Source organism: Brevibacterium sp. 2SA (assembly GCF_005502845.1).
Taxonomy (GTDB): Bacteria; Actinomycetota; Actinomycetes; order Actinomycetales; family Brevibacteriaceae; genus Brevibacterium.
Genome location: NZ_SCMW01000003.1, coordinates 114,345 through 165,358, shown reverse-complemented (window position 1 = coordinate 165,358; position 51,014 = coordinate 114,345). Strand labels below are relative to the sequence as shown.

At 69.1% G+C, this 51,014-nt stretch carries 43 protein-coding genes, 1 tRNA gene and 1 pseudogene (1 of these 45 only partly in view); 25 read left to right on the top strand and 20 right to left on the bottom strand.

What is annotated here, in order from left to right; translation table 11 throughout:
- Positions 1 to 269: 269 nt before the first annotated feature.
- From FFS20_RS02735 to FFS20_RS02715, 5 genes are all read right to left on the bottom strand, one after another.
- A complete protein-coding gene (locus tag FFS20_RS02735; RefSeq protein ID WP_137824405.1) occupies positions 270 to 557 on the bottom strand; it encodes a WXG100 family type VII secretion target in 288 nt (95 codons plus the stop codon).
- A 576-nt stretch (positions 558 to 1,133) separates the two neighbouring features.
- Positions 1,134 to 3,353 carry a trypsin-like peptidase domain-containing protein gene (locus FFS20_RS02730; RefSeq protein WP_137824404.1) on the bottom strand — a complete coding sequence of 740 codons (2,220 nt, stop codon included), beginning with the start codon at positions 3,351 to 3,353 and terminating at the stop codon, positions 1,134 to 1,136.
- Complete coding sequence (locus FFS20_RS02725; protein WP_249356479.1) at positions 3,350 to 5,056, bottom strand: ATP-binding protein; 1,707 nt, start codon at positions 5,054 to 5,056, stop codon at positions 3,350 to 3,352. Before FFS20_RS02725 ends, FFS20_RS02730 begins: the two co-directional genes overlap by 4 nt.
- A gap of 111 nt (positions 5,057 to 5,167) precedes the next feature.
- Positions 5,168 to 5,923: a response regulator transcription factor gene (locus tag FFS20_RS02720; protein ID WP_137824402.1), complete on the bottom strand. Its 756-nt coding sequence runs from the start codon at positions 5,921 to 5,923 to the stop codon at positions 5,168 to 5,170.
- Positions 5,924 to 6,095: 172 nt separating this feature from the next.
- Positions 6,096 to 6,782: a CGNR zinc finger domain-containing protein gene (locus FFS20_RS02715; protein ID WP_249356468.1), complete on the bottom strand. Its 687-nt coding sequence runs from the start codon at positions 6,780 to 6,782 to the stop codon at positions 6,096 to 6,098.
- 196 nt (positions 6,783 to 6,978) lie between these two features.
- Here FFS20_RS02715 and FFS20_RS02710 point away from each other — a divergent pair, with 196 nt between their 5' ends.
- Both FFS20_RS02710 and FFS20_RS02705 read left to right on the top strand, forming a co-directional pair.
- Entirely contained in the window at positions 6,979 to 7,938 is a 960-nt protein-coding gene (locus tag FFS20_RS02710; protein ID WP_137824400.1) for a DMT family transporter, read from the top strand.
- Between the two features lie 172 nt (positions 7,939 to 8,110).
- A complete protein-coding gene (locus tag FFS20_RS02705) occupies positions 8,111 to 9,790 on the top strand; it encodes an ATP-binding cassette domain-containing protein (protein ID WP_137824399.1) in 1,680 nt (559 codons plus the stop codon).
- Between the two features lie 15 nt (positions 9,791 to 9,805).
- Here FFS20_RS02705 and FFS20_RS02700 read toward each other — a convergent pair whose 3' ends face one another.
- Positions 9,806 to 11,440, bottom strand: a complete 1,635-nt coding sequence (locus tag FFS20_RS02700; protein ID WP_137824398.1) for a DNA repair helicase XPB — start codon at positions 11,438 to 11,440, stop codon at positions 9,806 to 9,808.
- Positions 11,441 to 11,528: 88 nt separating this feature from the next.
- Positions 11,529 to 13,619, bottom strand: coding sequence for a helicase-associated domain-containing protein (locus FFS20_RS02695; RefSeq protein WP_249356466.1), 2,091 nt, complete (start codon positions 13,617 to 13,619; stop codon positions 11,529 to 11,531).
- A 78-nt stretch (positions 13,620 to 13,697) separates the two neighbouring features.
- Between FFS20_RS02695 and FFS20_RS02690 the strand changes: the two genes are divergently transcribed.
- The 5 genes and pseudogenes from FFS20_RS02690 to FFS20_RS02670 all read left to right on the top strand — a co-directional run bounded on the left by FFS20_RS02690 (position 13,698) and on the right by FFS20_RS02670 (position 17,685).
- On the top strand, positions 13,698 to 13,928 hold the full coding sequence (locus FFS20_RS02690; RefSeq protein WP_137824396.1) for a hypothetical protein: 231 nt from the start codon (positions 13,698 to 13,700) through the stop codon (positions 13,926 to 13,928).
- A 510-nt stretch (positions 13,929 to 14,438) separates the two neighbouring features.
- The gene (locus FFS20_RS02685) at positions 14,439 to 14,819 is read left to right on the top strand and encodes a cold shock domain-containing protein (RefSeq protein WP_137824395.1); all 381 of its coding nucleotides are present in this window, start codon (positions 14,439 to 14,441) and stop codon (positions 14,817 to 14,819) included.
- Complete coding sequence (locus tag FFS20_RS02680; protein WP_249356463.1) at positions 14,819 to 15,841, top strand: DUF3027 domain-containing protein; 1,023 nt, start codon at positions 14,819 to 14,821, stop codon at positions 15,839 to 15,841. Before FFS20_RS02685 ends, FFS20_RS02680 begins: the two co-directional genes overlap by 1 nt.
- An 8-nt stretch (positions 15,842 to 15,849) precedes the next feature.
- Positions 15,850 to 17,109, top strand: a pseudogene (locus FFS20_RS02675) (MFS transporter).
- Between the two features lie 81 nt (positions 17,110 to 17,190).
- Complete coding sequence (locus tag FFS20_RS02670) at positions 17,191 to 17,685, top strand: DUF456 domain-containing protein (protein ID WP_137824393.1); 495 nt, start codon at positions 17,191 to 17,193, stop codon at positions 17,683 to 17,685.
- A gap of 80 nt (positions 17,686 to 17,765) precedes the next feature.
- Here the strand turns inward: FFS20_RS02670 and serC are convergent, their stop codons facing one another.
- On the bottom strand, positions 17,766 to 18,917 hold the full coding sequence (serC, locus tag FFS20_RS02665; protein ID WP_212743274.1) for a phosphoserine transaminase: 1,152 nt from the start codon (positions 18,915 to 18,917) through the stop codon (positions 17,766 to 17,768).
- 115 nt (positions 18,918 to 19,032) lie between these two features.
- Between serC and pdxH the strand changes: the two genes are divergently transcribed.
- The 7 genes from pdxH (at position 19,033) to FFS20_RS02630 (ending at position 26,795) form a co-directional block, all read left to right on the top strand.
- Positions 19,033 to 19,704, top strand: coding sequence for a pyridoxamine 5'-phosphate oxidase (pdxH, locus tag FFS20_RS02660; RefSeq protein ID WP_137824391.1), 672 nt, complete (start codon positions 19,033 to 19,035; stop codon positions 19,702 to 19,704).
- 128 nt (positions 19,705 to 19,832) lie between these two features.
- A complete protein-coding gene (locus FFS20_RS02655) occupies positions 19,833 to 21,392 on the top strand; it encodes an aldehyde dehydrogenase family protein (protein WP_249356460.1) in 1,560 nt (519 codons plus the stop codon).
- A gap of 158 nt (positions 21,393 to 21,550) precedes the next feature.
- The gene (locus FFS20_RS02650) at positions 21,551 to 22,237 is read left to right on the top strand and encodes a metal-dependent transcriptional regulator (RefSeq protein WP_137824390.1); all 687 of its coding nucleotides are present in this window, start codon (positions 21,551 to 21,553) and stop codon (positions 22,235 to 22,237) included.
- 383 nt (positions 22,238 to 22,620) lie between these two features.
- A complete protein-coding gene (locus FFS20_RS02645) occupies positions 22,621 to 23,463 on the top strand; it encodes a C40 family peptidase (RefSeq protein ID WP_137824389.1) in 843 nt (280 codons plus the stop codon).
- A 462-nt stretch (positions 23,464 to 23,925) separates the two neighbouring features.
- Positions 23,926 to 24,426, top strand: a complete 501-nt coding sequence (locus FFS20_RS02640; RefSeq protein ID WP_137824388.1) for an HNH endonuclease — start codon at positions 23,926 to 23,928, stop codon at positions 24,424 to 24,426.
- Between the two features lie 223 nt (positions 24,427 to 24,649).
- Positions 24,650 to 25,714: a universal stress protein gene (locus FFS20_RS02635; protein ID WP_137824387.1), complete on the top strand. Its 1,065-nt coding sequence runs from the start codon at positions 24,650 to 24,652 to the stop codon at positions 25,712 to 25,714.
- A 4-nt stretch (positions 25,715 to 25,718) separates the two neighbouring features.
- Positions 25,719 to 26,795, top strand: a complete 1,077-nt coding sequence (locus FFS20_RS02630) for a permease (RefSeq protein WP_137824386.1) — start codon at positions 25,719 to 25,721, stop codon at positions 26,793 to 26,795.
- Positions 26,796 to 26,824: 29 nt separating this feature from the next.
- Here FFS20_RS02630 and FFS20_RS02625 read toward each other — a convergent pair.
- A tRNA-Arg gene (locus FFS20_RS02625) sits at positions 26,825 to 26,897 on the bottom strand.
- A gap of 107 nt (positions 26,898 to 27,004) precedes the next feature.
- Here FFS20_RS02625 and FFS20_RS02620 point away from each other — a divergent pair.
- Positions 27,005 to 32,344, top strand: a complete 5,340-nt coding sequence (locus FFS20_RS02620) for a DUF4011 domain-containing protein (protein ID WP_137824385.1) — start codon at positions 27,005 to 27,007, stop codon at positions 32,342 to 32,344.
- 220 nt (positions 32,345 to 32,564) lie between these two features.
- Positions 32,565 to 32,690 carry a hypothetical protein gene (locus FFS20_RS18470; RefSeq protein ID WP_283202121.1) on the top strand — a complete coding sequence of 42 codons (126 nt, stop codon included), beginning with the start codon at positions 32,565 to 32,567 and terminating at the stop codon, positions 32,688 to 32,690.
- A 198-nt stretch (positions 32,691 to 32,888) separates the two neighbouring features.
- On the opposite strand, the gene mscL is transcribed toward FFS20_RS18470, so the two are convergent.
- From mscL to FFS20_RS02600, 4 genes are all read right to left on the bottom strand, one after another.
- On the bottom strand, positions 32,889 to 33,356 hold the full coding sequence (mscL, locus tag FFS20_RS02615) for a large conductance mechanosensitive channel protein MscL (RefSeq protein ID WP_137824384.1): 468 nt from the start codon (positions 33,354 to 33,356) through the stop codon (positions 32,889 to 32,891).
- Positions 33,357 to 33,537: 181 nt separating this feature from the next.
- Positions 33,538 to 34,167, bottom strand: coding sequence for an SAF domain-containing protein (locus FFS20_RS02610; RefSeq protein ID WP_137824383.1), 630 nt, complete (start codon positions 34,165 to 34,167; stop codon positions 33,538 to 33,540).
- Between the two features lie 137 nt (positions 34,168 to 34,304).
- On the bottom strand, positions 34,305 to 34,634 hold the full coding sequence (locus tag FFS20_RS02605; protein ID WP_137824382.1) for an FmdB family zinc ribbon protein: 330 nt from the start codon (positions 34,632 to 34,634) through the stop codon (positions 34,305 to 34,307).
- A gap of 109 nt (positions 34,635 to 34,743) precedes the next feature.
- Positions 34,744 to 35,406: a 5-formyltetrahydrofolate cyclo-ligase gene (locus FFS20_RS02600; protein ID WP_249356457.1), complete on the bottom strand. Its 663-nt coding sequence runs from the start codon at positions 35,404 to 35,406 to the stop codon at positions 34,744 to 34,746.
- A 46-nt stretch (positions 35,407 to 35,452) separates the two neighbouring features.
- On the opposite strand from FFS20_RS02600, the gene galU reads away from it, so the two are divergent.
- The 3 genes from galU to FFS20_RS02585 all read left to right on the top strand — a co-directional run bounded on the left by galU (position 35,453) and on the right by FFS20_RS02585 (position 39,048).
- On the top strand, positions 35,453 to 36,355 hold the full coding sequence (gene galU / locus FFS20_RS02595) for a UTP--glucose-1-phosphate uridylyltransferase GalU (protein ID WP_137824380.1): 903 nt from the start codon (positions 35,453 to 35,455) through the stop codon (positions 36,353 to 36,355).
- A 118-nt stretch (positions 36,356 to 36,473) separates the two neighbouring features.
- Positions 36,474 to 37,115 (top strand): GNAT family protein, encoded by a 642-nt coding sequence (locus FFS20_RS02590; protein WP_137824379.1) that lies wholly within the window; start codon positions 36,474 to 36,476, stop codon positions 37,113 to 37,115.
- A gap of 88 nt (positions 37,116 to 37,203) precedes the next feature.
- Positions 37,204 to 39,048: a hypothetical protein gene (locus FFS20_RS02585; RefSeq protein WP_137824378.1), complete on the top strand. Its 1,845-nt coding sequence runs from the start codon at positions 37,204 to 37,206 to the stop codon at positions 39,046 to 39,048.
- Between the two features lie 72 nt (positions 39,049 to 39,120).
- On the opposite strand, the gene FFS20_RS02580 is transcribed toward FFS20_RS02585, so the two are convergent.
- The 4 genes from FFS20_RS02580 to FFS20_RS02565 all read right to left on the bottom strand — a co-directional run bounded on the left by FFS20_RS02580 (position 39,121) and on the right by FFS20_RS02565 (position 42,663).
- Entirely contained in the window at positions 39,121 to 39,630 is a 510-nt protein-coding gene (locus FFS20_RS02580) for a putative immunity protein (protein WP_137824377.1), read from the bottom strand.
- Entirely contained in the window at positions 39,627 to 40,262 is a 636-nt protein-coding gene (locus FFS20_RS02575) for a putative immunity protein (RefSeq protein ID WP_249356454.1), read from the bottom strand. The genes FFS20_RS02580 and FFS20_RS02575 overlap by 4 nt, the downstream gene beginning before the upstream one ends.
- A gap of 118 nt (positions 40,263 to 40,380) precedes the next feature.
- The gene (locus tag FFS20_RS02570) at positions 40,381 to 41,838 is read right to left on the bottom strand and encodes an NAD-dependent succinate-semialdehyde dehydrogenase (protein ID WP_137824376.1); all 1,458 of its coding nucleotides are present in this window, start codon (positions 41,836 to 41,838) and stop codon (positions 40,381 to 40,383) included.
- 117 nt (positions 41,839 to 41,955) lie between these two features.
- A complete protein-coding gene (locus tag FFS20_RS02565) occupies positions 41,956 to 42,663 on the bottom strand; it encodes a MerR family transcriptional regulator (protein ID WP_137824375.1) in 708 nt (235 codons plus the stop codon).
- A 145-nt stretch (positions 42,664 to 42,808) separates the two neighbouring features.
- Here FFS20_RS02565 and FFS20_RS02560 point away from each other — a divergent pair, with 145 nt between their 5' ends.
- Positions 42,809 to 43,345 (top strand): DUF2306 domain-containing protein, encoded by a 537-nt coding sequence (locus tag FFS20_RS02560; RefSeq protein ID WP_137824374.1) that lies wholly within the window; start codon positions 42,809 to 42,811, stop codon positions 43,343 to 43,345.
- 59 nt (positions 43,346 to 43,404) lie between these two features.
- Here FFS20_RS02560 and FFS20_RS02555 read toward each other — a convergent pair whose 3' ends face one another.
- The gene (locus tag FFS20_RS02555) at positions 43,405 to 43,725 is read right to left on the bottom strand and encodes a GNAT family N-acetyltransferase (protein WP_137824373.1); all 321 of its coding nucleotides are present in this window, start codon (positions 43,723 to 43,725) and stop codon (positions 43,405 to 43,407) included.
- 149 nt (positions 43,726 to 43,874) lie between these two features.
- On the opposite strand from FFS20_RS02555, the gene FFS20_RS02550 reads away from it, so the two are divergent.
- Entirely contained in the window at positions 43,875 to 44,462 is a 588-nt protein-coding gene (locus FFS20_RS02550) for a GNAT family N-acetyltransferase (RefSeq protein ID WP_137824372.1), read from the top strand.
- A gap of 53 nt (positions 44,463 to 44,515) precedes the next feature.
- Here the strand turns inward: FFS20_RS02550 and FFS20_RS02545 are convergent, their stop codons facing one another.
- Both FFS20_RS02545 and FFS20_RS02540 read right to left on the bottom strand, forming a co-directional pair.
- A complete protein-coding gene (locus FFS20_RS02545; protein WP_137824371.1) occupies positions 44,516 to 45,928 on the bottom strand; it encodes an SLC13 family permease in 1,413 nt (470 codons plus the stop codon).
- Between the two features lie 184 nt (positions 45,929 to 46,112).
- Positions 46,113 to 47,156, bottom strand: a complete 1,044-nt coding sequence (locus tag FFS20_RS02540) for a putative sulfate exporter family transporter (RefSeq protein ID WP_137824370.1) — start codon at positions 47,154 to 47,156, stop codon at positions 46,113 to 46,115.
- Between the two features lie 87 nt (positions 47,157 to 47,243).
- Between FFS20_RS02540 and FFS20_RS02535 the strand changes: the two genes are divergently transcribed.
- The 4 genes from FFS20_RS02535 to FFS20_RS02520 form a co-directional block, all read left to right on the top strand.
- Entirely contained in the window at positions 47,244 to 48,158 is a 915-nt protein-coding gene (locus FFS20_RS02535; RefSeq protein WP_137824369.1) for a LysR family transcriptional regulator, read from the top strand.
- Positions 48,159 to 48,251: 93 nt separating this feature from the next.
- Positions 48,252 to 49,517, top strand: coding sequence for a PLP-dependent aspartate aminotransferase family protein (locus tag FFS20_RS02530; protein ID WP_137824368.1), 1,266 nt, complete (start codon positions 48,252 to 48,254; stop codon positions 49,515 to 49,517).
- 118 nt (positions 49,518 to 49,635) lie between these two features.
- Positions 49,636 to 50,394 carry an enoyl-CoA hydratase gene (locus FFS20_RS02525; RefSeq protein WP_137824367.1) on the top strand — a complete coding sequence of 253 codons (759 nt, stop codon included), beginning with the start codon at positions 49,636 to 49,638 and terminating at the stop codon, positions 50,392 to 50,394.
- Positions 50,395 to 50,482: 88 nt separating this feature from the next.
- Positions 50,483 to 51,014, top strand: partial view of a long-chain-fatty-acid--CoA ligase gene (locus FFS20_RS02520; RefSeq protein WP_137824366.1) — the beginning only. It continues 1,106 nt past the right edge of the window; 532 of the gene's 1,638 nt are visible here — the first part of the coding sequence; it begins with the start codon at positions 50,483 to 50,485; its stop codon lies off the right edge, out of view.

The following is a 51,014-nucleotide window of genomic DNA, read 5'->3' as shown; positions in this document are numbered from 1 at the left end:
CACTCGAGCCTCGGCTACCGCACGCCCGCCGAAGCGCGCGCCGACTACACCCTTCAGGCCGCGATCGCCGCCTGATCCACAAAGAGATCGTCTACGAAACTTGACACAGCCCAGGACTCCGTGAGCCCGACCCTGACTCCGGTGTTCGCTCCGGTTCTCATTGCGGGCCCGATCATGGCACTCGCTTCTCGACCGTTCCCTTTCGACCGATCCTTCTCGACCGGTCACGGTGCGAAGAGGCGCAGTCACAGTGCTCGCTGCCGGCCGGCTCACGGCGCGAAGAGACGCGAGTTCGCCGCCTCGACCTCGGAGTACTGGGTGGCTGCGGTGCCGAGCGCACCGTGGATCGAGGTGAGCGATTCGAAGAGCTGCTTCTGTGCCCCCTCCCACTGGTTGATCACCGACTGGAAGTTCTGGGCGGCGCTGCCCTTCCAGCACTCCTGCAGGGTGAGCAGGTTCCGCAGCATCGTGTTCGACTCGGCGATGAGCGCCTGGGACGATGCGGCGGTCGCTGTGGCCGCGGACGAGACGCGTTCGGCGTCGACTTCGAAACTCATGACTTCTCCTCATGTGGTCGGCGGATCGTGGAGTCCGCCGTGCTGCGTGAGCGCATTGGGTGAGTGCAGAGACCACGTTCCCCGGCGGGCTGGCGCGGCCGCAAGGGCGCGGAGCGTCCCTGTGGACACGGGTTGAGCGTCCACAGCCGTCCGGCACACGAGTGTGCGCGTCTTCCACACCTGCACGAGCGCGAGTCACACCCGCAGTCATTCGAGCAGTGGAGCACGGGCCCGGGCGGAGCACGGGCCCGGGTGGAGAGACAGGCGAGGGGGCGTGGAACCTGAGGAGCTGGTCTATCGCTGCGGGAACTGGAACGGCACCGGGGGAGCGGCCGCGCCACCGCTTCGGCGGACCCGGGGCGGGAGGACCCCCGGGGCGGAGCGGACGCGCGAGGGAGTGGACCCGCGGGGGAGTGGACCCGCGGCGGAGCGGATCCACGGACGTGCCACCATGCGAAACGGCGCCTCCCCGAGCGGGGGAGACGCCGTGCCACCATGCGACACGGCGCCTCCCCGAGCGGGGAGGCGCCGTGTCGCATGGTGGCACGGCGCCGAGAACTCCTCGGCGCTCGGTCGTCACTTCAGTTCGAGAGACACCTGGAGGGTCTGCTCCTGGCCGCCGCGGACGATCGTGAAGTCGACGGGAGTGTTGACCGGCTGGGCGCGGACGAGGGCCTGCAGCGACACTGCGCTGTTGACCTTCGTGCCGGCCACGGCGATGACGTCGTCACCGTCCTGGAACCCGGCCGCAGCGGCGGGCGATCCCGCCTCGACGGTCTGGACCTTCGCGCTGGAGCGGGTCACTCCGCCGCTGTTGATCTGCCCGTCGGTGAGGGTGACGCCGAGGAACGGGTGCAGGGCCTGGCCGGTCGCAATGAGCTGATCGGCGATCGACACCGCCTGCGAAGCCGGGATCGCGAAGCCGATGCCGATCGACCCGGACTGCTGTCCCTCCTCGCCGGAGCCGAGGGAGGCAGCAGCGGAGTTGACGCCGATGAAGTTGCCGTTGCCGTCGACGAGCGGGCCGCCCGAGTTGCCGGGGTTGATGGCCGCATCCGTCTGGATGGCGTTCGTGATGGTCAGCTCCTTCTGCTGAGCTGAGGCGTTGTCACCGATGTTCTCCGTGGTCACCGGCCTGTCGAGAGCGGAGACGATGCCGGTGGTCACCGAGTCGGCGAGTCCCAGCGGGTTGCCGAGCGCCATCACGGGATCGCCGACCTGGAGTGCCTTCGAATCGCCCACCGGCAGCGGCGTGACGTTCTGCGGAACCTGATCGAGCTTGATGATCGCGATGTCGGTCGAGGGGTCGCGCCCGACGATGCTCGCCTTCATCGTCGCGCCGCTCTTCATCGTCACCATGAGCTCTCCGCCTGCGGTGTCCGACGGCGCCACCACGTGGTTGTTCGTGATGACGTGACCCTGGTCGTCATAGAGCGATCCCGAGCCGAGCGCGACTGGCCGTCCGCCCACAGCGGCCTGGATCGAGACGACGGCCTCGGAGGCCTCCTTCGCGACCTGAGTCCAGTCCGGGGTCTCGATGGTCTGCTCGGCGACCTTGCGCGGGGCGTCATCCTGGAGGGCGTTGACCGCGTAGCTGCCGCCGAACGCTGCGCCTCCGCCGATGAGCGCGGCGATGAGGGCGATCGCGATCGTCGCGCCCCAGCCCGGTCCGCGCTTCTGGCGCCGAGGCGGTGCTCCACCGCCGTACGGGCCCTGATCGCCGGGGCCTGACGGGTTCGCCCCGTAGGCAGCGGATCCGTAGCCCCCGGAACCGTAGCCCCCGTAGCCAAAAGCATCCGACCCGTAGCCGCCGCCATAGGGCGAGCCCTGCTGGGAACCGGCGGGACCGGTCGTCGCCGTACCCGAACCGGCAGCGGCACCAGTCGTCGCCGAACTCGAACCGGCAGCGGCACCGGCCACAGCGCCGGCACCGGCACCCGCCGCCGCGCCGAAGGTCGCGGTCGAGCCGGTCGCTCCCTGCTGGCCGGACTGCCCTGACCCTGCACCGTACTGACCCGACTGCCCTGACCCTGCACCGTACTGACCCGACTGCCCTGACCCTGCACCGTACTGACCCGCACCCGGCCCGTACCGGCCAGGGCCGGACGTCGGATTCTGCCCGGTGCCGTACCGGTCGGCACCGTACTGTCCGGACGTCGAGGCACCGCCCGCGGACTGCTGGCCTGCAGGGCTGAAGGGACTCGAGGCGCCCGACTGGTTCGACGCCCCATAGCCCGACGATCCGTAGCCCGGCTGGCCTGAGCCCGGCTGCTGGCCCGAGCCCGACTGCTGGCCGGACCCCGAGAAGTGGCCTCCGCTCGCATTGCCCTGCGGCGCTCCGGTCACTCCGCGCGAATTGTCCCCAGGCGTCTGCGCGTAAGTCGGCTGCACCCGCGTCGTGTCCTCACCCCGACCGGTCCCGGGCTGTCCCTGACCCGGCGCAGCGGGGAAGCTGCGCGTGGAGGGATCGGAGTCCGGGCGGCTCGCCCCCGGTTGAGCCTGGCCCTGACCGGACTGACCCTGGCCCTGACCGGACTGACCCAGGCCCTGACCGGACTGGCCCAGACCCTGTCCGGACTGGCCCTGAGTCGATCCCGCCGGAGCCTGGCCTGAACCGGGCTGGGACGGGTCGGACGCGGGTGCGCCGTCCCGCCTCGGCGAGGTCCCCTGATCGGCGGTCGGGAAGGTGCGCGGAACATCCGATGACGCACGGGAGCCGTCGGTCGGGAACGTCCGGTAGTCGTCGTTTCCGTGGCGTCCCCGGTTGCGGGGAGTGTTGCCGTCGTTGCTGCTCATCGCTCGTCCTTTCGCGCGTCTGGAGCACTGTCTTCGTTATCTGGGATGGGCAGGTCGACGCGGAAGGTCGCGCCGCCCCCTGGTGTCTGCTGCACGGAGATGACTCCGTGGTGGTTCTCGACGATCGCCTTGACGATCGACAGGCCGAGGCCGGATCCGCCGGTGTCGCGGGTGCGGGAGACGTCGAGCCGGTAGAACCGCTCGAAGATGCGGGGGACGAGCTCGGGGTCGATGCCCTCGCCGTGGTCGCGGACCTCGAAGCGGACGCGTCCGTTCGGGAAGCCGCGCAGCGACTCGTCGACGGCGACCGTGCCCGCCGCGGTGACGTTGGGGACGATGCCCGCCGGCTCCTGCGCGTCGGCAGGCTCCGCTCCGCTCGCGTCGCCGCGGCGGAAGATGCGGACTCCGCCGGTGACGAAACCGCGCTCCCGGGACTTCTCCTTCGCCCCCGCCTTGCCGCTGTCCTCCGGGCCGGTGGTGCCGGTCTCGGCTGCGGGGTCCTCGGGGAGTCCGACGACGCCGACGGCGAACTCGATCGCCGCGTCCTCCGGGGTGTGGCGGACGGCGTTGCCGGCGAGGTTGACGATGACCTGGCGGATCTTCGACTCCGAACCGCGGATGAGCGGCACCGGGGTCGCATCGTCCCCGTCGAGGCCGACGAAGCTGATCTCCCTGTCGGGAGCCTGGGCGGCGGCGTCGGCGGCGGCGTCGCGGACGACCTTGAAGAGGTCGATCGGACCGATCTCCGTCGGGCGCTGCTCGTCGAGCCGGGCGAGGACGACGAGGTCGTCGACGAGGACGCCCATGCGCTTGGCCTCCGACTCCATCCGCTCCATCGCCTGCGCGATGTCATCGGGCTTGGTGATCGCTCCCTGACGGTAGAGCTCGGCGTAGCCGCGGATCGTCACGAGCGGAGTGCGCAGCTCGTGCGAGGCGTCGGAGACGAACTGTCGGATCCGCTTCTCCGATCGCGTCTGACCGTCGAAGGAATCCTCGATGCGACCGAGCATTGTGTTGAGCGCCGCCGAGAGCCGTCCGAGCTCCGTGTTGCGGGGGAACGTCGGCACGCGCTGGCTGAGGTCGCCGCCGGCGATCCGCGAGGCCGTCTTCTCGATGTCACGCAGCGGGCGGAAGGTGTTGTTGATCGCCCAGTAGCCGACTCCGGCGACCATCGCCAGGGCGAGGAGGCCGATGCCGATCATCGTGTTGCGGGCGCGTTCGTTGATGTTGTCGATCTCGCGGTCGAAGGGGACCGCGATCGCCACGAGCACGTCGGTGTTCTGCACCTTCATCGCCCGTGCCCGCCACTGCGACTTCGTTCCGGAGACCGTGAAGGGCCGGCCGCCCTGCGCGTAGACATCGGATTCGGTGATCGGCGGCAGCACCGGCTGGTTCTTCGGCTCGGGCGCCACGGGATCGCTGATCGCCTTGCCGTCGGTCGAGTAGAACTGGACGTAGAAGCCGCCGGGCAGAAGGCTCTTGAGCTCGTTCCACGAGTTCGAGTCGATCGTCGTCGCGCTGCCGTCGCCGCCGGATTCGGTCGACTGCAGCTGCGCCGGGGCGAAGACGTCCTGGTAGGCCTGCTTCGCCAGCGTCTCGGACGCGCTGATGAGACGCTCGTCGGTGCGTTCGATGAGACTGTCGCGCAGGTTCTCGAGCACCCATGCGCTCGTCCCCGAGAGAACAAGCAGCATGAGCAGCATCATGATCCCCAGGAGCTTGGTGGTCAGAGACCACTCCTCCCAGAAACCGGGTCGGGAGGGACGGGTGTGTTTTGTTGCCACGTGAGTAATCTAGCGCCCGTGCTTGGGCGACTACTTGGATTCCGGTGTGCGCAGCATGTAGCCGACGCCGCGCTTCGTCTGGATCATCGGCGTCCACTCCATCTCCACGGTGTGACCGGCGGCGTCCGTTTCCGGAGTGACGTCGATCTTGCGACGCAGATAGGAGATGTAGGACTCGACGATTCCCGTGTCGCCGCCGAAGTCGTATTCCCAGACATGGTCGAGGATCTGCGACTTCGAGAGCACGCGGTTGGCGTTGAGCATGAGGTAGCGCAGCAGTTTGAACTCGGTGGGGGAGAGGTCGATGAGGATCCCCGAGCGGCGCACCTCGTGGGTGTCGTCGTCGAGTTCGAGATCGCCCGCCACGATGACGGCGTTCTCTTCGTCCTCGAGGCTGCGGGTGCGGCGGAGGACGGCGCGGATGCGGGCGACGACCTCTTCGAGGCTGAAGGGCTTCGTCACGTAGTCATCGCCGCCGACGGTCAGCCCCGTGATCTTGTCGGAGGTGTCATCGCGAGCGGTGAGGAAGACGACGGGGGCGTTCATCCCGATCTGGCGGAGCCGCCGGGTGACGGTGAAGCCGTCCATGTCCGGCAGCATCACGTCGAGGACGAGAAGGTCGGGGGTGGTCTGCTCAGCGAGGCGCAGAGCCTCGGCGCCGTTGGCTGCCGACACGACGTCGAAGCCGGCGAAGCGCAGGCTCGTGGAGAGAAGTTCGCGGATGTTGGGCTCATCGTCGACAACGAGCAGAGTGGCTTCGATGTCGGTGTCGTTCTGTGTAGTCATGACTTCAGTGTGAAGAGCGAGTCTGGGAGTCACGTGAACGTTGCCTGAATGCGATTGTGATCCGCGTCACTGAAAAATTCCCAGGAAAGTCCATTCGAGTCCCCTCGGGGCCTGGGCTCTCAGGATCGGAGGGGTGAATTGCGGGATTTTTCAGCGTGCGAACAGGGCGGGTTCAGGAAGAGGGGCGGCCGGCGTCGCTCTGGCGGGCGCGGAAGGCGGCGACGTGGGTGCGGTTGGCGCAGTTGCCGGTGTCGCAGAAGCGCTTCGAGCGGTTGCGGCTGAAGTCGGCGAGGTACGCCCGGCAGTCCTCGGCCGCGCATCTGCCGAGGCGGTCGAGGTCGCCGGAGCGGATGAGATCGATGAGCACGAGGGCGACATCGGCGGCGACGCGGTCGGCGAGGCTCGCCGTCGCGCCCACGGCGTGGAGGTGCCAGTCCCAGTCGCCGTGGCGCACGAGCTGCGGCAGCGCATCGGTCTCGCGCAGGGTGAGATTGACCTCCTCGACGATGCGCCGCTCGAGGGCGTCCGCGGCCGATTCGTCCGCCGGGCCGGTGTCGGAGGCTGCGTCGGAGTCGAGGTTCGCCTCGGACGCGGGCTCGGCATCGAGGCTCGCTTCGGTTGCGGGCTCAGCATCGAGGCCCACTGCGAAGGCGGCGGCGAAGCGCTCGCGCAGCCGGCGCGTCTCCTCGACGTCGGCCTTCGTCGCCGTGAGCGGCCCGGAGAAGTCGTGCCCGGCGGCGAAGTCACGGAGACCTGCGGTCGTCGTCAGCTGATCCCCGTCCGCGGCGATGCCGCCCGCGGTGTTGAGGAGATCGACGAGCATTGTGAGGTTCGAGCGGATGTCATAAGCGAAAGTCATGATGCCTGCCATTGTGCCACATCGCGTAAGGAGCAAAATGCACTTGACTCATTTCACCGCGGTGGGAAATACTGGCGATGGACAACGCACCGCCACCCCGGCGGAGACTGCACAACCCACCGTGGCGGTCACTGCACCGCCACCTCGGCGCGCTCATCCGTCCGCGCCGACCGCACCCGAGCTCAGGAGGCTGAGAATGACCCGCACCGTCGTCCTGGGGTTTCTCCTCACCCTCGCCTCCGCCTTCTTCTTCGCCGTCTCCGGACCGATCGCGAAGACGATGTACGCCGTCGGATGGACGCCGGGCGCGGTCGTGCTCATCCGCCTCATCGGGTCGGCCCTCCTCCTGCTCATCCCCAGCCTCCTCGCCCTGCGCGGTCGCTGGGATGAAGTGCGCACGCACTGGAAGACGGTCCTCACCTACGGGCTCGTGTCGATGGCCGGGGTGCAGGGCTTCTACTTCGTCGCCGTCGAACACCTCACCGTCGCCGTCGCCCTCCTCCTCGAGATGACGGCGCCGATGCTCATCGTCTTCTGGATCTGGGGTCGGACCCGGACCCGCCCGGCGACCGTGACGTTCATCGGGGTCCTCGTCTCGATGGTCGGGCTCCTCCTCGTCCTCAACCTGCGCGGGGCCTCGATCAGCGTCCTCGGCGTCGTCATGGCGCTCGCCGCCGCGGTCTGTCTCGCCTCGTACTTCCTCGTCTCGGCGAAGGACACGATCAATGTGCCGCCGGTGGCGCTGACCGGACTCGGCATGGGCGTCGGCGCGCTGACCATGGGTCTCATCGTCCTCCTCGGCGTCATGCCGTGGGGCGCGGCGACCACGGACGTCGACTTCGGCGGCCTCCAGGTCTCGTGGGTGCTGCCGATGGCCCTCATCGTCCTCTTCACCGCCGGCGCCTACATCACCGGGATCCTCGGCCTGCGCTACATCGGCGCGACCGTCGGCTCGTTCGTCAACCTCATCGAAGTGCCCTTCTCGGTCATCGTCGCGTGGCTCCTGCTCGCCGAGCTGCCCGCGCCGATCCAGCTCTTCGGCGGTGTCTTCATCCTCGGCGGCGTCGTCTTCATCAAATGGGGCGAGGCCCGGCTGGCCCGGCGGATCGCCACCCGTGAGGTCGTCGCCCGCTCCGGTGCCCTCGCCGAGGTGTGACCGGGAGGGGCGCGTGCGTCCCGGCGGCCCGCCCGTCCCGGCGGCCCTCCCGGCTGCTCGGTGCCGTGGCGAGGAACCCTCCGGGCGCTCAGCCACCCTGCGCCTCCGTGCCCTGCGCCCGGTTGCCCTGTGCCCGGCGGGCTGCTGAGAACGACGCTGATAGCGTGAGCCCATGGGCCACATCGACATCAACGACGTTGCGTACACCCTCGCCGACGGCAGACCGCTGCTGTCGGGGGTGTCGTTCCGGGTCGGCGACGGGGCGAAGGCCGCGCTCATCGGCGCCAACGGGGCGGGGAAGACGACGCTGCTGCGCATCCTAACCGGTGAGCTGTCCCCGGAGTCCGGGTCGGTGTCCCAGACCGGCAGCGTCGGCCTCATGCGGCAGTTCATCACCGCCGACACCGTCGCCGAGGCGCTCGAGGAGCTCGCACCGCAGCGGATCCAGCGGGCCGCCGCCGTCGTCCGACGGGCCGAGGAGCGTCTGCTCGGCCCCGACGGTGAGACGACCGAGGTCCAGATGGCGTACGCGAACGCCCTGAGCGAATGGGCGGATGCGGGAGGCTACGACGCGGAGGTCCTGTGGGACACGTGCACCACCTCGGCGCTGGGGATCCCCTTTGACCGGTGTCGGGACCGGGCGATTCCGACGCTCTCGGGCGGGGAGCAGAAGAAGCTCGTCCTCGAGGCGCTCCTGCGCGGACATGACGACGTGCTCATCCTCGACGAACCGGACAACTTCCTCGACGTGCCGGGCAAGCGGTGGCTGGAGGCGCAGCTGCGGGAGACGGACAAGAGCGTCCTCTTCGTCTCCCACGATCGGGAGCTGCTCGCGCAGGCCGCGACGGAGATCATCACGCTCGAGCTCTCCGCCGCCGGAAACACCGCCTGGGTGCATCCGGGCGGCTTCGCCTCGTATCACGCGGCGCGGGTCGCCCGGTTCGACCGACTCGAGGAGCTGCGGAAGCGCTGGGATGAGGAGCACGCGAAGCTCAGGGCTCTCGTCCAGATGTACAAGCAGAAGGCCGCGTACAACTCGGATATGACCTCGCGCTACCGGGCGGCGCAGACCCGACTCGAACGGTTCGAGACCACCGGCCCGCCCGAAGCGATGCCGCGGGAGCAGAACCTCGGGATCCGCCTCGGCGGGGGTCGGACCGGGAAGATCGCGATCGTCGCCGACGCACTCGAGCTCACCGACCTCATGCTGCCCTTCGACCTCGAGGTCCACTACGGCGATCGGGTGGCGGTGCTCGGGTCGAACGGGTCGGGGAAGTCGCACTTCCTGCGCCTGCTCGCCGCCGGCGGCACCGATCCCGAGCCCGAGCATCGGCCCGTCAGCGACATCGACATCCCCGCTGTCGCCCATGAGGGACGGGTGCGGCTCGGGGCCCGGGTGCGGCCCGGCTGGTTCGCACAGACCCACGGGCGGCCCGACCTCATCGGACGGACCCTGCTCGACATCCTCCATCGCGGTGACGAGCACCGCAGCGGGCTGCCGCGCGAACCCGCGTCCCGGGCCCTGGCCCGCTACGAACTCGCCGGGGCCGCCGAGCAGACCTTCGACTCGCTCTCGGGTGGGCAGCAGGCGCGGTTCCAGATCCTCCTGCTCGAACTCGCCGGCGCGACTCTGCTCCTCCTCGACGAGCCGACGGACAACCTCGACCTCGTCTCCGCCGAAGCGCTGCAGGATGCGCTCGCCGCCTTCGACGGCACGGTGCTCGCGGTCACCCACGATCGCTGGTTCACCCGTGACTTCGATCGGTTCCTCGTCTTCGGCGCCGACGGGGAGATCTACGAGTCGAACGAGCCCGTCTGGGACGAGGGACGCGTGTCCCGCGCCCGTGGGTGAGCCTCTCGGCCGCGCCTACCGCACCTCGATGTCGTAGCTGTAGCCCTGCTCGGTGAGGAAGCGGCGGCGCTGGGCGGCGAAGTGCTCGTCGACGGTGTCGGCGGCGACGACGGTGTAGAACGTCGCCGAGCCCGAATCCTCCTTGGGCCGCAGGATCCTGCCGAGGCGCTGCGCCTCCTCCTGCCGCGACCCGAAGGCACCGGAGACCTGGATGGCCACCGAGGCGGCGGGCAGGTCGACGGAGAAGTTCGCGACCTTGGACACGACGAGGACCCTGATCGCCCCCGACCGGAAGTCGCGGAAGAGCTCCTGCCGCTGCGACTCCGGGGTCTGCCCGGTGAGCACGGGGGCACCGAGGGCTTCGCCGATCTCCTCGAGCTGGTCGAGGTACTGGCCGATGACGAGGATCTGCGCCTCGGGATGGTCGGCGACGAGCGTCTTGACGATCGGCAGCTTCGCATCCGAGGTCGCGGCCAGGCGGTAGCGATCCTCGCCGTCGGCACGGGCATACGCGGTGCGGGTGCCTCCGTCGAGGCGGACGCGGACCTCGTGGCATGCGGCGGTGGCGATGAAGCCGAGGCGTTCGAGCTCCTTCCACGGCACCTCGTACTGCTTGGGTCCGATGAGGGAGAACACCTCGTCCTCCCGGCCGTCCTCGCGCACGAGCGTGGCAGTCAGCCCGAGCCGCCGCCTGGCCTGGAGGCTCGCGGTGAGCCGGAAGATCGGCGCCGGCAGCAGGTGCACCTCGTCGTAGATGACGAGCCCCCAGTCCTTCGCGTCGAGGAGTTCGAGGTGGAGGTAGGAGCCCTTCCGCCTCGTCGTGAGCACCTGGTAGGTCGCGATCGTGATCGGGCGGATCTCCTTGACCGATCCCGAATACTCGCCGATCTCGTCCTCCGTCAGCGTCGTGCGCGCGAGGATCTCGTCCTTCCACTGCTTCGCCGACACGGAGTTCGTCACGAGGATGAGCGTCGTCGTCTGCACCCGCGACATCGTCGCGACCCCGACGACCGTCTTCCCCGCCCCGCAGGGGAGGACGACGACTCCGGACTCCCCGGAGAGCGACTGGTCGATGGCCTCCCGCTGGTAGTCGCGCAGATGCCAGGCCCCGCCGTGGGCGTCGTCGCTGAGCTCGATGTCGTGGGCTTCGCCGTCGACGTAGCCGGCATGGTCGGAGACCGGATGCCCGAGCTGGAGGAGGGCGTGCTTGAGCTCGCCCCGTTCCGAGGGGTGGACGAGGACGGACTCCTCATCGAGCCGCCTGCCGAACTTGCCGACGAGGTCGGGCTGGCCGGTCAGCCGGTCGAGGAGTTCGGTCTCCGTCGACGTCAGCGTCAGCCCGTGGACGGGATGGTCGATGAGGGTGAGCACCCCGAACCGGTCCATGATGTCGACGATGTCGACGAGCAGCTCGTGCGGGACCGGGTACTTCGCGAACTCGAGGAGGACATCGACGACCGATTCGGCGTCATGGCCGCTCGCGCGCGCATTCCACAGGCCCAGCGGGGTGATCGTGTACGTGTGGATGTACTCCGGGGTCCGGGCCAGCTGCGCGAACGGGGCGATCGCCACCGCCGCCTCGGTGGCCAGGGGGTGCCCCGATTCGAGGAGCACAGTCCGATCGGACTGGACGATGAGAGGTCCGTTCATGAATTCCTTCGCCGAGGTGACAACGACGAGGTCAACGCGCCAGGCGGCGCGATTGTTCCCACCGCTGCCCGTACCTGCCGGCTTGCGCTCACCTCGGCTCCGGCGCCGCTTCGACGCTGACGATGCGCGCGATCGACAGGGACGCCTCGGCGCCGGTCGTCGTCACCGTGCCCCGGACCCGTCCGCCGTTGACCGTCGTCGGCTGCATCTGCACGATGCGCTCCTGACCGTGGGAGTCGGCGAGCCGGATCGTCACGAGCGTCCGGGCCTGTGCGGCCTCCCGCAGCCGATCGAGGTGACCGAGCGGTTCGTCCGTCGCCGTGCGCTCGGCGGCTGCGCCCGCCGGGGAGCGCAGGATGCGGATGTAGTCGCCGAGGCGGTCGTCGGTGACCCGGGCCCGTGTCCGCGTCGTCACCTCGGGTTCGGTCTGCGGGATCACCGACCGGCGGCGCACGGGACCGGCGGGGGAGTGGAGGAGCGCGTGATGGTCCCCGGCCTCGAGCAGGTGCAGCGTGCGTTCGGGGCCGAGCTGACTGATCGCCACCGTCGGGGCCAGACGGTCGAGACCGGCAGGGGCCATGAGCTGGTCGGAGAGGATGACGTCGAGGTCGACCGGGTCGTCGACGACGAGGACGGCACGGGCTCCGGCGACCCGCACCCGGCGCAGCTTCGCGGCAGTGTTCGAGACGAGGAACTCGAGCGTCGAGGGCAACGGTTCGGCGCTGATCTCGGCGAGTTCGCGCAGCGCTTCGGCGGCGTCGACGCCGGACTGCATGCTCGCCTCGATCGTGTCCCCGTCGATGCGGTAGACGGTGCCCTGGCCGCGGGCTTCGACGACCGCGAAGCGGCGGAGGATGTGGTGGACGCGGGGGTCGATCGGACCGGTCGCCACGGCGGTGAGATCGGACTGGATGAGGACGGTGTCGACCTCGGGGACGAGCCCTGTGCGGACCTCGGCGACGACCTCGGCGGGCACGGCCAGTGCCGCGACGCTGACACCGAGGGGGGCGAGTGCCGGATTGTCCCTGACCGCCGCGGCCGCGGCCCGCTCGAGACCGGCGGCGAGCATCACCCCGAACCGGCTCGGCCCGAAATGGCCCGGCTGCTGGAGTGGGGTCGTCGCGAGCCCGAACATCACCGCGGACTGCAGGACCTCCTCGGTGATGGCGGGATCGTGGGCCGGGGTCAGCGGCCGGGCTCGCAGGACCTGCGCGTGGATCCACTCGGCCGAACGCGATGATCCGACACCGATGTCGTGGAGCACGGAGAGCACGGTGGCACGCAGCAGCGGCATCGCCGGAACCGACTGGCTGAAGCCTTTGAACAGGGACTTCTTCGGGGCGGCGAGGACGGTGAGGCGCTCGTTCGCGCTCGCCCCGGCAACGAGCTGGGTGACGTCCTGGGATTCGCGCAGCCACGAGGAGACGAGCGACGCCCAGAGGTCGGCGCGGTCACCGGCGAGCATCGTCGCCGCGTCGTCACTCGCCGTCCACTGCGGGTCGAGCGGATCGTCGAGGACGCCGATGAGACCGAGGGACTTCGCCGCCAGCAGCAGGGTGATCGTCGGTTCGAGGTCGAGCTCGAGGGTGCGGGCGAGGCGGCTGACGTCGCGCTTCGAGATGCCGCCGCTCGTGAGGCGGGAGACGGGGGAGGACTCCATCTCGTCGACGAGGCCGCGCAGGGAGGACACAACCTCGGCGACGGCCGCCTGTTCGCTGTTGTGGACGAGAGCCTGAGGGATCGTCGTCGCCGAGGCGTCCGGGCGGTCCCCGAGACCCGCGTAGGTGTGCCAGGGGCGGGGGCGTGCGGAGTCCGCCGCCGAGGTGGGCAGCAGAGTGATCGCCTCGGTCTGGATCCGCCAGACGTCGGGGGAGTCCGTCGGCCATGCGAGCCCGAGGTCGCGCAGCCGGGTGAGGTCGGCTTCAGCGGGGGCGGCACCGTCGAGGCGGTCGAGACTGATGTCGGGGCCGGTGCGGGCGGCCGTGGCGAGACCGATGAGGAGGTCGAGCTGGTCGGCGTCGAGCGCTTCGATGCCGCGCGAGACGCCGATGCGCGACGACGCCGCAGCGGCAAGGGAGGACAGTGTCGGCGACTCGGGCCGGAGGAGGTCGCGACGAGTCCGCACGAACGACTCGAAGTCCGCGTCAGAGCTCTGGGCCAGCCATGTGCTGAAGGTCATTGACATCGCCGTTCAGTGTATCCCCAGGGGTACAATGGAGGGGTCAGGAACGCCCAATCACCTCGGGAAGGACGAGCATTGTCAGCCAAGCGTGCCGATACGGCCATCGTCGTCGTAGCCGTCGCAGCAGCCGTCATCGGAGCAGCCGCACTCATCGGCGTTCTGGGTCAGGCGTGGATGGGGTACACCCCCTCGCACTTGCTGACATACCTGCCGATGATCCTTCTGCCCATCGCCTTCGCTCTGCTCGCTGCGGTCGTCATCCGCTCAGCGCTCAGACGCAGGCAGCCAGGGGTGAATGAGAGCTGAGACGAACCGCGGGCTCACTTCCGCGGGCTCACGTCTCTGTGGCGATCACCTCCGTTCGGTCGGTGGTTCCATTCGCTCGGGGCCTCCGGTCGGACCGCAGTTCACGCCAGCTCACCGAAACCGCACCGACCGAGCAGCTGAGGACAGACGGCTCAGCCGGACCCAGCCCAGCGCAAGCAGAGGCTGCGACCAGTCGACGAACGCTCACCGTGACGCTCACGAACAGAGCAACGGCACGGGGCAGCCACCGGGCGACAGTGACACGTGAGGCGAGCGATGAGACTCCCGCTCAGCGGCCGGAGCCGCGTTCGGTTGTGAGGCCACGAGTGCGAGGCATTCGAGGCCGACCGACGAACCACCATTGACCACCTCCTTCCATCTGAGTGCGCAGGACATTACCGGCCACCACTGACACAGACCGGTATCGCCGGTCAGAGACACAGGACCCGACCGGGTCCTCCGAGACACCGCAGGGCTGCGCACCACGGCAGCACTGCACGAAAGGACACCATGCCAACCGGACGCGTGAAATGGTTCGACGCCGACAAGGGCTACGGCTTCGTCGTCGCCGAGGACGGCTCGCAGGCCTTCCTCCACTCCTCGGTCCTGCCCGAAGGCGCCGAGGTCACCAAGGGCACCCGCCTCGACTACGACGTCGTCGACTCCCGCCGCGGCGCCCAGGTGCTCAAAGCACGACTGATCAGCGCTCCCGCGAAGGTCGCGAAGGCCCGCCGCCGCTCCACCGAGGATATGGCGGTTATGGTTGAAGACGTCATCAAAGTTCTCGATGACCTGGGCAACGGCCTGCAGCACGGCCGTTACCCCGACCGCGAGCACGGGAACAAGGTCGCCTCGCTGCTGCGGGCGATCGCCGACGATTTGGAGTCATGATGTCCTCTCTCTTCACCACGTGGCTGGACGAACAGCGCGCGGGTACTCGGGCCGCCGCCTCGGCGCCTGAGGACGCGGACGTCGCCACCGCCTCGGCGCCGGTCGATTCCACCGATGCCGCTGAGGCCACCGTCGATGCCGCGGCGGCCAACCCCGATGCCGCGGCGGCCACCGTCGATCCCGGAACGGTCACGACCGCGACGAAGGCGGACGCGGCCTCGACACAGACCGCGGCCGCACCCGCGAAGCCGGCCCGCTCGACCCCGGAGAAGGTCGTCCTCGACGCCCAGCTGGCAGCGGCGATCGACGTGGCCCGGTCGGCGATCGCCGAGGTGGCCGGCAGCTCCGTGATCGGCGAGCACCTCGGCGCGCTGGCCGAGGGCACCCGGCTCGTCACCCACTACTTCGTGTGCACCGACCCGAGCTACCGGGGCTGGCGCTGGGTCGCCGTCCTCGCCCGAGCACCGCGGTCGAAGAAGGTCACGGTCTGCGAGACAGCGCTGCTGCCGGGTCCCGACGCCCTCGTCGCCCCCGAGTGGGTGCCGTGGGATCAGCGGCTCGAGCCCGGGGATCTCACCCCGCGCGACACCCTGCCGAAGGTCGACTCCGATCCCAACCTGCAGCCGGGCTACCAGCAGACCGAGGACAACTCGGCCGACAACATCGACCAGATCGCGAACTTCGAGTTCGGCATCGGTCGGGAGCGGGTGCTCTCCCCTGAGGGGATCTCCTCGGCCGCGACCCGGTGGGCGAACTCCGATGCCGGCGCTGAGGGCGAATTCTCCACCCGCGCCTCGGCGCACTGCAGCACCTGCGGATACTTCATGCCGATCGCCGGCTCGCTGCGCGAGCAGTTCGGGGTCTGCGCGAACGCCTGGTCGCCCTTCGACGGCCGCGTCGTCCAACTCGATTCCGGTTGCGGCGCGCATTCGGAGACCGACGTCAGACGCCAGGACACCGAACCTGCCGAAGCCGTCGTCGACGACTACGCCCGCGGCGAACTCGAGTTCCAGGAGGGCTGAACCACTCGATGGCCCACACGTTCCGGTCGCTCGCCGAACCGAACTACCGACACTGGTTCGCCGGCGCGCTCATCTCGAACACCGGAACGTGGATGCAGAGGACGGCCCAGGACTGGCTCGTCCTCACCTACCTGACGAACAACAACGCCTCGGCGCTGGGCATCACGATGGCGCTGCAGATGGGCCCGCAGCTCATCATGTTCCCCTTCGCGGGGGCGCTCGCCGACCGGTTCTCCAAGCGCGCGCTGCTCATGGTCACGCAGGCCCTCCTCGGCGCCGTCGGACTGCTGCTCTTCGTCCTCGTCATCACCGACACGATCGAGCTGTGGCAGGTCTATGTGCTCGCGCTCGTCCTCGGCATCCTCGCCACCCTCGACACCCCTGCCCGGCAGGCCTTCGTCTCCGAGCTCGTCGGCGAGAAGCTCCTGCCCAACGCGGTCAGCCTCAACTCCGCGTCGTTCAACGGGGCGCGGATGATCGGGCCCGCGGTCGCCGGAGTCATCACGGCCCTCGTCGGCGCCGGACCCGTGTTCCTCATCAGCGGGCTCGGGTTCGCCGCGACGCTCACCGTGCTCATCCGGCTCGACCGCTCACGCCTCCACCCGTCCAATCGCCGAGGCGGCGGCGGGGTCCTCGGCGGGTTCCGCTACCTGCGCTCCCGCCCGGACGTCGTCATCGTGCTCATCGTCCTCTTCATCGTGGCGACGTTCGGATTCAACTTCAACATCTACACCGCGACGATGGCGCGGATCGAGTTCGACAAGGATGCGAGCGGATTCGGCCTGCTCAACTCCGTCATGGCGATCGGTTCGGTGGCCGGCGCCCTCGCCTCGGCGAAGCGGGAGAAACCGTGACTGCGCTTCATCTTCGGTGCCGCCGGCGGGTTCGGCCTCGCCGTCGGACTCGCCTCGCTCATCACGAACTACTACGTCTTCGCCGCCGCGCTCATCCTCGTCGGATTCTCGTCGCTGACCATGCTGACCTCGGCCAACGCCTACGTGCAGACGACGACTCCGGCGTCCTACCGGGGCCGGGTGATGGCGATCTACGCGGCCGTCGTCATGGGCGGCACCCCGCTCGGCGCGCCGCTGGCGGGATGGGTCGCCGACGCTTTCGGTCCGCGCATGTCGATGGCCGTCGGCGCGGCCTCGGGCCTGCTCGCATTCTCAGTCGGGCTCGTCTGGATGATCGTCGCGAAGAACCTCCGCCTGACCTACGACCCGAAGTCGCGCATCCGGCTCCACGTCAGCTACCTCGGACACCCGTAGGTCCGCCGGGTGCCGCACACCTGCGTCCCGTAAGATCGGGCCTGCACTCTCGTCTCCGAACTCGAAAGGGCCCGTCACGTGGTGGATGCGGACATTCTCACATCGGTGCTCGTCGGCATCGCCGTGCTCATCGGCTGTCTCGGCATCATCGTGCCCGTGCTGCCCGGGTCGATCCTCATCGGCATCGGGGTGCTCATCTGGGCCATCGTCATCGGCACTCCCGCCGCGTGGATCGTCTTCGCGATCGTCGCCGTCCTCGTCGCCGCCGGGATGAGCGCGTCGCTCGTCCTCACTGGCCGCAAGCTCAAGGAGATGTCCGTGCCGAATCGGTCGGTCATGCTCGGGGGAGTGCTCGCGATCGTCGGCTTCTTCGTCATTCCCGTCGTCGGCCTGCCCGTGGGCTTTGTCCTCGGCCTCTACCTCGCCGAGCTGTCCCGGCTCAAGGACCCGAAGGTCGCGTGGGGATCGAGCTGGGGTTCGATCAAGGCGATCGGCATCGGCACCGTCATCGAACTCGGTCTCGCGCTGCTCGCCGCGATCACCTTCGGCATCGGACTGCTCATCCACTTCATGTGAGCGGACGCCGCGATGCCCGGTGCGCTGCGAGTCGAGACCGGCGGGCGTCGCAGACTACCCGGAGCCCCACTCCCGGGGCGTCAGGCGAGAGCGTCGATGACGAAGTCGAGGCAGCCCAGCAGAGCCTTGACGTCGGCCGGGTCGACGGAGACGAACGTCGCGATGCGCAGCTGATTGCGGCCGAGCTTGCGGTACGGTTCGACATCGACGATGCCGTTGGCGCGCAGCACCGAGGCGACGCGGGCGGCATCGACCGAGTCGTCGAAGTCGACGGTGACGACGACCGACGAGCGATCTGCGGGATCGGCGACGTAGGGGCGGGCCACCTCGGCGGACTCCGCCCAGTCGTAGACGTACCCCGAGGTCTCGCGCGTGCGCTCGGTGGCCCACTCGAGGCCGCCGTTGCCGTTCATCCACTCGATCTGCTCGGCGAGCAGGAGCAGGGTCGCGACGGCCGGGGTGTTGTAGGTCTGATCCTTGCGCGAGTTCTCGATCGCGGTGACGAGGTCGAGCGAGGCGGGGATCCAACGGCCGGAGTCCTTGATCTCCTGCGCCCGGGCGACCGCCTTCGGGGAGAGGATCGCCACCCACAGGCCGCCGTCGGAGCCCATGTTCTTCTGCGGCGCGAAGTAGTAGACGTCGGTCTCGGCGATGTCGACGGGCAGGCCGCCGGCACCGGACGTCGCGTCGATGACGACGAGCGCATCGTCGTCGATGCCCTGTGGCCGCGTGATCGTCGTCGCCACACCCGTCGAGGTCTCGTTGTGAGGCCACGCGTAGACGTCGGCGGTCCCGTCGAGTCCGGCGTCCGCCAGGGCGGCGGGGGAGGGGATCGCCGAGGTGCCCGGTTCGGCGGCGAGGATGAGGGAGTCCTGGAGGTGCGGGGCGGTGTCCGTGGCCTTCGCGAACTTCTGTCCGAACTCACCGAACGTCGCGTGGGCGGCGCGCTCGCGGACGAGGCCGAAGGCCGCGACGTCCCAGAACACGGTGGACCCGCCGTTGCCGAGGACGACCTCGTAGCCCTCGGGAAGGTCGAAGAGCTCGGCCAGTCCGGTGCGGATCCGGCCCACGAGGCTCTTCACCGGCGCCTGGCGGTGGCTCGTGCCGAGCACGGTCGCCCCGGCCGCGCTCAGCGCCTCGATCTGTGCGGAGCGGATGCGGGCCGGGCCCGATCCGAAACGTCCGTCGGCGGGCAGGAGTTCGTCTGGAATCGTCAGGTTCGTCGCAGTCACGCTCGCCATTCTAAGGTCTCGCAGCACAGCGACCGGGGGCCGTCTCATCACGTGCGGATCGTGCCCGCACCCCGCAGGGTCCGGCCGTGTCCGTGACCGCCCGTAGAGTGGAGCCATGAGTGAGCCTGTCGACCGCCTGGCCCAGACCCGGGCCTCCTACATCTCGTCCTCGTTCGACCGCCCCGAGGTCTCCCCGCTCGACCTGTTCCGCACGTGGTACGACGAAGCCGCCGGCCAGGTCCGCGAACCCAACGCCATGACCGTGTCCACGCTCGACGACTGGGGTCCCGTCGCCCGCATCGTCCTGCTCAAGGCCGTCGATGCCGCCGGCTTCGTCTTCTTCACCGACTACGACTCGGCGAAGGGACGGCAGCTCGCCGCCGATCCGCGCATCGCGGCGAGTTTCCCGTGGCAGGACATGCATCGGCAGATCCGGATCAGGGGCATCGCCGAGGCGGTCGCCGCCGCGGAGTCCGACGCGTACTTCGCGGTGCGCCCCCGCGGCTCCCAGATCGCGGCGAGCGTGTCGAAGCAGTCCCAGCCGGTGAGCGGGCGTGAGCAGATGGAAGCCGAGTACGACGCCGCGGTGACCGAATTCGAAGGGCGCGAGGTGCCGCGACCGGCGCATTGGGGCGGGTTCCGCATCCGGCCGTTCGAGATCGAGTTCTGGCAGGGACAGGAGAACCGCTTCCACGACCGGTGGGTGTTCCGACGCGCCGACGGCAGCCACGACCCCGGCGATCTCGCAGCCGCCGACCAATGGGAGCTCGTCCGCCTCTATCCTTGACCGAAAGGTCAGGCCAGACTCTCTCCTGGACAGTCAGCCGCCCTGACCCAGACCCCTGCCGGGTCACCCGGCTCGCAGCGTCGTGAGCCGGGTGACCCGACCCCACCCCGAATCCTCAAGGAGCAGCAATGGCACAGTCACCGCAGTCGGCACCGGCCGACACCACCACGACCGGCAACGACCCGGCGGCACCGGAGCGACAGACCCCGGAGGCCGACCGGGACACCGCCGCCGGCACGGAGGAAGGCACGGTCGCCCGGTTCGACAACCTCATCGGCGGACAGCGCCGCGGCTCCGAGGACCGCGTGCTCAACCGCAACCCGTCCGATCCCGCCGACGTCATCGGCAGCTTCGCCCGCGCCGACGCCCAGACCGTCACCGACGCCATCGCCGCCGCCGCTGCCGCGGCACCGGCCTGGGCCGACTTCCCCGCGCAGCAGCGCTTCGCGATCCTCGACACCGCAGGCACCCTCATCGCCGAGCGTGCCGCTGACCTCGCCGATCTCCTCGCCCGCGAAGAGGGCAAACAGCTGGCCGAGGCCCGCGGTGAGGTGCTGCGCGCCGCGCAGATCTTCAAGTTCTTCGCCGGTGAGACGATCCGCAACACCGGGGAGATCATCGACTCCGTGCGCCCCGGCCTCGTCGCCGAGATGACCCACGAACCGATCGGCGTCGTCGGGGTCATCACGCCGTGGAACTTCCCCATCGCCATCCCCGCCTGGAAGATCGCCCCGACGCTCGCCTACGGCAACACCGTCGTCTTCAAACCGGCCGAACTCGTTCCCGGCTCCGCTTCGGCACTCGTCGACATCCTCGTCGAGGCGGGCCTGCCCGACGGGGTCCTCAACCTCGTCATGGGGCCCGGTCGCGTCGTCGGGGAGGTGCTCACCGCCTCGGCGGACGTCGACGCCATCACCTTCACCGGATCCGCCGCCGTGGGGCGCGGAGTCATCGCCGCTGCCAGCGACCACGGGATCCGCGTGCAGTGTGAGATGGGCGGGAAGAACCCCCTCGTCGTCCTCGGCGACGCCGACCTCGACGCCGCCGCCGATGCCGCTGTCAACGGCGCCTTCTTCTCCACCGGACAGCGCTGCACCGCCTCGTCACGGCTCATCGTCACCGCTGACGTCCACGACGAATTCGTCCGGCTCGTCACCGAGCGGATGCAGGGCCTGACCGTCGGCGATGCCCGCGCCGAGGGCGTCGACATCGGTCCCGTCGTCTCCGACGACCAGCTCGCCCAGGACCTGCGCTACATCGGCATCGCCCGGGACGAAGGCGGCGAGGTCACCGGCGGTGACCGCGTCGAGGCGGACACGGAAGGGTACTTCCTCGCACCGGCTCTCGTCACGGGCACGAAACCGACCGACACGATCAACGTCGACGAGGTCTTCGGTCCGGTCGCCTCGGTGATCAAGGTCGCCGACTACGACGAGGCGCTCGGGGTGGCCAACGACACCGCGTTCGGCTTGTCCGCGGGCATCTTCACATCGTCGCTGAAATATTCGAGCCACTTCAAGCGTTATGCCCAGGCAGGCATGGTGATGGTGAATGCGCCGACGGCAGGGGTGGATTACCACGTGTCGTTCGGAGGCCGGAAGGGGTCGAGCTACGGACCCCGCGAACAGGCTCGAGCGGCACGCGAGTTCTACACCGTCCACAAGACGGCGTACGTCAACGCGGGCTGAGCACCGCAGCGATGCCGCGGCCACGATAGAATCGATGAGAATCTCAGGGGGCCGCGAGACACCGCAGCCGGGGCACGGTCGCACGCCCCCTGAAATGTGTGAACGCCTGACATGGTCTTCCCAGACCTGAAGACGAAGAGTGGAGTGGCTGGTCTTAAGTGAACGACCTCGTCGATACAACCGAGATGTACCTCAAGTCGATCATCGAACTCGAGGAGCAGTCGATCGTGCCCCTGCGGGCCCGCATCGCCGAGCGCCTCGACCATTCGGGACCCACCGTCTCCCAGACCGTGGCCCGGATGGAGCGCGACGGACTGCTCCATGTGAGCAATGATCGGCACCTCGAACTCACCCCGGAGGGGCGCCGCATCGCCACCGAGGTGATGCGCAAGCACCGTCTGGCCGAACGGCTCCTCGCCGACGTCGTCGGTCTCGAGTGGGAGCTCGTCCACGACGAAGCGTGCCGGTGGGAGCATGTGATGAGCGAGCAGGTCGAGCGCAAACTCGTTAGCCTGCTGCCCGATACGAAGTCCGGTCCCTACGGCAACCCGATCCCGGGCCTCGAGGTCATCGGTGCCGAAGCGAGCAATGGCGCCGAGGTGGTCGACCTCGCGACCGCGGTCGCCCGCGACGGGGCCACGCAGCTGACGATCGCATGGCTGGCCGAACCGCTGCAGGTCGACATCCACCTCCTCCAGCAGTTCCAGGTCGCCGGGGTCATGCCCGGCACCGATGTCGAGATCACCCGCAACGGCGAATACATCACCGTGCAGGTGCCCGGCGCCGAGGACGTCCTCGACCTTCCCGTCGAGACCGCCTCGCACGTGTTCGCCCACCAGCGCTGATCAGTCACCGGTCGTGACATCACGGCGCGGTCGCACGCTGTGACGGAGTCGACGCACAGTGCTCAGACTGTGTAACGAAACGTTGCACAACCCGGCCCGGGGAGCGGATCTCCGCTCCCCGGGCCGGTGTCTGTAACAGCGAATGTTACGGAGACATGAATCTCATTCGAGCCTCTCACCTCGGCTTTTAGGGTTAACCGCAGGGTTTCCCCACCCTGGTTGTGACAGAAACGTGACAATTGATCACCGATTGGTTACAGTTGTGGAGGTCGCCCGCGCAAGCAGGTGACTTCACGCCGGGAGCCGCACGCCACGCCCGCTGTGACACACACCAGGACCGAGAGTGGCGGTCGGAGGAATCCGATAGGTGACGAGAGGAAAACGTGGCAACTAAGCACCATGGCCGCCGCGCCGCAGAGACCAAGGTCAAGACCCCGCTGACCGAACTGACCGAACTCCTGAACGCCAACTCCGCCGTCTTCGGACGTCGCGCAGCCGTCGTCGCTGCCAGCGGTGGCCTTCTCACCGCAGCCGTTCTCCCGGCAGCCGGTCAGGCCGGAGACGACAACGTCGCTGTCTCCGCCGAGTCGCAGACCACTGAGGTCGCCGAATTCCAGAACCAGGCCGCCACGGTCGTTGCCAAGGGCAACACCGATGACAAGGACAAGAAGGCCGAAGGCTCCTCCTTCAGCGCCGACGTCCAGACCGTCACCGCGAAGCCCGCTCCCAAGCCTGAGCCGAAGCCCGAGCCGAAGCCGGCTTCGAGCGCGAGCTCCAGCTCGTCCGACTCCTCGTCGTCGGACAAGAAATCCTCGTCCAAGTCCGACAGCGGCAAGGACGACTCGAAGGACTCCGGCTCCGACTTCAAGATGCCTGATGGCTCGAAGGCCCAGCAGGTCCTCGCCATCGCGAAGCAGTACGTTGGCACCCCCTACGTCTCCGGCGGCACCTCGCCCAGCGGTTGGGACTGCTCGGGCTACACCTCCTACGTCTACGGCAAGGTCGGCGTCAACCTGCCCCGCACCTCCGGTGCCCAGGGCAGCGCAGGCAAGACCGTGTCGAAGTCCGAAGCTCAGCCGGGCGACCTCATCTGGAAGCCGGGACACATCGGCATCTACGCCGGCAACGGCATGATGTACGACGCCGGCAACCCCCGCGTCGACACCAGCTACCGCAGCATCGACTGGATGATCGACGGCGGCGCGAAGTTCATTCGCGTTCTCTGATTCGATTCGCCGGGAACTCCCCGCTTCACTCGACGGTCCTCGAGTGAGGCGGGGAGTTTCTGCATCCCCGGCGCGGTGCGACGCACTCGTGTGCTGGGCGTCCGAGGGCCGTGGCGGCCGGACAGGATCGGCGCAGAGAGCCGCTGGAAGTGAACGACGAGGGAAGAATTCATGACGCCGCCGGTATGAATTCGATCACAGCGGCAATCGGCGTTACTCTTGAGAAGATTGAGTTCCGTAAGCGATGGGAAATCGGATGGGGCATAGTCGAATATTCCGGATAGCCGCTCCAGGTTCTGGCGCGGAGTACATATCTGTGTCTATGTCCGTTTCCAAGGCGTTGTGCTGGTGCACGACGCCTTTTGTGTTCCCTGGGGCAGGTGCGCCGCCGGTGCGGCAGCGGGCGCGTCTGCGTGATCGGAGCAGTGGGACAACTCCGCACATGACGATGAGGGGCGAGATATGAAGACTCTCGTGCTCAATGCCGGATACGAACCGCTGTCGGTCGTGCCGTTCACCCGGGCTGTCGTGCTCGTGCTCACGGGCAAAGCGACAGTGCTCGCGGCGGAGGATGCTCCGGTGAGATCGCAGCACGTGAGCCTCGACCAGCCCTCGGTCATTCTGCTCACTCGGTACGTCAGACCGCCGCGGGACCGTCGGGTCTCGCTCTCCCGCCGCGGGGTGCTCCGCCGCGACAACCATCGCTGCGCCTACTGCACCCGGCCGGCGAGCACGGTCGACCATGTCATGCCGCGCTCGCGCGGCGGCGGCAACACCTGGGAGAACCTCGTCGCCTGCTGCCGGGACTGCAACAACCGCAAAGGCGACCGCACCCTCGGCGAGATCGGGTGGAAGCTGAGCTTCCGCCCCAAGGAGCCGCGAGTCGGTCAGTTCTGGATGCGCGGCATCGACAAGCCCGTCGAGCAGTGGCGTCCGTTCCTCGACATGGGCCATGCGGCCTGACCGCTGACGCGGTCGCCGGGGCCCGGTGCAGTCACCGGCGTCCGACGCCGGCCGACCCCTCTGCCGGTGCCGCCGCTCCGGTCCCGACAACAGGTCTGACCGGTGACGATGCTGTCCGCACTGTGATCGCCTGCGGATAACGATGTGACATCGACGGCAGTGTTCGACGCATTGTGCTCTAGTGTTGATTGTGAGAAGTTCGCTGCGACATAAGGAGCGTGCGATGTCAGAGCAGGACCGCACCCAGGGTGCCGGATCGCCGCCGGTCGGTGAGTCCGACGCGGTGATCGTCGGCATCGACGGATCCCCGCCGAGCAGGAACGCGCTCAACTGGGCGATCCAGGAAGCACGGTCGCTCGGCAAGCCGATTCGGCTCGTCGGGGCCTACACGATCCCCAGTGTCGCCGCCGCGGCGATCGACGTGTCGTATGTGCCGATCGACGACTCGGCGATCCGCCAGTCGGTGACGAACACGCTCAAGGAGGCAGCGGCGGAGGTCAAGGCCGCCGGCGTGCCGGTCGAAGCCGTCATCGAGATCGGCGATGCCGCCGGCGTGCTCATCGAGGAGTCGAAGACCGGGGGACTGACCGTCGTCGGTTCGCGTGGCCGCGGCGGGTTCGCCGGCCGTCTGCTCGGCACCGTCTCGAGCGCACTGCCCGCACACTCCGCGTGCCCGACGGTCGTCGTTCCAGCGGCATGGCAGGCCGAGACGGACAAGGCCGCCCATCCGACGTCGTCACGCCCGATCCGCCAGGACCGCGGAGAGATCGAGGAGACGGATCCCGACGCCGAGGCGATCGAGGGCCTGCGCTTCGACGGCAAGGTCGTCGTCGGCGTCGATTCGCTCGGGGCCGAGTCGCCGGCCCTGTGGAAGGCGGCCCGGCTTGCCGTGCGGCGCGGGTCGCCGCTGCACATCGTCGCGGTCATCACGACGACGGTCATCGGTCCCGAATGGCTGCCGAGCACCGCCGATCTCGAACGCCTCATCAACGAAGGCGCTGACAAGCTCGTCGTCGCCAAGCAGCGGATCAAGGACGAGTTCCCCGACCTCGACGTCACGTGGACCCTCTTCGACGGGCAGCCCGCCGAGGTGCTCGTGCGCGCCTCCGACACCGCAGAGGTCCTCGTCATCGGGTCCCGTGGGCGCGGCGGTTTCGCCGGCCTGCTCCTCGGGTCGACTTCGCAGTCGGTGCTGCCGTACTCGCAGTGCCCGACGATGGTCGTGCGGGTCTCCCGTGACGCCGACAAGCGGCGGGAAGAGGGAGAGATCCCCGAGCCGAGTCTCTGACACGGTGGATGCTCCAGCACAGACGGCGCCGCCTCCGACAGGGCGGCGCCGTCGTCTCGGCACCGCGGACTGGATCGGTCTGGGATTCCTCGTCGTCCTCCTCGTCGGCGGCCTCACCTGGTCGAAGTGGCTGCCGTACTGGGACCGGGCGTGGACGCTGAGTGAGACGTCCGTGTGGGACGGCAGCTCACTGTTCGCCGTCGCCGGGGACGCGATGTCACTGACGGGGGCCTGGGACTTCACCCTCGCGTACTTCCTCGCAGTGTGGAAGGCCCTCGTCGTCGCACTCCTCGTCGCTGCGGCGATCGATGCTCTCGTGCCCCGCGACTGGCTGCTGCGGGTGATGAACCGGCGGCACACGGCGACCCAGTCACTCGTCGGTGCGACGCTGTCGCTGCCGAGCATGATGTGCACATGCTGCGCGGCGCCGGTGGCGGCTGGCCTGCGAAGCAGCGGTGTCACCCGCAGCGCCGCCCTCGCGTACTGGGTCGGCAATCCGCTCCTCAACCCGGCCGTGCTCATCTTCCTCGGTCTCGTCCTGCCGTGGCAGTACGTGGGCACGCGCATCGGCGTCGGACTCCTCATCGCCGTCGGTGCCAGCGCCCTCATCGGCACGTGGTTGGCCGGTCGGGTCAAGGACGTTCCGACACCGGCCGCCAGCGAGCCCGTGCGATTGTCATCGATGCCGCTGCGCTATCTGCGCTCACTGTCGCGGTTCGCGCTCATCCTCGTCCCCGAACACCTCGCCCTCGTCTTCGTCATCGGCCTCGTCGCTCCCTGGCTGACCGGGCTCTGCGGCCTCGAGAGCCAGTTGGGAGCACTCGCGATCATCGTCGCCGCGTGCGTCGGCACACTGCTCGTCATTCCGACCGGCGGTGAGATCCCTATCATCATCACGCTGCTGGCCGCCGGGGTCGGAGCGGGGACGACCGGGGCGCTGCTCATCGCACTGCCGGCGCTGAGCATCCCGTCGATGGTCATGGTCGGCAAGGCGATGGGATGGACAGCGACTCTGGCAATGGGGCTTGCCGTGATGATCGGGTCGGTGCTGGCCGGGCTCGTGCTGCTCGCACTGACGTGAGGCGGCCCTGCTGAGAAGCGGCGTGAAGGCGCCCCCGGGCAGATTCGAACTGCCGACACCCGCTTTAGGAGAGCGGTGCTCTATCCCCTGAGCTACGGGGGCCGTGTGGCTGTCGTCAACCACGATCACCCAGTGTAGCGTAGAAGAAACCTCGATGATTCACGGTGCGCCAGCACGTGTTATGGGAAGTTTCTCGTTAGGGTCGAACTGTGCCAGATTCCGTTGTTGACGATCAGTACCCAGAGCTCGGGGGCGCGTTCGCCGAGTGGAAGCAGCAGGCCGCCCACCTCGGCGGTCGCGACACCATGCTTCATTTCCGGGACTCTCGCGACGGCAGCATCGACCTCTCGGGAGCCCACCCGTCGGGCCTCGCTCAGCTGCTCGCCGGTCGCCCCACACGCCTGTCGAGCCTGATCCGCGACCACGAGATCCTCGCCGACGCCCGCCGTCGCGCCCGGTCGATCCGCTCGAAGGCCGAGCAGCTCGACACCGAACGCGGCATCCGCACCGCCCACCTCGCGATCGGCTTCGCCTCGTGGACGGAGAAGGACTCCAAGTACAAGTTCAACGCCCCCGTTGTGCTCCGCCACATCACGCTCGTGCCGCGGGGCTCCCGTGTCGAGGACTATGAGATCGTCCTCGGCAACGAGATCACAATCAACCCGGCCCTCGTCCGGCACCTCGCCGAGGTGTACGACCTTGAGGTTCCCGTCGACGACTGGGTCGACGCCACCGGGGGGCCGCACGGCTTCGACCCGGGGCCCGCCCTTGACCGCCTCGGCGAACTCGCCCAGTCGGTGCCCGGTCTGCGGATCAACCACCGCTTCATCGTCTCGACGTTCGCGAACATCGCGAGTTCGTTCACCGGCGACTACCTGCCCACTCAGCATCCGATCCTGCGGGCACTCGCCGGCGACGCCGAGGTGCGCGGGCAGTTCGGCGGGGGCGCCACCGTGCCGTGCCGGACACCGCGATCAGCGGCACCGTCGGGACGGGACACGAGTGGCGCGACGTCCGCCGCATCCACGACCGCGCCAGGCAGCGTCGATGCGTCAGCCACCGGCGACGATGCCACGGTCACCGCGGCGACGGGGGCGGATTCCGATGCGGCAGGTTCCTCGGGGACTGCCGATCGCGCCGCCGAGAAGTCACCGACCACAGGATCGGCTCCTTCCGGCGCGAGCCCGGCGACGGGGACCGACTCGACAACGGCGACGAACGCCGACGCGACAACGGCAGCGAACACCGAAGCGGGTGCCGCCTCCGCATCGCGCAGGACCGCGGGGAAGTCTGACGGCGACGACGCTGCATCGTCCACCGACGCCGACGCCGACGCCGACGCCGGCAAGCGGGACGCAGGCAAGAAGCCGAAATCCGACACCACGGCCTCAGCCAAAGCGGACGCGACCGAGTCGACGACCACCGCCGTCAAGGCGTCCGTTGCGGACGGTGCACCGACGTCGGCGAGCGGCGACGAAGACAGCAGCGCCGCGCGCAGTGATCGTGCGGCCGACGACCGCGCTGCCGACGACAAGACCACCGGTGACCGAACATCCGGTGCCGCAACGACCTCAGGGTCGACAACCGCGGACTCGACGACCGCGGACTCGACCGCCTCCGGCAGCGCTGCGACGCCGGATGAGAAGACCGGAACTCCCAAGAAGACTGCGACTGGCACGGACGCTGCGACGGGCGCGGACGCCGCGACGGACCGGTCCGATGCAGCCGCGACAGGCACAGCCGCGCCCGGCGCCAGTGCCGAGACCGACACAGCACCCGAGGCTGGCGACGACACCGGCGAGCCGACCGTGCCGATCACCTCGGCGGAGTCGACCGGCGCCGCCACGCAGACCGGCTCGACTCCAGCCGCCGGTTCGGGACAATCCGGCTCGACAGCACGGCCCGGCACGACATCACCTGCCTCCGATGCGACGACGTCGGGGAAGCCGGCGGCGGGCGAGGAGTTCGTGCCCGCGGCGCTCCAGGAACCGGTCACGCCCCTGCCCGACCGCAAGCCGCAGGAGGAGTTCCTCGTCATCGACGTCGACGGTGACCAGCAGGCCGTCGTCGACGCCGCAGTCTCGGGACGGTCCGTCGTCGTCGACACCCCGCCGGGCACCGGCGCGACCCAGGTCGCCGTCGCGGTCGCCACGACACTCGCGCACACGGGCAAGAGCGTCCTCTTCCTCGCCCAGACGTCCGACGCGCTCGACGATTTCTCCGCCCGCCTCGGCGAGGTCGGGCTCAGTGACTTCGCCGTCGACACCCGCGAGGGCGCCGACCACATCAAACGTCAGCTCATCGGCCTCATCGGCTCGGCTGAGCGGGCCGAACGCCCCGATCTCGCGGGCCTGCTCGGCGAGCTCAACGAGCAGCGTGCGACGCTGAGCGACCATGTCACCTCCCTGCACCGCCGGCGCGCGCCGTGGGACGTCTCCGTCTACGAGACGATGCAGCACCTCGCGGAGCTCACCTCGGGAGATGACTCGCCCCAGACCGGAGTCCGGTTCGGTGACGACATCCTCGAAGCCAGCGACGACCGGCGCACAGCGCTGCGCGGCAAACTCGGCGAACTCGCGTCCCTCGGTGCCTTCACCCTCGACGTCGAAGACACCGTGTGGTTCGGCGCCGACCTCAAATCCGTCGACGAAGCCGAAGCCGCGCGCACCGTCGCCGAACGCCTCGGGCGCACCCTGCCCGACCTCGTCGCCGCGGTCGAACCCGTGCTCGCGAAGGCCAAGCTCAACCCCCGACGCAACCTCGACGACTGGTCGCGGGCGATCAAGGTCCTCCTCCGGGTCCGCACGACACTCGACCGGTTCGCCCCCGACGTCTACGACCACCGGCTCGACGACCTCATCGCCGCCACCGGATCCTCGGAGTACCGGACCGAGCTCGGTGTCGAGATGGGCATGCTCCAGCGCAAGCGCCTGAAGAAGTCCGCGCAGGAGTTCCTCCGTCCCGGTGCCGAGGTGCCCGACCTCCACGCGGCCCTCATCGACGTCCGTGCCCAGCGGGTCATCCTCCGCGACCTCGCCGGCCATGACGGACGTCCGCAGATCCCACGCGGCGTTCTCGAAGCCGATGAGATCCTCCAGGGCGTCGAAGCCGACGTCGCGAAGCTCGCCCCGGTCCTCGAGACCACCCCCGACGGCGGCGACCTCGGCGGCATGCTCATCGAGGAGCTCCAGGCCCGCGCCGAGGCGATGGGCGGAGACTCCGAGAACCTCGCCGACCTGCCCGAACGCTCCCGACTCCAGCGCGAGCTCAGCGCCGAGGGCATGTCCGAGCTCATGACCGACCTGCGCCGCCGCAAGGTCGAGAACCACCTCGTCGGCCCGGAGTTCGACCTCGCCTACTGGGCGTCGGTGCTGCAGACGATGGCGAGCGAGGATCCGCAGATCGGCCGCCACGACGGGGCCGCCCTCCACCGCGTGGCCGAAGGCTTCCGCGACAATGACCGTGCCTTCGTCGCCGCCGGTGCCGGTCGCCTGCGGTTCAACCATGCCCAGGCGTGGAAGCGCGCGATCGACGCCGACCCGATCGCCGCCGGCGTCATCAAGCAGGAGCTGCTCTCCCCGCACACCTCGGTGCAGCGGATGTCGACGAAGGCCCCGGACCTCCTCACGACGCTCGCCCCCGTGTGGATGGCCAGCCCCTACACCGTGCCGGAGCTCTTCGCCGCCCTTCCGCTCTTCGACGCCGTCGTCATCGCCGACGGCGGTCGGCTCTCGGTCGCCGACGTCGTGCCCGGCATCACCCGCGCCCGTCAGGTCATCTCGCTCGGCGACTCGCGTCTGCTCGGTCCCCGGTCGTTCTCCATCGCCGTCGACCGGTGGGGCACCGACGATGGGGACCACCCGGACTCGGTGCAGGACCGCCTCGGCGAGTTCCTGCCGCGGATGAACCTCTCGAACTCCTACCGGCTCTCTCCTGTCGGCCTCATCGATCTCGCGAACCGCCACTTCTACGATTCGACGATCTCGACGCTGCCGACGGCGCACACCGGGGAGGGCACCGGCCTCGAATTCTCCTACGTCTCCGAGGGGCGCGGACCCACCGACATCGGCACGGGACGCGTCGAAAGCCCCGATGCCGAGGTCAAGCGTGTCGTCGAACTGGTGCTCAAGCACGCGCGCACGCGGTCGAGGGAATCCCTCGCCGTCGTCGCGCTCACGCCCCACCATGCACAGCGGATCGCCACGGCGATCTCCCGGGCGATGAAGGACCTGCCCTATGTCGCGGCGTTCTTCAACGACCCCGGCAAGGAGCCGTTCGTCGTCACCGATGCCGAACGCGTGCAGGGCATGTCACGGGATGCAGTGATCTTCTCCCTCGGCTACGGACGCACCGTGCACGGCCGGGTCATCCCGGACTTCGGTCCGCTCTCGGGCCCCGACGGGGATCGGATCCTCGCCGCCGTCGTCACGCGGGCCCGCAAGCGCCTTACGGTGGTCTCGAGCATCGAGTCCGACGACTTCGACGAAGCGAAGCTCACCGGGGGTGCGACCCTGCTGCCGAAGCTGTTCGAGGAGATCGCCGCAGGTGGTGTCCGCCAGCCGGGCCCGCACGGGGAGATCTACGATCCGCTGTTCAACGACATCGCCGATCGACTCCTCCAGCTCGGCGTCGTCGCCCACGAGCACTACAACGGCATCGACCTCGCGGTTGCGAACTCCGCCGAGGACGAGCACGGGATGATCATCGCCGTCTCCGGCGACGGCCCCGACTACGCCTCGATCCGCAGCCTCCGCCAGCGCGACCGGGTCGTGCCCGAACAGCTCGAGCGCCGCGGATGGAAGTTCATGCGCGTATGGTCGACGGATGCCTTCGTCGATCCGCAGGCCGAGACGGAGAAAGTCTTCGACGCATGGAAGGCGACGGTCGAGACGATGAGTCCGCAGGCCGTGCTCAACGCCGCCCGCGCAGCGTCCGTCGTCGTCGGGCGCACGGGCAGCCGACCGAAGCTCGTCCCCGGACTGCCGATGCACAAGTACTCTGACGAGGGTCTCGACGCGATGATCGACTGGATCCAGTCGGATGCGGTGGTGCGCGGCGACGGGGAGATCAAGGAACTCCTGCGGACCGCACTCGCGCAGAAGGGCAACAGCCCTCGCGGGGAGACGCAGCTGCAGGCGGCGGTCGACCGCTACCGTCAGCGCCATGCGCAGGCGAAGAAGGTCACCGGCGCCGAGGTGTTCATCCCGACCGCTGATGCGCGCGGTCCCGTGGAGGGCGAGGTCATTCCGAGCTTCGACACCGGGCAGATCCGCGCGGAGTCGCTGCGCGATGCCGGTCTCATCGACGCCGAGGCGGATGCCTCGGCAACGGATGCCTCGGCAGCGGGTGACCCTGTTGCGACCGACCGTGCGGGGGAGACCGGAGCGGGCGGTGCTGGTTCGGATGCGGAGTCGGACGACGCTGCCGGCAAAGAGTCGGACGTCGTTGCCGCGCCGAGGTCGGACGCTGAGGCGACGAGCGCCTCGGGGGAGGATGCGGCAGCCGGCTCCCGCAGCGGTGAGCGAGACCGCTCCGATGAGCAGTCCTGACGACGCTAAGACACCCGCGAACAACCCGGCCTCCCATGCGGCTGAGGATGCGTCTGCCGCGGATCGCTCAGCCGTGCCGGAAGGGAATCGCGGGGCAGGAGAGGCACCAACCGAGAGTCATGCCGTCGAGGACAGCCCCACGTCCGCCGAAGATCGCCACTCGCCAGCCGACGACCAGCCCACATCGGACGGGGACCGCCCGACAACGGACGAGGATGCGGTGAGGAAGGAGCGCCTCGAGAGGGCGCTGCGGAAGTATCGTGCGACCCTGCGCAACGAAGCCGAATCCGGCACTGAGGGATTCAGCGCCGAGCACTACCGGTCGCAGAAGCCCCCGCACTGGTGACAGCGCGGACTCGCACGCGCCGGCCTGAAGCTGCCTCGGGCTGAGACCACCCGGGCTGAGACGACCAGACGCCTGAGACCACCGGGCGCCCGAGACAACCAGAACCTGAAACCACTCGGCGCACGGACCCTCGCCGCCGACATGACGAAGGGCCGCCTCCCGGCAGGGGAGACGGCCCATCGTGACCACGTCGGGGACTCAGTGGCGCGGAGGCTCATTCGGGTCGATGTACCCGCCGCCCTGGCCCTGGGCGCCACCGGCAGGTCCGGCGTTGGCCGCAGCCTGGTTGCGCAGCAGATCGCGGATGTCGCCGAGCAGGTCCTCAGCGGTCGGGGGCACCTCGGACTCGGGCACACCGCGCTTGCGCAGCTCATTGAGCTTGTTCATCGGGACGATGATGATGAAGTACACGATGGCGGCAACGATGAGGAAGTTGATCGCCGCAGTGATGACCGCACCGATGTCGATGGTCGTCTCCGGCACGTTCGGCTTGATGCGGAACGCGAGCGCTGGTCCCTCGGCGCCGCCGACCGCCGCGATGAGCGGGTTGATGATCTTGTCGGAGAACGCCGTGACGATCGCAGTGAAGGCGCTGCCGATGATAACGGCAGTTGCCAACTCGACGACATTCCCCTGGAGAATGAAGTCTCTGAAACCCTTAAGCATTAGCGGCACCCTTTCAGTGGTGTGAGCATTAATGCAACTCTAATCTTTCAATGACGGTTACATAGTACACACCAGCAAGAGATCTCAACAGCATAGACATGCGAACAAATCGCGACATCCCGGTGTCGGCGATGAATGTGACCGGCGCAACAAAGGCTTTCTCCGCCGGAAGAATCGCGATTCACTGAGGGAGGATTGCAAAGCTGATCGGCAGACCGGCGAATTCCGCTATCCGTCCGGCGTCGTCGGGCGACAGTATTACAGAGACAAGTTGGCCTGATTCCGCGGCGATGCCGTTCTCCTTCCGGATGAGGCGCGCGATCGTCACCTCCTCGACGACGACCTCCGATCCGCCCTCGGGAAGCGAGCTGAAGAGGCGGATGCGCTGGCCCGGCTGCAGCAGGCCCGCGGACTCATCATCGGCAAGCCGGACGGGCATGATGAGATCGGTGCTCCCCGCCGGCAGCGCCTGCTGATCGAGTACCGCGGCGGCGGTGAGCGGGGACCCCTCGGACACGCCCGCCGAGGTCCGTTTGTCCACTGCCTCATCGATCGCGGAGAACGCCTTGCTCGGAACGAAGTCGCGGGGATAGTCGACGAGAGTGAGATCAGCGGCGGTGAGCTCAGTCCCCGGAGCGAGGTCCGCGGCGGCCACGACGACCGGGGTGTCGCCCTGTGCCGGAGTGAGGAGCCAGGCGAGCAGCGCGCACGCACCGGCGATGCAGGCGGCCGCGAGGAGTCGTCGCGGCCGCACCCTGGTCCCGGCGGCCGGCGAGGGCAGCTGGCGCCTGATGCGTTCGATGAGCGTCATGGTGGAGACGATGCGCCCGTGGCATCGGCGAGGTCAACAGACGACAGCTCCCCTGTGGATGCGCGGTGGGCATCCACAGGGGAGCTGAACACGAGTGGCGGCGGCGTCCCCAGGGGACTGCACGCGAGTGAGCGGGATCAGGAACCCGATGAGGAGCTCGCGCCGACCTTCTTCGCAGACGACGAATCGGAGCCGGAGGAGCCTCCTGTCGACGACGCGGACTTCGAGGAATCCGAGGAGCCGCTGGGCGCGGAATCCTTGTGCGACGGCGAGAGCGAACTCGAGGAGCTGTTGCGGGAGTCGGTGGCGTAGAAGCCCGAGCCCTTGAAGCTGATTCCCACGGTGCCGAAGACCTTCTTCAACTGTCCCTGGCATTCGGGGCAGATCGTGAGCGAGTCGTCGCTGAAGTCCTGGTGGATATCGAACTTGTGACCGCAGCTCTTGCATGCGTAGGAATAGACGGGCATTCGGAACCTTTCTTCGACGTAAGGATTATAGTCCACGGGGCCGAGCATCGGCGGTGTCGCGCCGCGGTGCGCACTAGCTGTCCACAGGACAACACACATAAGTGAGCGTTTATTTCTCCGGGGAGGGCCGCTCCAGTCCGTCCTCGGTGAGAGTTTCGCCGATGCGCAGATCCCACGGTTCGACGGTGAGCCCGGGCAGATCGGTTTCGTCGGCGAAGCAGACGCCGACGACCCGCGGGCCCGGTGCGGTGCGGGGGCTCTGCGCCTGGTCGAGGGGTGCTTCCCCGAATGGTCCGAACGTCCGGTCGTAGAACCCTCCGCCGTTGCCGAGGCGGGCTCCGCCGGGCCCGAATCCGAGGGCGGGGACGAGGATGAGGTCGGGGACCGCCTCGGCGAGGAGGGCGGTGGCGCTCAGCTGGGCGACAGGTTCCCGGATCCCCCAACGACCCTGCGGCCGCAGCGTGGCCATTGTTCCGGTCACCTCGCCGAATCGCAGGGCCTCACCGAGGCGGGTGACGACGGGCAGCAGGACGCGCGCCCCGCGGCGCAGGAGGTCATCGAGCGCCGGGTCGAGATCGGGTTCGCCGGGCAGGCCCGCGTAGGCGACGACGGTCCGTCCGGTGAAGTCGTCACCGGGCCTCATCCGGGCGATCGCCTCGGTGAGGGCAGTCGCAATCGTCGGCTCATCCGGCCGGGACGACGCGCGGAACCGCTCGGCCCGGCGCGCCCGCACTTGCGCGCGCAGACGCGCCTTCGATGTCTCAGGATCCACGCCCTTCAGCGTAACCGGTGGGTGAGGACTGGTTAAGATGAACGTCATGAGCGATCAATCCCACAGCACAGTTCGCAAGGCCGTCATCCCCGTCGCCGGCCTCGGAACTCGATTCCTCCCCGCCACCAAGGCCACCCCCAAGGAGATGCTGCCCGTCGTCGACAAGCCGGCGATCCAGTACGTCGTCGAAGAAGCCGTGTCCGCCGGTCTCGAGGACGTCCTCATGATCACCGGACGCAACAAGCGTCCCCTCGAGGACCACTTCGACCGGGTCGACGGACTCGAAGCCGCACTGGCGAAGAAGGGCGACGACAAGAAGCTCGCCGCCGTCCGCCACTCCTCGGAGCTCGCCGACATCCACTACGTGCGCCAGGGCGACCCCAAGGGCCTCGGCCACGCCGTGCTCAAGGGACGCCAGCACGTCGGCGATGAGCCGTTCGCCGTCCTCCTCGGTGACGATCTCATCGACGAGCGCAGCCCGATCCTGCCGAAGATGATCGACGTCGCCGAATCCACCGGCGGCAGCGTCGTCGCCCTCATGGAGGTTCCGCCCGAGCTCATCCACCTCTACGGCTGCGCCGCCGTCGAACAGACCGATGACGCCGAGGTCGTCAAGATCACCGGTCTCGTCGAGAAGCCCGCCCGGGAGGAGGCGCCGTCGAACCTCGCGATCATCGGCCGCTACGTCCTCGCGCCGGAGATCTTCGACGTCCTCGAGACGACGGAGCCCGGCCGCGGCAACGAGATCCAGCTCACCGACGCCCTGCAGACCCTGGCCGGGGACGCCGCGAGCCACGGCGTCTACGGCGTCGTCTTCAGCGGTGACCGCTACGACACCGGTGACAAGCTCGACTACCTCAAGGCCGTTGTGCAGATCGCGTGCTCGCGCGACGACCTCGGCGACGACCTCAAGGGCTGGCTCAAAGAGTACGTGGCGGACCTCGACTGAACGCCGATGCGAGATCGTGCCGCGCCACGGGGCGGCTGCCCGGTGACCCCGGCAGCCGCAGAGGCTGCCCGGTGAGTCCGATGACTCTCCGGGACCCCGGTGCCTCCCGGAGGCCCCGGTGATCGGTGACGGACCGCTGTGGCCGATCGAACTGCGCGACACCACGGCGGCGGTGACGCTGCGACCCCTGCGTCGCGGCGACGAGTCCGCATGGCGTGAGGTCCGTGCCTTCAACCGCGACTGGCTGCGCCCCTGGGACGCGACGCTGCCGGTGCCCGGCCAGGAGACCCCGAGCTTCCGGGCGATGGTGCGGATGTATGACAAGCAGGCCAAGCGCGGTCAGTCCGTCCCCTTCGCCATCGAGGTCGCCGGTGAGTTCCGCGGGCAGCTCACCGTCTCCGGGATCACGTGGGGCTCGATCCTCAGCGGGCAGATCGGCTACTGGATCGACTCCCGCGTCGCCGGCCGCGGAATCACCCCGCTCGCGGTGGCGATGGCCACCGATCACTGCATGTTCTCCCTCGGCCTCCATCGCATCGAGATCAACATCCGCCCGGAGAACGCGGCGAGCCTGCGCGTCGTCGAGAAGCTCGGCTTCCGCGACGAGGGCCTGCGGCGCAACTACATGCACATCGACGGGCGATGGAGCGATCACCGGACGTTCGCGCTCACCGTCGAAGACGTCCCCCACGGCATCCTCGCAGCCTTCCGTCACGGCACCGGCGGAGGCCGCGACGAACCCGGTGTGAGCAGGGCCTGAACCGAATCGTGTGAACTTCCTGGCGGATTGACCGACACACCACCGTCGTTCACGACGTTGTCCAATTGTGACCTCTAGGGTTTGCAGTGTGGACACCAGCATCATCGTCGTCATCGCCATCGCCGTGGTCTTCGTCGTCGTCGTGCCCGCACTGATCCGCCGCTCGGCCACCGAGATCTCCCGCATCGACCTCGACCGTGTCCCCGATGATGCCCGGGTGGTCCGTGCCGAGTCCCAGAATCCCTGCCGTGACGAGGCAGAACGTGTCACCATCTTCCGCGCCGAGGCGGCCCAGCCGTCCGTGCCGCGCATCGGTCACACCCCTGCCGGCACGGTTCCCAGCCTGCGGCTGTCCGCCCAGACCCCGGAACTCGCCGTCATCGACGGAGACGGTGAGTCCCGCGCCGAGGCGGTCGCCCCCGACGCGCAGATCGCGGAGCCCCAGCAGCTGCCCGTCGCCGTCGGCGAGTCCGCGTCGACGTTCGTCTCCGCCGGGCACGATCCCGCGCACGCCGCCGACGTCCGTCCCCTGCATCCTGCGGTGCGCGCCGTCTTCAGCCAGGCCCCGTCGGGGCCGACGAACTCGGCGAATGGTGGCACGGGCCGCCTCGGCGAGAACCCGCAAGGTCCGCAACAACCGACTTCCGCCGGCCGGACCCAGCCGCTTCACCCCCGCGGTGGAGGCGCCGACCGGCCCACGACGACTGCGGCGCGGGCACAGACGCCCGTGCCCGGTCCCGCGACACCCGAACAGACCGCCCGAGACACAGAGGACCCTGCGATGACTGAGAGTGCTGCCCGCCTGCGCGAATCCCTGCGGTCGACCGGAACGATGGTCCGCGGGTTCGCGCTCGTGTTCCTGGCCTCCGTGCTCGGCATCCTCGTCACCGGTGCCCTCGCGCTCGTCTCCGTCGTCCACCCCGCCCTCATCGGGGTGTTCGCGGGACTCGCGGTGGTCTCGCTCTTCATCGTGCGGACCCTCAATCTGCGCAAGCGCGACATCAAACGCCAGCTCCGCGGCTTCGGCACGACACCGGTCCGCGGCCGCGAGTCCGATGCGGTCGAGGAGGCCCCCGCTCGGGCGGTCTCGGAGCCTGCCGAGCCGAGCGCGCCGACTGCGCAGTCGACAGCACGGACACCGGCATCGCGGTCGGCCACGGCTGCCCAGCGCACCGTCGCGAAGTCGGTCGCAGCGGCCAAGCCTGCAGCCTCGGCCGCACCTGCCACGGCGGCTGCGGAGTCGAACGCGGAGGCAGCCGAACCGGCCGCTGCCGCGAAGGCCGCTCGCGCCCGTGCGGTCATGCAGCGCAGCGCCACGGCGAAGTACGCCCGTGAGGAAGCCGTGACCGGGGAGATCCCGATCGTGCACATCCGCAGCGAGGCCGCCGAAGGGCACACGACTCGTCAGATCCTCCTCACCGGACCGATTCCCGTCATCGACGAGGCCACCGCCGCTCCCGCCGAGGACGAGGATGCGAAGTCGAGTTCCGCCTCGACCGAGTCCGCTTCCGAGTCCGATGCTGTGACCGGGACCGGCCTGGCCGATGATCTCGCCGAGGCGGCTCCCGAACCGGCGCGTGCCCCGCAGGCGAAGGACGCTGCTCCGGCAGTGACCGATCCGTTCCAGCAGCGCCTCATGGCCCGCGGAGGCTGGTCGCCGACGCCGCTGCCCGTGCCGAGCTATGTCGATGCCCCCGAAGCCGAGCACGCCGTGCCCGCGGCGAAGGCCGCCGACGCGAGCTCGTACGAGACCGAGGCCCGCAGCCGCGAGGACATCGCCGCACAGTTCGCCGCAGAGCTCGGCTACCGCAACGAGCTCAGCGACTCCGCACGGGATGACAGCCCGCTCGAGCACGGCCGCAAGGCGATCCGGGCCACGAAGGCCCCGGCCCTCGACGCCGTCAACGACGTGCTCGCCCGCCGCCGCGCCTGAGCGCGCGAGGCCGCTGACTGGCCGGCAACGACGACCGAACAGCCCCACCGATCGGTGGGGCTGTTCGCGGTCTCAGTCGGAGAAGACGCCCCAGCAGATGGCGTTCCGGCGCTCCTGGTCCTCGAGGACGAGATCGCGGATGGCGGCAGGCAGGCGGCTGCGCTGCCAGTCGCGTTCGACCCTGCCGGCAGACGGATCGCCTGGTGCCGCCGCGGCGACGGCTTTGATCGCGTAGGCGGCCGCGCCGAGATCGTGCTCGGCGACGTGTCCCACGCAGGCGGCCTGACCGGCGGCGTAGGCGGCGAATCGGGGTGCGCCGGTGAGCGGACGGGCCGCACCCATCGCATGACCGCCGAGGGCGCGTGCCGTCATCATCGGCATCTCACCGCTCGCCCATGCCCGTGCCGCTGCGATCGCGTCGCGCGGACGCGGGTCATCGGCGACGGCCGCCTCGACGAGCGGGAGGGTGTGCTCGGCGCAGTCGGCGGCCCAGAGGGCGAGGAGGCGGTGGTCGTCGTCGGTGAGGGTGCCGCCGCGGCGAATCGTGATGAGCCGCGGGTCGCGGTCCTGCGAGAGGATCATCGAGCCCGGTCCTGTCTGCCGGTGGTTGCCAGCTGGTCCCGCACCCGAGTATCGAGTTCGCTGATCGTCAGCGCCAGTTGACTGCGTGCAGGGCCCGGCCGGGGATAGCGCCGCAGGACCGCGGCGACCGTCGGTGAGGCCGCTTTCGCAAAGCGGTCGAGGAGCGCAGCCCGCTGGTCGGTTCCCGCCCCGGCGTCGGCGAGCTCGATCGCGTGGATCGCGTGCGCGCTGGCACGGAGGATGTGTCCGATCTGGACAGCGTCGGCGAGGGGATGGAGGAACGCCGAGGCTGCTGCGTCGCCGGCAGCCATCGCGGCGTGGAAGGCCGGCTCCCCGCCCGCGTCCTTCGCCGCGCGATGCGACGCGGGTGCCGCGATCCGCAGAACCCGTGACCGGGGCTGCCCGTCGGCGAAGGCGCGAGCAGCATCGACGGCTGCGCGAGGACGTTCGTCCGTCGGTCGGTCGGCTTCGAACAGGGGGAGAACGGCGCTCGCCGCGCTCACGGCGAAAGCGGTGACGGCGCGGATCTCGTCGAGGGAGAGGTCGAAATCGGCAACGCGAGGCGCCCTCCGTGTCTCAGCAGCGCCCGATCCGCTCCTCGTCTGACCGCCGGGCTTCCTCGCAGTGCTCACGGTCACCGAGTCTAGGACGACTGCGGCGGAACGAGAAGAGGCGGCCGGCACGCAAGGTGTCGGCCGCCTCGGTGACGGTCCAGCGCACCGTCACGGGAACCGTGACGGCGCGACGCGCTCAGGAACGCGGAGTGGCGACGTACTTGAGCTCGAGGTACTCGTCGATGCCGACGCGGCCGCCCTCGCGGCCGAGACCCGACATCTTCACGCCGCCGAAGGGTGCGGCCGGGTTCGAGACGAGACCGGTGTTGAGGCCGATCATGCCGACCTCGAGCTTCTCGGCCATGCTCAGGGCACGGTTGATGTTCTCGCTGAACAGGTAGCCGGCGAGACCGTACTCGGTCTCGTTCGCCAGCGCGACGGCCTGCTCGTCGGTGTCGAACGTGACGATCGGGGCGACGGGGCCGAAGATCTCGGTCGTGCGGATCTCCGCGTTCTCCGGGACGTTCGTGATGACCGTGGGATCGAAGAAGAAGCCGGGGCCGTCGATCTTCGCCCCGCCGGAGATGACCGTGGCACCGTTCGACACGGCATCGTCGACGAGGGCGGCGACCTTGTCCAGGGACTCCTGATCGACGAGCGGGCCCACCTCGGTGCCGTCCTCGAGGCCGTTGCCGACCTTCATCGACCCGATGCGCTCGGCGAGCTTCGTCGAGAACTCATCGGCGATCGAGGAGTGGACGAAGAGGCGGTTGGCGGCCGTGCAGGCCTCGCCGCCGTTGCGCATCTTCGCGAGCACCGCGCCTTCGACGGCCTTGTCGAGATCGGCGTCCTCGAGGACGACGAACGGGGCGTTGCCGCCGAGCTCCATCGAGGACTTCATGACATTGTCGGCGGCCTGCTTGAGCAGACCGATGCCGACCTCGGTTGACCCGGTGAAGGTGACCTTGCGGGCGATGCCGGACTCCATCCACGGGCTGACGACGCGCCGTGCCGACTCCGAGGTGACGACGTTGAGGACGCCGTCGGGCAGGCCGGCCTCCTTGAGGACGTCGACGAGCATGAGCGAGGTCAGCGGGGTGAGCTTCGCGGGCTTGAAGACCATCGTGCAGCCGGCGGCGATCGCCGGACCGATCTTGCGCGTGCCCATGGCCAGCGGGAAGTTCCACGGCGTGATGAGCACGCACGGTCCGACCGGCTCACGCGAGATCATCAGGCGGTTCTTGCCGTCGGTCGAGAGGGTGAAGTCACCCGAGATGCGCACGGCCTCCTCGGAGAACCAGCGGAAGAACTCTGCGCCGTAGGCGACTTCGCCCTTCGACTCGGCGAACGGCTTGCCCATCTCAGCGGTCATGACGGCGGCGATGTCGTCGGAGCGCTCGATGAGGAGTTCGAAGGCGCGGCGCAGGATCTCGGCGCGCTCGCGCGGAGCGGTGGCCGCCCAATCGGCCTGGGCGTCGCCGGCTGCCTTGATGGCCGCCTCGGCGTCAGCGGCCGACCCGTCGGCCACGGTGGTGATGACGTCACCGGTTGCGGGATTGATGACGTCGATGGTCTTTCCGTCCTCGGCATCACGCCACTGTCCGTTGATGAACAGTCCGGTGTTGAGCTTGTCGATGATCGGCGTGATGTCCACGACTGATCCTCCCTTGGTTGTTGTCTCGAAGCTTTCGGGCACGGGAGCGCCCGATGCCTCGTTCAGTGTACGGGTCGCCCACCGTGGAATCGATGCGGATTTCGCAGAGTGAGAGCGTCACCCGCCCTGCCTTCGCACCTGTGCCGACATCGCCGCATGGACGAGTCCGCTCATCGAGACGAGCAGGCGATTGTGAAGGGTGATGCCGCGGATGACCGCCAAAGCGATCTCATCGCGGGTCAGGTCATCGCTGATCGGCAGCGTGTTGGTCCGGGCGATCTCCTCGAGCGCCCGCGCGTGGAGGAGCACGGTGTCGGCGTCGACGGTGTATCCGGCAGCGGCGAGGTCGGTCAGCGCCTCGGCGACCGCGGTGCGCGCGGTGGGGGAGACGTCCGGCCACTCGAGTGCGGCGAGGGCGCTGCGGACGGCGGCGTCGCCGTCGTCACCGTCTCCCCGAGGCGGCTGCTCGGAGGGCAGGCGCGTGTCAGTGACGGGCGTGTCAGCGACGGGCGGGTCTGCGGCGTCGGTTCCGACGGTGTCCGCGACGCCGGGATGGCTGGCCAGTCGTTGGCACAGGCCCATGAGTTCGAGGTTGCTCACCGTCTCATCGTCGATCACCGAGGTCAGCTCGGCGATCGCGGCCAGCGGGAGATCGAGCTCGCGTCGCAGCCACGTGATGAGGGCGAGCCGGTGGACGTGGGCCTCGGTGTAGGCCGCCGTCGTCGCGTTGCGCTTCTGTCCGGGAGTGAGCACACCGAGGCGGAGGTAGTACTTGATGCTCGCCGGCGACACCTCGGTGCGGCGGGCGAGTTCGCTCAGCTTCATCGCGCTCCTTCGATATCCGCGGCTGGAACTTCTCGGGCCGTCAAGCCTGGGCCTTCGCGCCCGGACAGCCGAGGCCCTCGGATAGCTGCGGACCCCGGCACTATCCACGTTGCCAGCACTTGGATAGCGACACTATCTTAAGTCCATGGACACGCTGCTCATCGCCATCCATGCCATTGCCGCCACGGGTGTCGTCCTGCTCGCACCGGTGCAGGTGCTGCGGCGGCCGAAGGATCAGCGCCACAAGGCCATCGGCCGCTCATGGGTCGTCCTCATGTACTTCGTGTGCGTGAGCGGGATGTTCATCTACTCGATCACCGGCGGGTTCACGTTCTTCCACGCTCTGGCGATCTTCACGTTCCTCACCACGACCCTCGGGGTCATCATGATCCGCCGCGGCCATGTGCGCACCCACGCCTTCAACATGATCGGCTCGTGGCTGGGCGCGGTGACGGCAGGACTGTTCGCCGTCCTCATCCCCACCCGGGAGATCCCCCGGCTCGTCGTCGCCGAGCCCCTGGTCTTCTGGACGATCCTCATCGCCGTCATCGTCGCCGCCACCCTCTGGGTCGCCTATGTGCTGCGCTTCGTCCCGGTGCGCCGCCCCGCCGAGGCGGTCGTGCGACTGACCGATGAGCACAGGGGAGCGCGGGGGAGCGCTCCCGAAGGTGCGGAGCGCTGAGATCCGCGGCGTGGCGAGCCTCAGGACGCCGCGGAGTCAGGGTGCCTCGGGGCGGGTCCTCACGCGAGCGAGTCGTCGAACTCGTGGTTCTTCTCGAGGAAGCCCATGACGTACGAGCACGTCGTGCGGAACCGCAGGTCCGCCTCGGTGGTGGATTCGAGGGCGAACCGGACGAGCTTCGCGGCGATGCCCCGCCCGCCGTACGCGGGGTCGACGATCGTGTGGGTGAAGGTCCGCACGGTGGGCACCCCCGCCTCGGTGGCATCGGTGTCGACGTAGTCTGCGGTGCCGATGACCGTGCCGTCATGGGTGACGGTGAACCGGGACTGGTCGGGGTCGTGGGCGATGGTGTAGGTCTCGCCGTCGATGTCGACGTCCATGGCTGCTCCTGCTCTCTGCGGTGGCACCCTCGGCGGATGAGGGGAGGGCGCTGTGTCCTCAACCCGAGCCTACCGACTAATCTGGGAAGCGCAGTCGACACCCCCGGCGATGCTCCCCGCTCGCCGCCGCAGCAAGGAGCAGTCCCCACATGACCTCGCAGACCCCGGCCACCCTCATCGACGGCTACGAGTTCATCCTCAGCGAAGCGGGATTCACCGTCGGATTCCTCGGCGAGGCTGACATCGACGACTACGTCGCGCTCGTCGCCTCCGCCTACCGCGGGGAGGTCTCGAAGCAGGGGTGGACGACCGAGGCCGATCTCCTCAGCGGACAGCGCCTCGACGCCGCGATGGCCAGGGAGATGCTCGCCGAGGCGGATTCGACGATGCTCCTCGTGCGCGCCCGCGACGGTCAGGCCGTCGGCAGCGTCTATCTGCGGGAGCCCGTCGACGGCGTCGCCTACCTCGGCGTGCTCGCAGTCTCCCCGCTCGGCCAGGGGCAGGGCGTCGGATCCGCGCTCATCAACCTCGCCGAGGCGTGGGTGGCCGAGCGCTGGGGTGCGACCGCGCTGCGGATGTCCGTCATCAACAAGCGCTGCGAACTCATCGCCTACTACGAGCGCCGCGGCTACGTCCGCACCGGTGAGACCGAGCCCTTCCCCTACGGCGACGAGCGCTTCGGGGTGCCCAAGGTCGACGATCTCGAATTCGTCGTCCTCGTCAAACAGCTGGGCTGACCATTAACCCCCTCACTGCCGCGGCACACTGGCCCGGCTGATCGCCAGCCGAGTCAGAACAGCATCGCGGGCACGACGAGACCGCCGACGAGGACGATGGGCCCGATGATGACCATAGACATGCCGAACTTCACGAGGATCGCCGTCAGCCGCTGCTTCTGATCACCCGGCGCCGTCGCGACGACGGTGGCACCGAGGGTCGAGAACGGTGAGACGTCGACGACGGCCGAGCAGATGCCGAGCGCGGCGATGAGCGCCCAGCCCGGCACCCCGCCGGCCTCGATGAGCGGCAGGGCGAGGGGGACGAGCGCGGCGAGGATGCCCGTCGTCGACGCGAATGCGGAGACGAGACCGCCGACGACGCAGAGGACGAACGCGGCGATGAGCGGGGAGCCGATCGCCTCGGCGGCCTCACCGAGGAGGTCGACGGCACCCATCGTCTGGAGCACCCCGACGAAGGTGATGATGCCGCCGACGAGGAGCACCGTCGACCAGTCGATCTTCGGGATCGCCGCCTTGCCGGTGGCCGGATCGACGAGCGCGAGGATCGCCCCGAAGAGGAAGCACAGGAGCCCGATGTCCGGCTCCTGACCGAGGGCTGCGAGGACGACGACGGTGCCGATGAGGGCGACCATGAGCACGACGGTGAGGATCTGCACGCCCGTGAACGGTTCCGAGGTCGTGGAGTCCGCCGAGGCGGACGAGGAGTCGAAGAGCGCTTCGTCCTCGTCGTCCTCCCCGAAGGCGACCTTCGTCGCCGAGGCCCCACCGCGGGAGATCCGCGCGGCAGTGCCGGTCGCCGGTGCCGAGGCGGTGCCCGAGTCGGCCTCTGCCGTGCCGGCTCCGGCAGCCGGGGCCGCGGACTTCCGGGAGAAGAGGGAGCGGCCGAACATCACGTAGGCGACGGTGAGCATGAGCAGATAGACGACGACGGCGATGAGGAAGAGGAGGAACGGGTTGAGGCCGATGCCCGCGCCTTCGGCGGTGCTGTAGGTGACGATGCCGTAGAGGCTCGTCGGGGCGAATCCGCCGGCGCCGATCGCGAAGCAGATCGCCAGGCCCATGAGCGCGTAGTCGACGTGGTACTTGCGGGCCACCTGCATGCCCACCGGCATCATGACGAGTCCGGCCAGGGGCGCGCCCATCGACGCGATGCCGGCGGTGATGACGAAGAAGACGACGGGCAGGAGCACCGCCGAGGACCCCACCTTCTCCAGCGCCCAGTCGATGATCTTGTCGACGGTGCCGTTCTCCTGGGCGATCGCGAAGAAGTAGGTGACTCCGGCGAGGAGGATCATGATCGAGAGCGGGAACTCGGCGATGATGTCCTCGACGGTCATGTCCGTGAGCAGCAGTCCGGTGCCGGCGGCGCCGACGAGCATGAGGACGCCGATGTGGACGCCGCGGATCGCTCCGACGGCGAAGAGTGCGATGAAGATGCCTAATGCGATGAGCTGAGCAAGCATGTCGTCCTTGAGGTAGCTGAGCAGTCTCTGTGGGCAATCGGGAGATCTGCTGTGAGACTACCAGCCGGTACGGACGCAGGGCGGGAGTTCGGAGGCCCAACGCGCGAACTTCCCGACTATCGGCACAGCCGGTCGGGAAGTCAGGCGGCCGCCCCGGCGCTGCGGGCGCCGGGGCGGCCTGGCCTCAGGTCAGCAGGAGCGCACCGCCGAGGGCGACGAGGGCGACGACGACCGTCGTGATCGTGGCCAGGGCGATCGGGCCGCCGCCGAGGCTCTTGAGCGCACGCCACTGCACACCGCGGCCGAGGGCGAACATCGCCATCGACAGGCACACCGTCTGCAGCCACCCCAGGCCGGTGACGGCGACCTCGGGGAGGAGCCCGAACGTGCGCAGTGCGGCCATCGCGAGGAATCCGAGGACGAAGAGGGGAACAATCGGTGGGCGCTTGCCGGCCGGCGCGGGAACGACGGACTCCTTCGCGTCCCCGGCGACCGCCTCGGCGGTGGTGGCCCGCACCTTCGCCTCCGACCGGCGCATCGCGAGCTCGAGGACCGCCACGGTGGGGGCGAGCATGATGACGCGGGCGAGCTTGACGAGCACGGCCACCTCGAGGGCGGCCGGGCCGATGATCCCGCCGATCGCGACGACCTGGGCGACCTCATGGGTCGAGGCTCCCGCCCACATCCCCGCGGTCACCGCAGGCAGGCCGAGGGCACCGCTGGCCAGGGGGATCGCGGCGATCATCACGGTGCCGAAGAGGACGACGAGGCCGATCGCGGCGGCGACGTCCTCTTTCTTCGCCTTCATCGTCGATTCGATGCCGGCGACGGCCGCGGCCCCGCAGATGCCGAAGCCGCAGCCGATGAGGAGCGCGAGGTCGCCGTCGACGCGGGTGAGACGGGCGAGTGCGACGCTCGTGACGATGCCGACGGCGACGACGACGGCGGCGAGGACGAGGACGGGCCAGCCGAGATCGAGGATGTCGCCGAAGACGACCTGCGCGCCGAGGGCGACGATGCCCAGGCGCAGCAGCGGCTTGGCGGCGAAGTCGAGCCCCGGCTTGAGGGAGTCGGGGAGATTCGGGGCGACGTTGCCGAGAATGACACCGAGGATGATCGCGACGAGCAGCGGGGAGATGACGGGGGCGAGGGTCGAGATCGGCCACGCGATCGCGGCGGCTGCCGCGGCGAGGCCGAGACCGGGGAGGAGTCGGCGGGCTGTGTTCATGGACTCCAGTCTTCCGCGCGGCCGGGAGGCCCGGTAGACGGTGATTTCGCGTCGACCCATATCGAATTGATATGCCATGATGGCGGTATGCGCGATGTGTCGGACATGCAGCGGTGGCCGGAGCTGCGGGCCCTCGGGCTGCTCGTCGCCCTGAGCGGGGGCGCGCAGTCGATCGGTCAGGCCGCCGAGGCGGTCGGCATCGCCCAGCCCAACGCCTCCCGCAGCCTCACCGGCCTCGAGCGCGAACTCGGCGTCCCCCTGCTCACGCGCTCCCCGCGCGGCACCGAGCTCACCGCCGAAGGCCAGGCCGTGGCCGAATGGGCCGCGCAGGTCATCGACGCCTACAGTGCGCTCAACGCCGGCACCCGCGCCATCCAGGAGGCGCGGGCGGGGAACGTGCGCGTCTGCGCGTCCCTCACCGTCGCCGAATACCTCCTGCCGAGCTATCTTGCGACCTTCACCTCGGCGCACCCGGGCATCGACGTCGGCCTCGGGGTCGAGAACTCCGCGGCTGTCGTCGCCGAGGTCCGCGCGCAGCGCTGCGACATCGGTCTCGTCGAGTCCGTGTCCCTGCCGCCGGGGTTCCCCGCCGCCGTCATCGGCCACGACCGCCTGATGATCGCCGCCGCCCCGTCCTATGGGCAGACGTGGGCGGAGCCGATCACCGCCGAGGCGCTCGCCGGGATCCCGCTCCTTGTCCGTGAGGTCGGGTCGGGAACGCGGGAGGTCATCGACACCGCGCTCGCCGAGTTCGGCGGGGCGACGATCGCCGGGGAGTACCGGTCGAATTCGGCGCTGCGGGTCGCCGCGGCCACGGGCGTCGCACCCGTCGTCCTCTCCGATCTCGCCCTGCGCGATGACTTCCGGGCGATGCGGCTGGCTCCGCTGCCGGTGGCCGACGACGTCGACCTCGATCGGGCCCTCCATGCGCTGTGGTCGCCGAAGCGCAGGCTGTCGCAGGGGGCGCGGGCACTCCTCGAGCACCTGATCGCCGCACAGTAGTCATCCGCACACGCCTGGCTCGTCCCGGACCCGGCCGGCCGCGCCGGCGAGACGTCACAGCGGCGACGTCCCCGCTCTGTCTATATTGAGGCCATGACGACTCGTGACCCCGCACGCCCGACCCCGACCTTCGCGCCCGAAACCGTCCTCGTCGAGGCGGCCCGACCGCCGCGCGCGAACGGCGCCTCGGTCAATCCGCCGATCGAACTGTCCTCGACGTTCATCGGCACCACCGAGGTGAATGACTCCGGCTACGCCTACGGTCGGTTCGCGACTCCGGCCTGGACGCCGTTCGAGGCCGCACTCGGCGAACTCGAACACGCGGCGCTGCCGGCCCTCGTCTTCGGGTCGGGGCTCGCCGCGATCGCCGCGGTGCTCGCCCTCGTGCCCCGCGGCGGTACCCTCGTCATGCCCACGCACTCCTACCAGGGATCGCTGCAATCGGCGCAGGAGCTCGCCGCGCGCGCCGGATTCTCCGTCGTCAGCGTCGACATCGCCGACACCGACGCCGTCATCGCCGCCCTCGACGGCATTGTCACGGACGACGCCGCTGCCGCGGCCGGGGACAGCTCCGGTGACGTGACTGAGGACCCCGGTGCCGCCTCGGCGATGCTGTGGATCGAATCCCCGACGAACCCGATGCTCGAGGTCGCCGACATGCCCGCCCTCATCGCCGCCGCACGCGCACGCGGCGTCCGCGTCGCTGTCGACAACACCTTCGCCACGCCCCTGCTCCAGACGCCGCTCGACCTCGGCGCGGACCTCGTCGTCCACTCGGTGACGAAGTACCTCGCCGGGCACTCCGACGTCGTCCTCGGCGCGGTGATCACCAACGACCCGACACTTCGGGAGCTGCTGCTGACCGAGCGGTCGATGCGCGGGGCGATCGCCGGGCCCTTCGAGGTGTGGCTGGCACTGCGCGGGATGCGCACGCTGTCGGTCCGGCTCGAGCGCGCGCAGGCCAATGCCCAGATCCTCGCCGAGCGCCTGAGCGACCGTGCCGGCGTCGTCGAGGTCCGCTACCCGGGACTGCCCGCCGACCCCGGTCACGCACGGGCGAGTAAGCAGATGGCAGGATTCGGGGCGATCGTCGCCTTCACCGTCGACACGGCGGAGCAGGCCACCGCGATCGCCGAGGCGGTCCGGCTGTGGACGCCGGCGACCTCGCTCGGCGGGGTCGAGTCCCTCATCGAACGCCGGCGTCGCCATGCCTCGGAGCCGAGCTCGGTGCCCGAAGGTCTGCTGCGGCTGAGCGTCGGCATCGAACACGTCGACGACCTCTGGGCCGACCTCGACGCCGCGATCACCGCGGCCACGGGGGAGACCGGGGACGGCGAGCCGGCAGCGACCCTCGCCTGAGGTGGCCCGCCCGTGACCTGAGAATTCCTCCTCGCCCGATGGCAGTGTGACCCAGATCAACTTAACGTGCGTTAAGCTTGGCGCAGGGAAACTCATCTCCGTCAGCGAAGGAGCCGTCTTGAGCTCAAGTGTCCTCGTCGATCACCGTGACGGTGTCGCGACCATCGCGATCAACCGCCCCGACACCCTCAACGCGCTCGATGCCGAAGCGTTCCGCAGCCTCGGGGCTGCCATCGCCGAGGCGGCAGCCGACTCCCGCGTCATCATCCTCACCGGCAGCGACCGATCCTTCAGCTCCGGCGCTGATCTCCAGAGCGGCAACGACGACGTCACCCTCGACCTCGACGAGGCGAACGCGATCATCCGCGCGCTCATCGACGTTCCCGTCCCCACCATCGCCGCGGTGTCCGGGCCGGCCGCCGGGATCGGCTGCTCCCTGGCGCTGGCCTGCGACTACGTCGTGATGAGCGAGAACTCCTACCTCATGCTCGCCTTCGCGAAGATCGGCCTCATGCCCGACGGCGGAGCCACCGCCCTCGTCGCCGCCTCGGCGGGTCGCCACCGGGCGATGAAGATGGCGCTGACGGCCGAGAAGGTGTGGGCACCGGAGGCCCTGAGCTGGGGACTGGCGAGCGAGGTCGTGCCCGCCGGAGAGCAGCTCACCCGCGCCCGCGACCTCGGCATCGCCTGGGCTCAGGGCGCCCCGCTGGCCTTCTCCCGTTCGAAGTCGGCGATCAACGAAGCGAGCCTGACCTCCCTCGACGACGCCTTCAGCCGGGAATCGGCCGACCAGACGTACCTGCGCGGCACCCGCGACTTCGCCGAGGGGGTGTCGGCCTTCATCGAGAAACGCGTCCCCCGCTTCGTCGGCCGGTGACGCCGACTCGCCGCGGCACCCGCCCACCGCCTCGGCGAGCGCACCCGCACCCCACGCCCCACCACGAGTGAACGAACAAAGGAGTCTCATGCTCACTGGCATCCCGTCAACCCTCGGCGACAGCTACCAGCTCAACACCACGTCGATGATCAGGCACGCGGCCACGGTCTTCGGCGAACAGGAAGTCGTCTACCGCAACTCGGACGGATCGTGGGGACGGTCGAACTACGCCGACGAGTTCAAGCGGATGGCGCAGCTCGCCCACGGCCTCACGGAACTCGGCGTCGGTGCCGGTTCGATGGTCGGCGTCCTCGACTGGAACTCCCGCCGCCACTTCGAGCTCTACTTCGCCGTCCCCGGGCTCGCGGCCACGATGCTCCAGCTCAACCTCCGACTCGCCCCCGAGGACCTCGCCTACGTCGTCAGCCACTCGAAGTCCGACTGGATCTTCGTCGACGAATCCCTCCTGCCCGTCGCCGAGGCGCTCGCGCCGAAGCTCGACGTCAAGGGCTGGGTCGTCATGACCGACAAGCCTGCCTCCGAGATCGAGACGACGCTGGAGAACGTCGTCTTCTACGAGGACCTCATCAAGGACAAGCCCGACACCTACGATTGGCCCG

Excerpts from the sequence above, each read along its gene's own strand:
- FFS20_RS02640 (WP_137824388.1), top strand. The coding sequence starts at position 23,926 with ATGAAGACTCTCGTGCTCAATGCCGGATACGAACCGCTGTCGGTCGTG.
- FFS20_RS02580 (WP_137824377.1), bottom strand. The coding sequence starts at position 39,630 with ATGATCCTCTCGCAGGACCGCGACCCGCGGCTCATCACGATTCGCCGC.
- mscL (WP_137824384.1), bottom strand. The coding sequence starts at position 33,356 with ATGCTTAAGGGTTTCAGAGACTTCATTCTCCAGGGGAATGTCGTCGAG.
- FFS20_RS02635 (WP_137824387.1), top strand. The coding sequence starts at position 24,650 with ATGTCAGAGCAGGACCGCACCCAGGGTGCCGGATCGCCGCCGGTCGGT.
- FFS20_RS02685 (WP_137824395.1), top strand. The coding sequence starts at position 14,439 with ATGCCAACCGGACGCGTGAAATGGTTCGACGCCGACAAGGGCTACGGC.
- FFS20_RS02560 (WP_137824374.1), top strand. The coding sequence starts at position 42,809 with ATGGACACGCTGCTCATCGCCATCCATGCCATTGCCGCCACGGGTGTC.
- FFS20_RS02605 (WP_137824382.1), bottom strand. The coding sequence starts at position 34,634 with ATGCCCGTCTATTCCTACGCATGCAAGAGCTGCGGTCACAAGTTCGAT.
- FFS20_RS02720 (WP_137824402.1), bottom strand. The coding sequence starts at position 5,923 with ATGACTACACAGAACGACACCGACATCGAAGCCACTCTGCTCGTTGTC.
- FFS20_RS02730 (WP_137824404.1), bottom strand. The coding sequence starts at position 3,353 with ATGAGCAGCAACGACGGCAACACTCCCCGCAACCGGGGACGCCACGGA.
- FFS20_RS02565 (WP_137824375.1), bottom strand. The coding sequence starts at position 42,663 with ATGAAGCTGAGCGAACTCGCCCGCCGCACCGAGGTGTCGCCGGCGAGC.
- FFS20_RS02715 (WP_249356468.1), bottom strand. The coding sequence starts at position 6,782 with ATGACTTTCGCTTATGACATCCGCTCGAACCTCACAATGCTCGTCGAT.
- FFS20_RS02710 (WP_137824400.1), top strand. The coding sequence starts at position 6,979 with ATGACCCGCACCGTCGTCCTGGGGTTTCTCCTCACCCTCGCCTCCGCC.
- FFS20_RS02535 (WP_137824369.1), top strand. The coding sequence starts at position 47,244 with ATGCGCGATGTGTCGGACATGCAGCGGTGGCCGGAGCTGCGGGCCCTC.
- FFS20_RS02700 (WP_137824398.1), bottom strand. The coding sequence starts at position 11,440 with ATGAACGGACCTCTCATCGTCCAGTCCGATCGGACTGTGCTCCTCGAA.
- FFS20_RS02695 (WP_249356466.1), bottom strand. The coding sequence starts at position 13,619 with ATGACCTTCAGCACATGGCTGGCCCAGAGCTCTGACGCGGACTTCGAG.
- FFS20_RS02545 (WP_137824371.1), bottom strand. The coding sequence starts at position 45,928 with ATGCTTGCTCAGCTCATCGCATTAGGCATCTTCATCGCACTCTTCGCC.
- FFS20_RS02530 (WP_137824368.1), top strand. The coding sequence starts at position 48,252 with ATGACGACTCGTGACCCCGCACGCCCGACCCCGACCTTCGCGCCCGAA.
- FFS20_RS02540 (WP_137824370.1), bottom strand. The coding sequence starts at position 47,156 with ATGAACACAGCCCGCCGACTCCTCCCCGGTCTCGGCCTCGCCGCGGCA.
- FFS20_RS02725 (WP_249356479.1), bottom strand. The coding sequence starts at position 5,056 with ATGCTGCTCATGCTGCTTGTTCTCTCGGGGACGAGCGCATGGGTGCTC.
- FFS20_RS02680 (WP_249356463.1), top strand. The coding sequence starts at position 14,819 with ATGTCCTCTCTCTTCACCACGTGGCTGGACGAACAGCGCGCGGGTACT.
- pdxH (WP_137824391.1), top strand. The coding sequence starts at position 19,033 with ATGAGTGAGCCTGTCGACCGCCTGGCCCAGACCCGGGCCTCCTACATC.
- FFS20_RS02655 (WP_249356460.1), top strand. The coding sequence starts at position 19,833 with ATGGCACAGTCACCGCAGTCGGCACCGGCCGACACCACCACGACCGGC.
- galU (WP_137824380.1), top strand. The coding sequence starts at position 35,453 with ATGAGCGATCAATCCCACAGCACAGTTCGCAAGGCCGTCATCCCCGTC.
- FFS20_RS02555 (WP_137824373.1), bottom strand. The coding sequence starts at position 43,725 with ATGGACGTCGACATCGACGGCGAGACCTACACCATCGCCCACGACCCC.
- FFS20_RS02610 (WP_137824383.1), bottom strand. The coding sequence starts at position 34,167 with ATGACGCTCATCGAACGCATCAGGCGCCAGCTGCCCTCGCCGGCCGCC.
- FFS20_RS02735 (WP_137824405.1), bottom strand. The coding sequence starts at position 557 with ATGAGTTTCGAAGTCGACGCCGAACGCGTCTCGTCCGCGGCCACAGCG.
- FFS20_RS02550 (WP_137824372.1), top strand. The coding sequence starts at position 43,875 with ATGACCTCGCAGACCCCGGCCACCCTCATCGACGGCTACGAGTTCATC.
- FFS20_RS02705 (WP_137824399.1), top strand. The coding sequence starts at position 8,111 with ATGGGCCACATCGACATCAACGACGTTGCGTACACCCTCGCCGACGGC.